The following is a 56757-nucleotide window of genomic DNA, read 5'->3' on the forward strand; positions in this document are numbered from 1 at the left end:
TGCCCGGCTGTTCCATGGCATGGCTGAAGCGTCAGGGCCGATCGGCGAATGCCCGGCTGTGAGAGGGCGAAGCTTCGCGGAGTCGGGGCGCTGCCAAGCGGTGGATCAGCGAGACCCACGGGGTTGTGATGTAGGGGTGCATGGGGTCAGGGGGTGATGTGGCCAGGGGTGAGATAGCGGCGGAATCCCTGGGCGAGTGGGCGGAAGCCGCAGGCCTGGTAGAACGTGTGGGCTTGCTGGTCGTCGGCCGCCAGCAACTGGATCTTGTAGCAGGCGGCTGATTCGGCGAGCTCTGCAACCGCGTCCATCAAGAGTCTGCCGATGCCGCGTCGGCGGTGGGCGGCGGCGACCACGACGTTCTCCACGAACAGGATCGATCGGCCGCCGCGGGTGAGGTTGGGGAGGACCATGCAGTCCGCCGTGCCCGCGGGTGCACCGTTCAGGTCCGCGACCAGCACTGTTCTGCCTTGTTGGAGGGTGATGCTCGTCCAGATCCGCTGTGCGGCCTCCGGTGGCAGCGGCGCATCGTCGGGGTTCAGTTCACCGTAGAGCGCCAGCAGCGCGGGAAGGTCCGTTTCGGTGGCCGGCCGGATGGTGATCGTCATGTTCGGGAGCTTAGGGAGGCCCGATCGTCGTGGCCTCTCGTGTCGTGGGTGGCGGCGTCAGTCGGTGGCGAAGGTTCGCAGGACCAGGCCGGTGGCGGGTTTGGGGCTGAAGGAGGTCGACTTCCGGGGGACTCGTTCGCCCTCTTCGGCTACGGCGAAGACGTCTGCGGCGTCCAGGGGGCGCATCAGGACGGCGGTGCCGTTGGTTTCCCGGGCCATGCGGACGGCGGCGGTGTGGTCGTGGTGGACGATCTGGACTGCGTGTTCGTCGTCCTCGATGCCCCAGACCTTGGGGAGGAGGAACTCGTTCAGGATCGCCGTGGCCAGGGAGCGCCAGCGGGCCGAGCGGTCGGCCGGCATGGCCAGGTTCAGCTGGAGCGGGTCCGGGTCGGTGAGGAGGTGGGCGGGGCCGCCACCTGTCACCACGTAGGCGGGGCCGGTCGCGGTGGTCAGGGCGGTCAGGGCTTCGTCCAGGTGGGGGTGTTCGTGGACCTGCCAGGCGCCCTTGGCGCGGGCGACCGCTTCGGTGACCGGGAGGTTCGGGATGACTCGGTGGATCGCCTTCAGGTCTGGGGGGTAGGCGGTCGAGTCGACCAGGTAGGCGAGGCCGCCGTCCCAGGGGCCGGGTTCGTCGTGTTCGGACTGGAGTTCCTTGTACGTGGCGTAGCGGTGGTGGCCGTCGGCGATCATGGCGCGGTGGTCGGCCAGGTCGGTGGCGATCTTGTCGAGTTCGCCCGGTTCGGTGATGGGCCAGAGGCGGTGGCGGGTGGTGTCGCTCATGGTCACGTCGACCAGCGGGGGTCTCGTCGAGGCCACCTCCTCTACCAGGGCGGTGGCGGGGCCGTTGCCCTCGTACAGGAGGAAGATCGGTTCGAGGTTGGCCTGGGTGGTGCGCATGAGGGCCAGGCGGTCGGCCACGGGGCCGGGCATCACGTTCTCGTGGGGGAGGACGGCGGCGGAGCCGACACCGACCGCGCCGATCAGGCCGCGCTGGACGAAGGTGGGGGCGCTCTGTTCGTACACGTAGAGAGCCGGTGTCTCGTCGGCGGCGAGGATTCCCTCGTCGAGCCAGGTGGCCAGGGTGTCGCGGGCTTCCGCGTAGTGGCCGGGAAGGATCAGGCGGACCACGTTGTTCGGGTGGGCGTCAGCCAGCCGCCGGGCTTCGGCGGGGGAGATGAGGTCGTACGGCGGGGAGGTCACGGCGCTCAGGTCGTCGGCCGTGTAGCGCACGCCACGGAACGGGCGCAGCACCAGTCCCGCCCGTTCAGATCTCTCCATATCGGGCATGCTGCCATAAAGGCCCGGACTCCCCACTGCCGCGGTGCCCGGTTGGAGTCGAAATCGGAAGCAGGAGGCCATCGCGTGACACGGCATGATCAGAATGGAGTGGGCGATACGTCCGGCAGTCCGTCGGGCGACGTATACGAGTGGTACCAACGCGGCATGAAACTCCTCCAAGAGGGGAGCCCCGCCGCCGCCGCGGCGCTTCTCGAGCGTGCGGCCGGTGCCGAACCCGACTCCCGGAGCATCCGCGAGGGGCTGGCTCGGGCCCAGTTCAACTCGAAGCGTTACGAGGAGGCGGCCACCAGCTTCCGCTGGATCGTGGACGCCAACCCGGCCGAGGACTACGCCTACTACGGTCTCGGTATGGCACTTTGGCGAACCGGCGACATCGAAGGCGCCCAGGAACCCCTGGCCGTCGCTGTCGCGATGCGTCCCGACGAACGAAACTACGTCTCCGCCCTCACCCAGATCCGGGCGACCCTGCGCGCGAGGCGCGCGTGAACCACCTGCTCGACGCGTACGACACCCTGCTCCTCGACCTCGACGGTGTGGTCTACCTGGGACGGCACGCCGTCCCCGGCGCACCGGAGGCGCTCGCGCTGGCGCGGGAGCGGGGGGTACGCCTGGCTTATGTGACCAACAACGCGTCCCGCACCCCCGCGGCGATCGCCGAACATCTGACGCATCTCGGGGTGGCGGCGTCCCCCGAAGACGTGGTGACGTCCGCGCAGGCCGCCGCCCGGCTGGTGGCCGAGCATGTGCCCGCGGGGTCTCGTGTGCTGGTCGTGGGCGGGATGGGGCTGCGGTCGGCCCTGCGCGCCCATGGGCTGCGGCCGGTGACGACCGCTCTCGAGGGTCCGGCCGCGGTGGTGCAGGGGATCTGGGAGGGGATCTCGTACGGGCTGCTCAGCGAGGGGACCCTCGCGGTGCGTGGCGGGGCGTGGTTCGTGGCGGCCAACCATGACAGCACGATGCCGACCGATCGCGGTGAGATGCCCGGGAACGGGTCGATGCTCCAGGTGATCGTGGCCGCTACCGGGGTCGCGCCGGTGGTGGCGGGGAAGCCGGAGCCGCCGCTGCACCGGGAGTCGATGATCCGGACCGAGGCGCAGCGTCCGCTGATCGTCGGTGATCGGCTCGACACCGACATCGAGGGGGCCAATCGGGCGGGGGTCGACAGTCTTCTGGTGCTGACGGGGGTGGCCACGCCGCTCGACCTGCTGACGGCGGTGCCGGTGCACCGGCCTACGCATGTGTCGGCTGATCTGTCCGGGTTGCACTTGCCTGCGGCTTCTGCACGACCGGTTGACGGTGGCTGGGAGTGCGGGGGGTGGCGGGCGTCCTGGGATGACGGGCGGCTGCGGCTCTCGGGGAGTGGCGACTCGATGGACGCGTTGCGGGCTGCCTGTGGCGCTACGTGGGCCGGGGTGGGCGACGGGCGGGCCGAGGAGGACGCGGTCAAGCCTGCGCTTCGGGCTTTGGGGTAGGCGCGCGAGGGACTGGTGATTCCGCGCCTGCTCGTTACGGGATTTGGGTGGGCGCGGGACGCTTGGGGCGTGTCGTGCCGCGTGCATTCGGGGTGGCGTTGTGAGGGCCTGACCCCTGGTGATTCTGCGCGGTCTCGTGCGGTGGTTTCGGGTAGGTGCGGGTGCACTTCTTGGTCGGTTTATCAGCCGTCTCGTGCTGTGAGCGGCTGGCCCGTGGCGATTCCTTGCGGTCTCGCCCTGTGGTTTGGGCTGGGTGCTGGAGCACTGCCTGGTCGGCGTTTGTGCCGCCTCGAACTTCGGGGATTCGGATAGGCCGCTGGCGGTCTGCCTGGTCGCGAGGTGGGCGCGGGAACGCTGCCCTGCGTAATTTTGTGTCGTCTTGCGGTTCGGGTATTCGGGCAGGCGCGTGGACTTGTGACTGGTGGCGCTTTCGCTCGTCTGCATGCTGCGGGCATTTGGTTGGCGCAGGTGAGGGATTGCCGGGTGGCCAATTCCCAATGTTCCGCGCTGCAGGCTTGGGGCGAGCGGAGCGACCGCTGCCGGTGGTGAATCGGCGCTGCTTCCAGCTTCGGGCTGCCTGAAGGCGCATCCGCATCGAGCCTCAGGCACTGTGATTCGTGTGGTGGCCGATCCTGGTTTCCGGCCGAACCGCGCCTTCGCTGAGCTGCGGCGGGCCTGGCGGATTGTTCCCCCAACCTCGGTTCAAGCCCTGGCTTCGTGTGCAGATTCGGCGCTTCGAGCTTGCTGTTGTAGGCGGAGGGCTCGTGAGGCGATGGCAGGTTGCCCGGCATTGAGGCTGCGATAGATGGTGAGCCGCTGGAGACCGTGTCGGCTCAGGGGAATGGGGCGTCGCGCGGAAATGGGTTCCGCGCGACGTTTCCGTTTGAAGGCGGGCTTGGTGGCGGCGTTGGGGGTGCTGGATTTGGGGGTCAGAGGAGGCGGCGGAGGCGGAGGAGGTCGCCCAGGCTCGCGTCGATTTTCACTCTGCCGCCGAAAAGGGCGCGGGCCATGTCGAGTTCGCCGTTGACGAGGGCGATGAGGTCGTGGCTGCCCAAGGTGAGTTTCACCTCGGCGGGGCGGCCGTCGGCCGGGGGGACGTCGGTGAACGGGTCGAGGCCTTCGCGGTGAATGCGGCCGTAGAAGGTGACGTTCAGGTCGGAGATGCGGCATTGGAGTCGGCGCTCGACGACATGTTTGGCGCGGTCTTCGGGGCTGATCTCGTGGAACTGCTCGCCCAATTTGTCCAATGCGGCACGGCATTCTTCGATCGTCGCCATGCGTCATCCCCCTTAAGCCAGGACCGGTCAAATGCCCATCTACCAACGGACGGTAGCGTTCAACCTGAGTACTACGCGAAATCTGGCACGTGGGGGCGTGTCAGATGACAAGGGGGTTCGCATGGTGTTCCACACGCTGCGTGGCATCGTACAGATGGCCACGTCGCTCACCGAGACGGCCACGAGCAGCGCTCGCGAGGCCGTCATGGACATGCTCGACACGGACTCGTCGCGGTCCACCAGGAAGCGGCGCTCGTCCAAGGGGATCGGGAGGATGGTGCGGTCGGGGGCCGACCAGGTGCTCGGGGTGTTCGACCTCGCGCGCAAGGGTGAGGTCGACCGGCTGCGGTCGCAGGTCCGCGAACTGCAGGGGCGGAAGAAACCCGGCGGCCGGGCGAACGGGTCCCGGTCGCGCACGACCACCCGCACCTCGGCCGCCTCGGCTCGGGGGATGTCCGCCCGGCTGAGCGGGGCCGCGGCCAAGGCGGGACGGACCCTCTCGGCTATGGCCGAGAACGCCGTCTCGACGACCGCGGGGAAGAGCGCGGCCGTCAAGCGGACCGCGAAGGCGGCTTCCGCCCGCAGGACGGCGGGCGCCGCTCGTACGGGTGCGGCGCGGAAGGCCTCTGCGGCCCGCACCTCGGCGTCGCGGTCGGCGGCCGGACACGGCGCCTCCGCGACCTCGTCGCGGACCGCGTCGGTGCGCAAGGCGGCGGCTCGTACGGGCATGTCGGCCGCGACTTCGGTGCGGAAGGCGTCGGGTTCCACCCGTAAGGCTTCCACAGCGGGGCTCTCCGCAGCGTCCGGTTCGCTGCGGAAGCGGCCCGCGGCCGGTCGTGCCACGGCTGCGCGTTCGTCGGCGTCCGCTTCGTCGCAGAAGCGGCCCGCGACCGGTCGGTCGACGGCCTCGGGCACGATGCGTAAGGCGTCGGCTTCGGGTTCGATGCGGAAGACGACCACCGCGCGTTCGACGACGTCGGCCTCGCGGCCCGCCGCCACTCGCTCCACGGCTTCCGCCACTGCGCGGAAATCGGCTGCCTCGCGCCCCATGACTTCGGGCGCGGTGCGGAAGACGACCGCCGTGCGTTCGTCGGCTTCCGGGGTGCGGAAGACGGCTGCCTCGCGTTCGTCGGTGTCCGGTCTGGCTCGTACGGGCTCGGCTTCCGGTATGCGCAAAACGGCTGCTTCGCGTTCCACCGTCGCTCGGAAGAGCACGGCCGCCGGGTCCACCGCGGCTCATCGGATCGCCAAGGCGGAGAAGGCCGCGGCGCGGATCGTGAAGGCGACCGGCTCCACCAGGGTCGCGCGGGCCGAGAAGATGGCGGCCCGGATGGCGCACGCCGTCGGGACCGCCCGCACGCCGGTCACGGCCGCCTCGCGGATGGCCAAGGCCAAGACGATCGGTGCGGCGTCGCACGCCGGGAACGCCGTGGCGGCCAAGCTGTCCACCGGGCCCGGCAAGGGCGGGAAGAAGGTCACGAAGAAGGCGCTGGCCAAGAAGTCGGGCAAGAAGGCAGGTAAGAAGGCGTAGGGCCCGGCGCACGGGCGACGTCGTCGGCGCGGTCCGCTACCGTCGAGGCGGCGGAGTGCCCGCGGCCCGAGTTCGAGGGCCTGTTTTCGGGTGCCTCGTGAGGCGTTTCGGGCGAGGGCCGCGTATCTGACACCGGAGGGGGCGCATGACCGAGATGAACTCGGCCGGCGGTGGGGAAGCCGTCGTGCCGGTGCAGGCCGCTGTGTCCGCGGATGCCGGTTCGCCGGTAGACGTCATGGCGACCCCGACGAAGAACGTGGTGCCGGCCGTTGCCCCGGCCGGCACCCAACCCACCGGTACTCCGGCCGGCCTCGATCCCGAGGCGGCCGTCCGCGGCGCCGTCGAACGGCTCGCGGAGGTGCCGGTCGCGGCCCATGTCGAGGTGTACGAGCAGGTGCTCGGCATATTGGAGGAGACCCTTGCCGCTGTGGACGACCGCACGTGACCAATAGACCCCCCAGAGGTATCCGTTGAGCCAGCGCCGCCGTCTCGACAGCGAGCTGGTGCGGCGCAAACTGGCCCGTTCGCGGGAGCAGGCCGCCCAGCTCATCGAGGCGGGCCGGGTCACCATCGGTGGCCAGCCCGCCGCCAAAGCGGCCACCCAGGTCGACACCGCCGCCGCGATCGTCGTCGCCGAGGCCCCCGACGGGCCCGACTACGTCTCCCGGGGCGCCCACAAGCTCATCGGCGCGCTCGACGCCTTCACCGACCTCGACGTCACCGGGCGGCGCTGTCTCGACGCCGGCGCCTCGACCGGCGGGTTCACCGACGTCCTGCTGCGGCGGGGCGCGGGCCACGTGCTGGCGGTCGACGTCGGCTACGGGCAGCTCGCCTGGTCGCTGCGGACCGACGAACGCGTCACGGTGATGGAGCGGGTGAACGTCCGCGACCTCACCCCCGAGATGGTCGGGGAACCACCGACGCTCATCGTCGGCGACCTGTCGTTCATCTCGCTGCGGCTGGTGCTCCCCGCGCTGACCGCGGTCCTCGCCGAGGGCGGTGAGCTGGTCATGCTGGTCAAGCCGCAGTTCGAGGTGGGGAAGGAACGCGTGGGCGCCGGAGGGGTCGTCCGCGACCCGGAACTCCGGGCCGAGGCGGTGCGCGACGCCGCGGCGGCGGCGCGGAAGCTGGAGCTCACGGTCAAGGGTGTGACGGCGAGCCCGTTGCCGGGGCCGTCGGGCAATGTGGAATATCTGATCCGGCTCGGGAAGGGGCCCGGTCACGAGGCGGTCGCCGACGTGGCCGCCGCCGTCGCCCGTGCCGTCGAGGAGGGGCCCCGATGAGCGACAGCCGATCGGTTCTGATCACCACCCACACCGGCCGTGACGCCGCCGTCGAGAGCGCCCGGCTGGTCATCGACCGGCTGATCAAAGAGGGGCTGACGGTCCGCGTCCTGGAGGACGAGGCCGAGGAAGTGGGCCGCCTGGGCGTCGAGGTCGTGCCGGCCGACGAACGGGCCGCGTTCGGCGCCGAGGTCATCGTCGTCCTCGGCGGCGACGGCACGCTGCTGCGCGCCGCCGAGATCTCCCGGCCCACCGGCGTCCCCCTGCTCGGGGTCAATCTCGGGCACGTCGGGTTCCTCGCCGAGGCCGAGGTGGAGGACCTCCACGTCGTGGTCGACCGCGTGGTCGACGGGCGGTTCGAGGTCGAGGAGCGCATGACCATCGACGTGACCGTCCGCAACGGCCACATCCTGGCGCGCACGTGGGCGCTCAACGAGGCGTCGGTGGAGAAGCGCGACGGCATGCTCGAGGTCGTGGCGGAGATCGACGGGCATCCCCTGTCCCGCTGGGGCTGCGACGGCGTCATCTGCGCGACCCCGACCGGTTCGACCGCCTACGCGTTCTCCGCCGGAGGCCCCGTGGTGTGGCCCCAGGTCGAGGCGCTGATGGTCGTCCCCAACAGCGCCCACGCGCTGTTCGCCCGGCCCCTGGTGGTGGCTCCCACCAGTTCGATCGCGATCGAACTGCTCGCCACGACCCACCCGGGCGTGCTGTGGTGCGACGGCCGCCGCCGCTTCGATCTGCCGCCGGGTGTGCGGGTCGAAATCCGTAAAGGCACTCATCCGGTACGTCTCGCGCGCATGCTCGGCGTCGATTCCACCGGTGTCCCGTTCACCGACCGATTGGTCGCCAAGTTCGGGCTTCCGGTCGAGGGATGGCGGGGCCGAGTCAAGCCCGCGTGACTCGAAAATCTTGGCGAGTTGAGCGTAGGATCGCTTGCGACATTGACGTTGAACGGGAGGGACCAGTGCGGCCAAGGGTCGAGGAGGTCCGTATCCGAGGGCTGGGCGTCATCGACGAGGCCGTCCTTGAGTTGTCCCCCGGATTCACCGTTGTCACAGGTGAGACGGGTGCCGGCAAGACGATGGTGGTGACCGGCCTCGGGCTGCTGTTCGGCGGCCGGGCCGATCCCGCGCGGGTCCGTCCGGGTGCCGACAAGTGCTCCGTCGAGGGCACCCTCATCGTCGACCCCGCCGGGCGGGCCGCCCAGCAGGTGTTCGACATCGGGGGCGAGGTCGAGAACGGCGAGCTCATCATCTCCCGCACCGTCTCCTCCGAGGGGCGGTCGCGGGCGTGGCTCGGCGGGCGCACCGTCCCGGTCGGGACGCTCACGTTCCTGGCCGAAGACCTGGTGGCCGTCCACGGGCAGATGGACCAGCAGCGGCTGCTCCAGCCCGGCCGCCAGCGCGCCGCCCTCGACCGCTACGCCGGAGACGAACTGGTCAAGCCGCTGCGGGCCTACGAACAGACGTACAAGAGACACAAGAAGGTCGGCGACCTGGTCGCCGAGCTGACCGGCCGGGCGCGCGAACGCGCGCAGGAGGCCGACGTGCTGCGGTTCGGGCTCCAGGAGATCGAGAAGGTCGCCCCGCGCGCGGGGGAGGACGCCGAGCTGAAAGAGGAGGCCGAGCGCCTCACCCACGCCGACACCCTCCGCGCCGCCGCCACGACCGCCCACACGGCGCTGCTGGGCGACCCGATGTCGGGCCCCGAGGCGGTGGCCGACGCGGTGTCGCTGATCGGGCAGGCGCGGTCGGCCGTCGAGTCGGCCCGCGACTACGACCCCGCCCTCGCCGGTCTGGCCGAGCGCCTGGCCGAGGCGGGTTATCTGATCAACGACGTGGCGACCGAACTGGCCGCCTACGCCGAGTCGGTCGAGGCCGACCCCCAGCGCCTCGAAGTGGTCCACGAGCGGCGGTCCCTGCTCAACGGGCTGACCCGCAAATACGGCGTCGACGTCGCCGAGGTCCTCGCCTGGGCGGAGAAGGCGGCCGTCCGCGTCGGCGAGCTCGACGGCGACGACGACCGCATCGGCGAGCTGACCCGCGAACACGAAGAGCTGACCGGCCGGCTCGGCGAGCTGGCCGGTGAGCTGACCCGCATCCGCGAGGCCGCCGCCGAGCGCTTCGGCGTGGCCGTGACCGAAGAGCTGACCGCCCTGGCCATGCCCCACGCCCGGGTCGTCGTCGTGATCGACTCGACCGGCGAGTTCGGGCCGTCGGGCGTCGACGAGGTCGAACTGCGCATGGCGCCCCATCCGGCGTCGCCGCCGCTGCCCCTGAACAAGGGCGCGTCCGGGGGTGAGCTCAGCCGCGTGATGCTGGCGATCGAGGTCGTCTTCGCCGGGGCCGACCCGGTGCCCACGTTCGTGTTCGACGAGGTCGACGCCGGGGTGGGCGGCAAGGCGGCCGTGGAGATCGGGCGGCGCCTGGCCAAGCTGGCCCGCACCTCCCAGGTCATCGTGGTCACCCACCTGCCCCAGGTGGCGGCCTTCGCCGACCAGCACCTGGTGGTCGAGAAGGACAGCGACGGCAGCGTGGTCCGCAGCGGCGTCGTCGCCCTCGACCGCGAGGCCCGCAAGCGCGAACTGGCCCGCATGCTGGCCGGCATGGAGGACTCCGAACTGGGCCGCGCCCACGCGGAGGAACTCCTGACCGAGGCCGCCGCCGCGAAGGCCGTCGGCTGAACCGATCGGCCAAAGGGTTCGTGGCCGCCTGGATCGTCGCGGCCATGCGACCGCCTTCGGGCACCGCAAGGTCGCAGCCATTTTTGAGGGGTCGGCAGAAGTTCTGGGATGGCCAACCGCTTCGCTCGTTGCGGTGGGAGGTACAGCGGGTGGTTGGCGCCGGATGCGGTGCGGGGTCTGGGCGGTGGGCGGTGCCGGGGTGGGCGGAGCCGTAACGGAAGAAGAAGGAAAACCCCCGGTATACGCCGGGCGTGGTTCGTCACATATCGGAAAAGTCCCAGCGAACCACGCAAAAGTTGGCCAGTCTGGAATGGCGACGAGTAGCGGCCGGTCGGGGGAACACGGCCGTCAATCGCTTTCCCTCGTCGGGTGACATCGGTAGGTGTTCGGGGCAGAGAAGGGCATCGTGCCCGGACGAGGCCGTATGGCGACATGGGGGACGGCGGCATGAGGGCAGGGTGGCGACAAAGCTGGCGGGTGCCGGGGTGTCGGGCCTTCACGCTCCTGACCTCTGGCAGGATGGTCCCGATGAAGGTCTCGAGCGTCAGGGTTCCAGGCCTCCGCCGCCGGAAGGTCAGTGTCCTTCCCGGGGTGACTGCGACGGCGCGCATCGACCGACGCACCAAGAGGCTCACGAAACGCCTTCGCCCCGGAGAAATCGCGATCATCGATCACGTCGACATCGACCGGGTCAGCGCGGAGGCCCTCGTCGCATGTGGCGTGGCCGTCGTGGTCAACGTGGCGGCGAGTGTGTCCGGACGCTACCCGAACCTGGGGCCACAGATTCTCCTCGAGGCCGGCGTCACGCTGGTCGACAACGCGACACCCGAGCTCTTCGAGAAGATCCGCGACGGCGACGTCGTCCGGGTCACCGACGGCACCGTCTACGCCGACGAGGAGATCGTCGGCAAGGGCGAGGTGATGACCGCCGAGTCGGTCGAGGCCGCGATGACCGAGGCCCGTGCGGGGTTGTCGGTGCAGATCGAGGCGTTCACCGTCAACACCATGGAATACGTCCGCCGCGAGCGTGACCTTCTCATCGACGGCGTCGGCGTGCCCGACATCGTCACCAAGCTCGACGGGCGCCACGCCCTGATCGTGGTGCGCGGTTACCACTACAAAGAAGACATCGCGGCGCTGCGGCCCTACATCCGCGAATACCGGCCGGTCATGATCGGTGTCGACGGCGGCGCCGACGCGCTGCTGGAGGCCGGCTACCGGCCCGACATCATCGTCGGCGACTTCGACTCGGTCTCCGACGAGGCGCTGACGGGGGGCGCCGAGCTGGTCGTCCACGCCTATCCCGACGGGCGGGCCCCCGGGCTCGACCACGTGCGCAAGCTCGGTCGCGACGCCGTGCTCTTCCCCGCCGCCGCGACGAGCGAGGACATCGCGATGTTGCTGGCCGACGAGAAGGGCGCGACGCTCATCGTCGCGGTCGGCACCCACGCCACGCTCGTGGAGTTCCTCGACAAGGGGCGGGCCGGCATGGCCAGCACCTTTCTCACCCGGCTACGGCTGGGCAGCAAGCTCATCGACGCCAAAGGCGTCAGCAGGCTCTATCGCAGCCGCATCTCCGCGGCGTCGCTGCTGCTCCTGGTCGCCACCACGATCGTCACGATCGGCGTGGTGCTGTTCGTCTCGCCGGTCGGCAAGATCTGGCTCGACGGAGCGCAGGACGTCTGGAACGGCTTCATATTCTGGGTGGTCGGACTCTTCTCGTGATCGATTTTCGCTATCACCTCGTCTCCATCGTGGCGATCTTCCTGGCGCTGACCGTGGGCATCGTGCTCGGCAGTACCGTCCTCCAGGATCCGATCATCGAGACGACGCAGGTGACCGCGCAGACCCTGAAGCAGGACAACCTCACCCTGCGGGCCGATCTGGCCGCCCAGCAGGCCCGCGAAGACGGCAACAACGCCTTCGTCACCGCCGCCACCGCCGAGCTGGTCGAACGCGACCTGGCGGGCGAGCGGGTCGTGGTCGTCGAGGCGCCCAACGCGCCCACGGCGCTGCGCGACCCGATGCGCGAGGTGCTGGAGCTCGCGGGCGCCACCTACACGGGCCGGGTCTCGCTCACCGACTCGTTCCTGGAGCCCGAGCAGGCCGGGGTCCTCGACGGCCTGTCGGCCCAGCTCGCCCCGGCGGGGGCCACCTTCCCCGAAGGGGCCACGCCCTACGACAAGGCCGGCACGGTGCTGGCCGCCGCGCTCGTCACGAACATGCGGCCGCAGGCGGGCACCCCCAACCCGGCCACCTCGACCGTGCTGTCGGCCTTCCAGGAGGGCGGCTTCATCGCGATCAACGGCGAACCGGCCGACCGGGCGACGCTGGCGATCGTGGTCGCCCCGGCCGCGCCCTACGAGACCGAGACCGCCGAGACCATGAACGGCGCGCTCGTGTCGGTGTCGGGCGCGCTCGACAAGGCCGGGCTCGGCACCGTCATGACCGGCACCACCACCGCGTCGGGCGCGGGCGGCGTGATCGCCGCGCTGCTCGACTCGGGTGAGGAGACCTCGCAGGTCTCCAGCGTCGACACGCTCGACCTGCCCTCGGGGCGGATCGTGGTGATCGACGCGCTCAAGGAGCAGCTCGGCGGGCAGTCGGGCGCCTACGGGATCGGCAGCGGCGCGACCGCGTTCGAACCGGCCCCGGCGGTGCCGACCATCACGCCATCGTTCACCCCCACTGCCAGCCCGTCTCCCGTGGCCTCCGCCACCGGCTGACCCTCAGGAAGGACCCGCTGTGACTCAGCGTTCCCTGCTCTTCGCCCTGGCGGGGGCGGCGCTCGGTGCGGCCGCCGCGAGGGCGGCGTACACGGTGTTCACGAAGAAGCAGCCCTTCGGCGACGAGAAGACCTGGGCCCGCGTCAACCATCGCGGCGAGCCCGTCACGCTGCTCGAAGGTCCGGCGTTCGCGGCGGGTGCGGGGGCCGCGCTGGCGCTGGCGCCCGGCCTCCCGCCTCGGGTGAAGATCGCGGGGGTGCTGACCTCCGTCGCGTGTGGCGCGCTCGGCGCCTACGACGACGTGTTCGGCACCAGCGCGTCGAAGGGGTTCAAGGGCCACCTGTCCGCGCTGCGGAAAGGCCAGGTCACCAGTGGTGCGGTGAAGATCCTCGGGATCGGCGCGACCGGCCTCGCCGCCGCCGCGCTGACCCGGCGCAACGTGGCCGACATCGCCATCGACGGACTGCTCGTCGCGGGGTCGGCCAACCTGGCCAACCTGTTCGACCTGCGACCGGGCCGCGCGATCAAGGTCGGACTGCTGGCCGGGGCGCCGCTGGCGGGTTCGCCGCTGGCCGCCGTGCCGCTGGGGGCCGCCGCCGCGCTGCTCCCCGACGACCTGGCCGAACGCGCGATGCTCGGCGACACCGGCGCCAACGCGCTCGGCGCGCTCCTGGGGCTGGCCGCCGCGCAGAAGCTGGGGCGCCCGGGGCGGCTGGCCGTGCTCGGCACCGTCGTGGCGCTCACCGCCGCCTCGGAGAAGGTGTCGTTCACCAAGGTCATCGCGGGTAACCCGGTGCTCAACCGGCTCGACATGCTCGGGCGCCGCCCGGTGCCGCCTCCGGCCGAGGTCATCCGGCCCACCCCTTGATGGCCCGAGGGGTCGCGGGTGCGGCCCTGGTCATCGGCGTCATCACGATCGCGGCGCGGATCACCGGCTTCGGCAAGCAGCTCGTCTTCGCCAAGACGGTCGGCACCGGCTGCCTGTCGACGGCCTATTTCACCGCGAACTCGGTGCCGAACCTGGTCTTCGAGATCGTCGTCGGGGGAGCGCTCGCGGGCATGGTCGTGCCGGTGCTGGCGGGCGCCGCCGAACGCGGCGACCGCGAGACCGCCGGGCGGATCGCGTCGGGGCTGCTGACCTGGGTCGTCGTGCTGCTGGTCCCGCTGAGCGCGCTGGTCGCGCTGCTCGCGGGCCCGATCGTGTGGGTGTTCGTGCCCGGCGCGGTGGAGGACTGCGACGCCGGTGAGGTCATGGTCCTCGCCGCCCACATGCTCGCCGTCTTCGCCCCTCAGATCCTTCTGTACGGTCTGGCGGTCGTCCTCTACGGCGTTCTCCAGGCCCACCGCAGGTTCGCCGGGCCCGCGCTGGCCCCGCTCGTGTCGAGTGTCGTCGTCATCGTGGCCTATCTGGCGTTCGTCCCGCTCGGCGGCACGATCGAGATCGCCGGGCTGCCCGAGGCGGCCGAACTCGTGCTGAGCGTCGGCACCACCCTCGGTGTGCTGTCCCTCGTGCTCACCGTCCTCTGGCCGGTCGCCCGGCTCGGCCTGCGCTGGCGGCCGACCCTGAGCTTCCCGCCCGGCGTCGCCCCGCAGGTCAGGCGGCTGGCGGCGGCGGGGCTGAGCGCGCTGCTCGCTCAGCAGGTCGCGATGGCCGTGGTGATCCGGCTGGCCAACGAGGGCGGTGGACGCCTGCCCGCCTACAACTACGCGTGGGCGATCTACCTGGTCCCGTACGCCGTCCTCGCCGTCCCCATCGCCACCAGCGCCTTCCCGGTGCTCTCGGCCCGTTTCGAGAGCGGCGACCACGAGGCCTTCGCCGCCCTGGCCGCCCGCACCACCCGGGCGGTCGTCCTCATCTCGGGCCTGGCGGCGGGCGCGCTCGTCGCGGTCGCCGCGCCGGTCGCCGAGGTGTTCCTGATGACGAAATCGACGGTCCCGCCCGGCCAGCTCACCCTCGGCATCGTCCTGTTCGCCCCCGGCCTGGTCGGCTATGGCCTGATGGCCCACCTGTCGCGCGTGCTCTACGCCGGTGGCCACGGCCGCCCGGCCGCCCGCGACCAGGTCATCGGCTGGATCGTGGTGATCGCCGCCCAGATCGGGCTGGTGCTCGCCCTGCCCGACGACTGGGCGGTCGGCGCGCTGGGCCTGGGCAACACGATCGGCATGACCACCGCCGGAATCCTGCTCCTGCTCGCGGTCCGCCGGGCCTACGGCCCCCTCGAAGGACTCACCCGGGCGGTGCTCGCGGCGGTGGCCGGGGGCGTGAGCGGCGCGGCGGCCGGGGTGGCCGTCGTCTGGCTGATCGGCACCTCCGGCCTGTGGACGAGCGTGCTGGTGGCGGGCCTGGCCGGGATCGTGGCGGCCGGGTTCGGCGGGGCGGTCGCCGCCGCGATCGACCGCGACGACCTCAAGGAAGTGATCAGAAGGTGAAGATCCTGCTGACCCTCGGCACCAGCGCCGGGGGAGTGGGCCGTCACGTGCGCACCCTCGCCGACGGGTTCACCGCCCGGGGCCACGAGGTCGTGGTCGCCGGTCCGGCCGAGACCCTCACGCGGTTCGGCTTCCCCCAGGCCGTGGTGGAGATCCCCGTCTCCGACCGCCCCCATCCGGTCAACGACGCCAGGACCGTCGGCGCCCTGCGGCGGATCGAGGCCGACGTCGTGCACGCCCACGGCCTGCGGGCCGGTGCGCTGGCCGCGCTGGCCCGGCCGCGCCGGCTGGTCGTCACGCTGCACAACGCGGTCACGGCGGGCGGCGCCGTCGGTGCGGTCTACGCCGTGCTCGAACGCGTCGTGGCCCGCCGGGCCGACGCGGTGCTGGTCGTCTCGCCCGACCTGGGCGACCGCATGGTCACCCTCGGTGCCCGGCGGGTGGCCGCCGCCGTGGTGCCCGCGCCGCCGCTGGCCGACCTGCCCGCCACGACGGAGTTCGCGGGGAGGCGGGTCCTGCTGACCGTGGCGCGGCTGGCGCAGCAGAAGGGGCTGGAGGTACTGCTGGAGGCCGCGGCGGGACCGTACCCGCCGGATGTGCTCTTCGCCGTCGCCGGAGAAGGACCGCTCCGCGGCGCGCTCCAGGAACGGATCGACGCCGGGAACCTGCCGGTCACCCTGCTCGGCCACCGCACCGACGTGGCGGCGCTGCTGAAGGCGGCGACCGCGCTGGTGGTGCCGAGCCGCTGGGAGGGGCAGCCGCTCAACGTCCACGAGGCGCTGCGCGCGGGGGTGCCCGTGGTGGCCTTCGCCGTGGGCGGCATCCCGCCGATGATCGGCGAGGCGGGGCTGCTGCTGCCGCCCGTCGACGCGGGCGCGATGCGGTCGGCGCTGCTGCGCCTGCTGGCCGACGAGGGCCTCCTCGGCGATCTGGCGGCCGCCTCGCTGGCCCGGGGGAACGCCCTGCCCGGCGACGAGGAAGCGGTCGAGGCCGTCCTGAAGTTCTACGCCTGACCGGGGAATCACCCGGGCTTGTTCCGGGTTGACAGGAATAATTCGTTCAAGAAACCTGACCCCGGGGTTCAGGAGACCCCGGGGCTGGTCTCTATACTGTTCGCGTTGGGGGGGAGTATCCCTTCGCGACGGTCCCGTCATCACGGTGTCTGCACCCGGGGCCGTCGGTCCGTGTCTGGAACCTTTCCAGGGGCGGGAGAGACCTCCGGCAGTGTGTTTCGTCGCGCGCCGGAGGGATTAAGAGAGTGGACATTCCCGTGTGGGGTTGGGCTGCCGTCATCATCGGCCTGCTCGTGGTCATCGCCATCGATTTGTGGGTCGTCGACCGTGGAGAGCCCAAAGAGTTCTCCATCCGCCAGGCCGGCTTCTGGGTCGGCCTCTACGTCGCCCTCGCCGTGCTGTTCGGCATCGGCCTGCTGATCTTCGCGGGCCCGCAGCAGTCGGGTGAGTTCTTCGCGGGTTACATCACCGAATACAGCCTGAGCATCGACAACCTGTTCGTCTTCTTCATCATCATGTCGCGGTTCGCGGTGCCGAAGGCCTATCAGCACAAGGTGCTGACGATCGGCATCCTGATAGCGCTGGTGATGCGCGGGTTCTTCATCGTGGTCGGCGCCGCCGCCCTCAACCAGTTCCACTGGCTCTTCTACGTGTTCGGCGCGATCCTCCTCTACACCGCCTACACGATGATCCGCGACCACAACAAGAGCGAAGACGACTTCGACGAGAACATCCTGCTGCGCTACGCCCGCCGGGCGTTCCCGACCACGCAGGACTACGTCGGCTCCAAGATGATCGTCCGGGTCGACGGCAAGAAGATGGTCACGCCGATGCTGATCGTCATGATCGCCATCGGCAGCACCGACCTGCTGTTCGCGCTCGACTCCATCCCGGCGATCTTCGGTCTGACCACCGACGCGTTCATCGTCTTCACCGCCAACGCGTTCGCCCTGATGGGTCTGCGGCAGCTCTACTTCCTGCTCGGCGGTCTGCTGCAGCGCCTGGTCTACCTCAGTTACGGTCTGGCCTTCATTCTCGCCTTCATCGGCGTGAAGCTGATTCTCGAGGCCATGCACGACCTCGTCGACTGGGCGCCGAAGATCCCGATCCAGGTCTCGCTGGGCGTCATCATCGGAACGATGCTGATCACGACGGTCGCGAGCATCGTGAAGTCGCGCCGCACCCCGGCCGTCGAGAAGGACGCCGCGCCCGAAGAGGCGGAGCGGCACTAGCCTCAGACCCCCTGGGGTCACGCGCTTGACGCGAAAGAGGACGGTTAGGGACTGTGGCATCGGTAACATAACTGCTTAAGTCGCAAATCCGTCCTCTAGTCGCAAAAGAGTACAAAGGCTCCTAGTGTCGAACGAAAAAGAAAGTCCTCGCCCACGCGTCCGGCTCGCGCGCGGTGTGTCGCCATGGCTGGCTCCCACAGCGGCCGCGGCGACCGTGACAGCGGCCCTGACCCGCCGGTCTCCCAAGTGGGCCTACGCGGCGGTGCCGCTGGCGGCCCTCACGGGCGGGATGCTCTGGTTCTTCCGCGACCCCGACCGCTCGATCGGCACCGGGCGGCTGCTGTCGCCGGCCGACGGCGTCGTGCAGAGCGTCGACCCCTGGCCCGACGGCCGCACCCGGGTCGCGATCTTCATGAGCCCCCTCAACGTCCACGTCAACCGCGCCCCCGCCGCCGGGACCGTCGTCTCGGTGGAACACGTGGCCGGCGGTTTCGTGCCCGCGTTCAACAAGGACAGCGACAAGAACGAACGCGTGGTGTGGCATCTCGACACCGCGCTCGGCGACATCGAGATGGTCCAGATCGCCGGGGCCGTCGCGCGCCGCATCGTGCCCTACCTGCAGGCAGGCGCGAAGGTCGCCCAGGGTGACCGGGTCGGGTTGATCCGGCTCGGTTCCCGGGTCGACCTCTATCTGCCGGAGGGCGTCGAGCCCGCCGTGACCGTCGGCGACAAAACCGTGGCTGGGGTGACCCGCATTGACCGCGCCTGACCTCAGGGCCGGAAGCTGGTCCGTCGAAGAAGAGGATCAACCCATCGGGCCGGTCGGCAAGGCGTTCCGCCTGTCGGCCGCCGACCTGCTCTCGCTCGGCAACGCCCTGTCGGGGTTCCTGTCGGTGGTCGTGCTGGCCTACAGCGCGATCGACCAGCTCAAGATGACCCGGGGCAACTTCGAGCCCGATCCGAGGTTCTTCGGCACCGCCGTCGTGCTGCTGCTCGTCGGCGCGACCTGCGACCTGTTCGACGGCCTGGTGGCGCGCCGGTTCCGGGCCTCGGCGATGGGCGCCGAGCTCGACAACCTGGCCGACGTCATCAGCTTCGGCTTCGCCCCGGCGTTCATGATCGTGATATGGGGTGGGTTCAACGCCCCGCTGCCACTGTGGCTCGTGCTGGCCGCCGCCGCGTCGGTGCTGCTCGCGGGGGTGACCCGGCTCGCCCGATTCGCCTGCGTGAAGACCAAGAGCGGCGACTTCATGGGGTTGCCGATCCCCATGGGCGCCATGACGATCGTGTCGATCGTGCTGCTGTTCCCGCCGACGATCTACACGATCCTCGGCATCTTCGCCACGTCGTTCCTGATGATCAGCCGGATCGAATATCCGAAGCCCAAGGGCAACATGGCCGCGTTCGTCCTCGGCTGGATGCTCATCAACGTGGCCTGCCTGATGGTCTGGGCCGCCGGGCTGCCCGGTGGCGACCAGCTCATCCAGGTCGGCGCGATCATGCAGATCGCGATCGTGTCGGCGATCCCGCTGCGGGTGCTGATGTTCCGGCGCGCCAAGCGCAAGGAGCGCCTGGCAGGCACCCGATAGGTGACTTTCCGGGGCGGATCGGCCGTTGTCTAATGACGGTATGGCGACCGCCCCGCGTGAGCTCACCCGTTCGTACTTCCTCGGCAAGCTGGCACGCGAACTCGAACAGCGCGGCTTCGCCGTCGACCTGCGGCTGGAACGGCCCTCGCTCAAGGTCAGCGCCCCGGAGGCCGCCCTGCTCAACGAGACCGTCGACTGCGTCTCGCTGGAGGGCGGCTGGTTCTACCGGTGGTCGTGGGGCGAGGTCGTGGAGAGCGCCGACGATCCCGACGCCGCCGCCACGCTGATCGCCAAGGTGCTGGGCACGCGCTGACTACCAGCCCCGCGCCTTCCATTCCGGCAGCGCGGGGCGCTCCACCCCGAGCGTGGTGTCCTTGCCGTGGCCCGGGTAGACCCAGGTCTCGTCGCCGAACCGGTCGAAGACCCGCTCCACCACGTCGGTGTAGAGCGAGGTGAACCGCTCCGGGTCCTTCCAGGTGTTGCCCACGCCGCCCGGGAACAGCGAGTCTCCCGTGAAGATGTGCCCCGGGTAGTAGAGGGCGATCGAGCCGGGCGTGTGGCCGCGCAGGTGGATCACCTCCAGATCGGTCACCCCGACGGTCACCCGGTCGCCGTGGTCGACCGGCCGGACTTCCACCGGCAGCGCAGCGGCGTCGTCGCGGCCCGCCACGACGGTCGCGCCGGTCGCGGCGGCGACCTCCTCCAGGGCGCCCCAGTGGTCGCCGTGCTGGTGGGTGGTCACGATCACGCTGATGGGCTGCCTGCCGATCAGCTCCATGATCCGCGCGGGCTCGGCGGCGGCGTCGATCAGCATGCCGTCGCCGGTCTCGCGGCAGCGGATCAGATAGGCGTTGTTGCCGAAGTCGCCGACCTCCATCTTCGCGATGGTGATCTTCTCCAGCTCCCGGACGTCGGCCGGACCGCCCTTGGACACGTCTCCCGTATAGGTCATGAGATCACGCTAGGCCGTCGGGGGCGGTCCGGACCATCCACACCGGCGGTGGCGGGAACCCTTCGGGCCGGAGACGGCCGGTCAGCCAGGCCGTGAGCTCCCGCTTCGTGGCCTGGAGGTGCGGGCCCTCGGCGCCGTCGACCGTCTCGCCGGTGTCGGTCACGGTCAGCCGGCCGTAAGTGGGCTCGCCGCAGATCCGCAGGGAGTCGTGGAACTCCCAGTCGACGTAGCGGCCGGGCCAGTCGCGCCAGGTGTAGCCGGTGCCGAGGTCGCCGTGGTGGATCTCGACCTCGCGCAGGCGGCGCATGACGACGTACCAGGCCGGATGCTCGGGCGGGCGGGTACCGCTGATCAGGAACGACCATCGGTCGGCCGGCATCGCGTCGGCCGCCTCCGCGAAGCGCGCTGTGCTCTCCTCCAGATCGGCGAGCTGCTCCTTGGCGGGTCTCGCGTGGCCAGCGGCGATGCCCTCGTCGCGTTCGGTAGCGTCGCGGTACTGGGGGGTGACCACCCCCGTACGGGCCCATGTGAGCAGATTCACCAGGGAGTCGGCGTTCCTGGAGATGTGGGTGGCGACGTGACCCCTGGTCCAGCCGTCGAGGGCCGACGGGGCGCGCATCTCCTCGTCGGACAGGGCCGCGACCGTGGAGATCAGCCGGGCGTCGGCGGCGGCGAGTTCCGCCCTGTAGTCGTCAAGAAGGGACATGGGCTCATCCTCGTCCACGTACTCTGAAGGAGCAGGGGCATTTTTGTCGGTGGCGGCGGATAGCCTGCCCGGTGCACTCCTGTAGACCCCAACGACCATCGGGAACGCTGTGGCTGACCGTCTCGTCGTGCGTGGCGCGCGCGAACACAATTTGAAGGACGTCTCGCTTGATCTCCCTCGCGACGCCCTGATCGTCTTCACCGGGCTGAGCGGCTCGGGCAAGTCGAGCCTGGCCTTCGACACGATCTTCGCCGAGGGCCAGCGGCGCTACGTCGAGTCGCTGTCGGCCTATGCCCGCCAGTTCCTGGGGCAGATGGACAAACCCGACGTCGACTTCATCGAGGGCCTGTCCCCGGCGGTGTCGATCGACCAGAAGTCGACCAGCCGCAACCCCCGCTCGACCGTCGGCACGATCACCGAGGTCTACGACTACCTGCGGCTCCTCTGGGCCCGCATCGGCAAGCCCCACTGCCCGACCTGCGGGCGGCCGATCGCGCGGCAGACCCCGCAGCAGATCGTCGACCGCGTCCTGGAGCTCGAAGAGGGCACCCGCTTCCAGGTGCTCGCGCCGGTGATCCGGGGCCGCAAGGGCGAATACGCCGAGCTGTTCCGGGAGCTCCAGACCAAGGGCTACGCCCGTGCCCGGGTCGACGGCACGATCATCCGGCTCGAAGAGCCGCCGACGCTGAAGAAGTACGAGAAGCACGACATCGAGGTCATCGTCGACCGCCTCGCGGTGAAGGACACGGCCCGCCGCCGCCTCACCGACTCGGTCGAGACGGCGCTCCAGCTGTCCGGCGGCACGATCACGCTCGACTTCGTCGACCTCGAGGCCGACGACCCCAACCGGGAGCGTTTCTACTCGGAGCACCTCTACTGCCCCTACGACGACCTGTCGTTCGAGGAGCTGGAGCCCCGGTCGTTCTCGTTCAACTCGCCGTTCGGCGCCTGCCCCGAGTGCACGGGCCTGGGCACCCGCATGGAGGTCGACCCCGAGCTGGTCGTCCCCGACCCCGAGAAGACCCTCGGCGACGGCGCGCTCACCCCGTGGGCGGGCGGCCACACCAGCGACTACTTCGAGAAGCTGATCGAGGGCCTGGGCAACGCCCTCGGCTTCACCCTCGACACCCCGTGGGAGAAGCTGACCAAGGCTCAGCAGAACTCCCTGCTCCGCGGCCACGACGAACAGGTCCACATCCGCTACGCCAACCGGTTCGGGCGCCAGCGCTCCTACTACACCGACTTCGACGGCGTGATCCCGTGGATCCAGCGCCGCCACGCCGAGTCCGAGAGCGACGCGGTGCGGGAGAAGTTCGAGGGCTACATGCGGGAGATCCCGTGCCCGGCCTGCAAGGGCCGCCGCCTCAAGCCGGTCTCGCTCGCGGTGACCGTCGGCGGTTCGTCGATCGCCGACGTCTCGGGGCTGTCGATCGGCGAGTGCGCGAAGTTCCTGTCGGGGTTCAAGCTCTCCGAGCGCGACATGCAGATCGCCGAGCGGGTGGTCAAGGAGATCAACGCCCGCCTGGGCTTCCTGCTCGACGTCGGCCTCGACTACCTGACCCTCGACCGCGCCGCTGGCACCCTCGCCGGTGGCGAGGCCCAGCGCATCAGGCTCGCCACCCAGATCGGTTCGGGTCTCGTCGGTGTCCTTTACGTCCTGGACGAACCCTCCATCGGCCTCCACCAGCGCGACAACCAGCGCCTGCTGGAGACGCTGATCCGGCTGCGCGACATGGGCAACACCCTGATCGTCGTCGAACACGACGAAGACACCATCGCGGCGGCCGACTGGGTGGTCGACATCGGCCCCGGCGCCGGTGAGCACGGCGGCCAGGTCGTCGTCTCCGGCACCGTCGAAGAGCTGCTGTCCAGTGAAGAATCGCTGACCGGCGCCTATCTGTCGGGGCGGCGGGCCATCGAGGTGCCCAAGAAGCGGCGCAAGCGCGACCGCAAGCGGCAGCTCGTGGTGAAGGGCGCCCGCGAGCACAACCTCGGCGGCATCGACGTCGAGTTCCCGCTCGGCGTGTTCACCGCCGTCACCGGGGTGTCGGGGTCGGGCAAGTCGACGCTGGTCAACGACATCCTCTACACCTCGCTCGCCCGGGAGCTCCACGGCGCCAAGACCGTGCCGGGGCGTCACTCGCGGGTGACCGGCATCGACCACCTCGACAAGGTCGTCCACGTCGACCAGTCGCCGATCGGGCGCACCCCGCGCTCCAACCCGGCGACCTACACGGGCGTGTTCGACCACGTCCGCAAGCTGTTCGCCCAGACGACCGAGGCCAAGATCCGGGGCTACCTCCAGGGCCGATTCAGCTTCAACGTCAAGGGCGGGCGCTGCGAGGCGTGCGCGGGCGACGGCACCATCAAGATCGAGATGAACTTCCTTCCTGATGTGTACGTCCCGTGCGAGGTCTGCCACGGCGCCCGCTACAACCGCGAGACGCTGGAGGTCCACTACAAGGGCAAGACGATCGCCGAGATCCTCGACATGCCGATCGAGGAGGCCGGGGAGTTCTTCGAGGCCATCCCGGCGATCAGCCGCCACCTGAAGACGCTCAACGACGTCGGGCTCGGTTACGTCCGGCTCGGGCAGCCCGCCACGACCCTGTCGGGCGGTGAGGCCCAGCGGGTGAAGCTCGCCTCCGAGCTCCAGCGCCGCTCCACCGGCCGGACCATCTACGTCCTCGACGAGCCGACCACCGGCCTCCACTTCGAGGACATCCGGCGGCTGCTGGGCGTGCTGGAGCGGCTGGTCGACGCCGGGAACACGGTCATCGTGATCGAGCACAACCTCGACGTCATCAAGACGGCCGACTGGGTCATCGACATGGGGCCCGAGGGCGGTTCCGGCGGCGGCCGGGTGGTCGCGACCGGGACGCCCGAGGAGGTCGCCCTGGTCGACGCCAGCCACACCGGGCGTTTTCTCCGCAAGATCTTCGACCTGTGAGTGTATTTCTTCATATTCCGCTCGGATCCGATCGGTCAGGCTGAACCACGAACGGGGTTAGGGCCGTACCTACCAATGATCGGGAAGTCCCCCAGCGGAGGATGTAAATGAACGTGAACGGCACCTCTGAGCAGGATCAGGTCACGAGCGCGCTGACGCGGCGGGGCCTGGTCTTCGCGGTGGGCGGCGCCGGGCTGGCCGCCGCCCTCACGGCGTGCACCGGCTACTCCTCCGGCACGACCGCCCAGGTCGAGCCGCCAGGATCGGTGCCCGCCGACCAGGCCGTACCGGCCGGAGGCTCTGACAACCCGCCGCCCGCCACCGACGACCAGAACGACCCGCCCGCTGAGGACCCGCCGGCCGAAGAGCCCCCGGCGGAGGACCCTCCCGCCGAGGAGGAGCCGCCTCCCGCGGCGGCCAACGCCTTCGCGCGCACCTCCGACATCCCCGAGGGCGGCGGCAAGATCTTCGAATCGGAGAAGATCGTCATCACCCAGCCGACGGCGGGCGAGTTCAAGTGCTTCACCGCGGTCTGCACCCACGCGGGCTGCTCGGTGGCCAGCATCTCCGGCGGCACCATCAACTGCCCCTGCCACGGCAGCAAGTTCAAGATCACCGACGGCTCGGTCGCGGGCGGTCCCGCCCCCTCGCCGCTCGAAGAGAAGCAGATCACGGTCAACGGCGGCAACATCACGCTGGCGTAGCCATCCGAACCGCGCACGGGCGCCGGCTCCGCCGACCCCGGCCCGGTTGTGGCGCGGTCCGTTCCGGGGTTCAGGAACGGGCCAGCCACGGGCCGCGGACCGTTTTCGGACGGCGTCATCGCAGCTGGAGAGCCCTGTGCTCACGGATGTCACGAGCCGGGCACGCGTCCGTCGGCGAGAGCCGCCGTACGTGGGAAGGCCCCCGACCCGCACGGTCGGCGGCCACACGAGCGGCGCCCCGGCGCGGCTTCCACGGCCCCGACGACCTGCGGCTTCGTCCCCCGGAACCGGAGAAGGTGATCACCGCGCGGACCACATCCCCACCACCATCGGGAACGACGGCCCGCCCACCACCAGGTGGCACGGCCGAGGGGCGCGAGACGCCGGCCCGCCCGCCACCAGAGGGAGGGTGGCGGGACACGGCTCAGGGTCCACCCGGGGCCGGGACGACGGCGCGCCCACCATCAGGTGGCACGGCCGAGGGGCGCGAGACGGCGGCCCGTCCGCCACCAGGCGACAGGCGCCGGGAAACCGCTCGGGGCCGGGGTGCCGGGGCGTTGGCCCGGCCGCCACCAAGAAGCAGGCGGCCCCGGCCGCTTCCGGCTCGGAGGTGGACCGTGGCGGCCCGCCCTTGAAGAACCACAGACCTGGGGTGCCACCAGGGTCCGGCGGGAATCGGTCTCGGCTTCGGCGCGGAGGCGAGACCGATTCCCGTCATCCTGGAACAGGCGGCGCGAGAGGCTCTCGGCACGTTGGCCGGCTCGCCATCATGCAGCCGGAGGTGGCTCCCCGGAATCGCACCGGCGACGGCTCGTGCCTCACCAGGAATGGTGGCTCGTGGCGGTTCCCGTTGCGGGTTTCCTCGGGAACGGGGGTCGGCTTGGGGTGTCGGGGGCGGTTGGTTGACGGTCGGTTGATGATCATGGAGGTGTGAGGGGGTTCGCGCAGGCCGAGCGGTCCGGGTGGTATGTCCTGGTCGCGGGGGCCGTGCTGGGGTGGGCGCTGCTCGTCGCCTACCGGCACGCCTGGGTGGGGGACTGGGATCTGCACGTCGCCACGATGCGGGCGGCGCTCGACGACGTCCACGCCGACGGGTCGCCCTACGTGCTCGGGCTGGCGTTCGTGGCCCGGGTCTGCGGGGCCGAGCCGGAGACCGTGCTCGGGGTCGCGGGGATCCTCAACGTCCTAGCCCTGCTGGTCGCCCTCCGGGTGTTCGGCCGGAGGCTGGGGGCCGGGGACGCCACCGTGGCGCTCGCCGCCGGGTTCACCGTCGTCCTGTGGGGGGTCGACGGGTTCGGCTGGAGCGGGTTCCCCGGGCTCACCTCGTTGTCGTTCGCGTTCGCCTTCCCGTCCACTCCGGCGGCCGCGTTGATGGTGCTGACCTGGGCCCGGCTCGTCGGGTTCCGGGACAGCGGGCGGGGGCTGGTGGCGCTCGTCGTGCTGCCGCCGGTGATCGTGCTGGTGCATCCGTTCACGGCCGTGGCGGCCGTGGTCGGGATCGCGGGCATCCTGGTCGCCCGGCGGTGGGAGTGGCGGCGGCTGGTGCTGATCGTCCCCGCGGGGGTGGGGGCGGTCGCACTGGCGCTGGCCTGGCCCTATCCGGAGGTGACCGGGCCGCTGACCGATGCGCCGGAGCTGTACCGGCCGCTCGTCGAGGAGCCCCTGTCCCGGTACGGGCTCGCGCTCATCGGTGTTCCGGCCCTCCTCTACGGTCTGCGCCGGCCGCTCGGCCGGGAGCTGCTGATCATCGCGGTGCTCGGCGCCGTCGTCGCCGGGCTGGCCGTGGCCGCCGGGCGGTACGAGTTCGCCCGGCTCATCCCCGTCGTGGTGCTGATGTGCCACCTGGCGCTGGCGCGGCACCTGGGGGAGCGGCTGCCCGGATGGCGGCCCTATGCGGTGGTGACCGCCATCGCCTGCATCGCCGGGACACTCCCGTGATGTCCTTGATCATGGAAACGGAATGTCAGTGGGGGCGGATAGTCTTGGAGAGTGGCTGATCCGGCAACCTATCGGCCCGCACCCGGATCGATCCCCGAGTCTCCCGGCGTCTACCGTTTCAGGGATCCCTCCGGCCGGGTGATCTACGTGGGCAAGGCGAAGAGCCTGCGGCAGCGGCTGAACTCCTACTTCGCCGACTTCGCGAGCCTCCACTTCCGCACGCAGTCGATGCTGACCACGGCGGCCCGCGTCGACTGGACGGTCGTCGGCACCGAGGTCGAGGCCCTCCAGCTCGAATACTCCTGGATCAAGGAGTTCGACCCCCACTTCAACGTCAAATACCGCGACGACAAGTCCTACCCCTACCTCGCGGTCACGATGGCCGACGAGTTCCCGCGCGTGCAGGTCCTGCGCGGCGCCAAGCGCAAGGGCACCCGCTACTTCGGGCCCTACAGCCACGCCTGGGCCATCCGCGAGACGGTCGACCTGCTGCTGCGCGTCTTCCCGGTCCGCACCTGCTCGGCGGGCGTGTTCAAGCGCGCCGGCCAGATCGGGCGGCCCTGCCTGCTCGGCTACATCGAGAAGTGCTCGGCGCCCTGCGTCGGCCGGGTCACCCCCGACGAGCACCGCGCCCTGGCCGAAGACTTCTGCGACTTCATGGCCGGCAACACCACCCGCTTCATCAAGCGCATCGAAACCGAGATGCGCGAGGCGGCGGCGGTCGAGGAATACGAGCGGGCGGCCCGCCTGCGCGACGACGTCCAGGCCCTCCAGAAGGCTTTGGAGAAGCAGGCCGTGGTGCTCGGCGACGCCACCGACGCCGACGTGGTCGCCCTGGCCGAAGACGAGCTCGAGGCCGCCGTCCAGGTGTTCTACGTGCGGGGCGGGCGCATCCGGGGCCAGCGCGGCTGGGTGGTCGACAAGGTCGAGGCGTCGACGCCGGGCGATCTGGTCGAGCACTTCCTCATCCAGATGTACTCCGAGGCCGAGATCCCGCGCGAGATCCTCGTCCCGGCCAACCCGCCCGACCTCGACGCCGTGGTCGAGCTGCTGTCAGAGTCGAAGGGGGCCCGCGTCCAGGTGCGGGTGCCGCAGCGCGGCGACAAGAAGTCGCTGATGGAGACGGTCGAGCGCAACGCCAAAGAGGCCCTCACCCAGCACAAGCTGCGCCGCTCCAGCGACCTGACCAGCCGCAGCAAGGCGCTGCAGGAGCTCGTCGACGGGCTCGACCTCGAACAGGCGCCGCTGCGCATCGAGTGCTACGACGTCTCCCACATCCAGGGCACCAACGTGGTCGCCTCGATGGTCGTGTTCGAAGACGGGCTGGCCCGCAAAAGCGAATACCGGCGGTTCCAGATCAAATCCACCGAAGGCGACGTCGCCTCGATCCACGAGGTCATCACCCGGCGGTTCCGCCGCTATCTCGAAGAGCGCAGCGCCACCGGCGAGCTCGGCGGCGAAGCCACCGGTGAGCCGATCGACCCCGAGACCGGCCGCCCGCGCAAGTTCGCCTACCCGCCCAACCTGGTCGTCGTCGACGGCGGTCCCGCGCAGGCCGCGGCGGCCCAGCGGGCCCTCGACGAACTCGGGATCGACGACGTCGCGGTCTGCGGCCTGGCCAAGCGGCTCGAAGAGGTCTGGCTGCCCGGCGACGACGAGCCGGTGATCCTTCCGCGCACGAGCGAGGCGCTCTACCTTCTGCAACGGCTCCGTGACGAGGCGCATCGCTTCGCGATCACCTACCATCGTGCCAAGAGGTCCCGATCGCTCAAAGAGAGCGCTCTGGACACGGTTCCCGGTCTCGGCCCCGCCCGGCGGCAGGCTCTTCTCCGGCACTTCGGCTCCGTGAAACGCCTTGGTGACGCGACGGCCGCCGAGATATGCGAGGTTCCCGGCATCGGACCGGCGACGGCCGAAGCGATCGTCGCGGCGTTGAAGGGGGAGAGCGCATGAGCGACACCGGCACCCAGACCGGCAGTGAGGCCGGCAGCGAGCCGGGGTTCGTCATCGTCACCGGCATGTCCGGCGCCGGGCGCAGCACCGCGGCCAAGGCGCTGGAAGATTTGGGCTGGTTCGTCATCGACAACCTGCCGCCCGGCCTGCTGTTCTCGCTGGCCGAGGAGGCCGGGCGGGTCAAGCTGGCCGCCGACCACGTGGCGGCGGTCGTCGACGTCCGGTCGCTGGCGTTCACGACCGACCTCAACGCCGCCATCGAGGAGCTCGACGGGCGCGGGGTCGAGGTGCGCGTGGTGTTCCTGGAGGCCAGCGACGACGAGCTGGTGCGGCGGTTCGAGAACGTCCGCCGGCCGCATCCCCTCCAGGGGGAGAACCGTCTCGTCGACGGCATCGACCGTGAGCGCGGCATCCTGCGCGAGGTGCGGGCCAACGCCGACCTGGTGATCGACACCTCCAAGCTCAACGTCCACGAACTCCGTAAGAAGATCGTCTCGTTCTTCGGCGGGGAGGACCGGCCAGGCCTTAAGGTCAACGTGGTGTCGTTCGGTTACAAATACGGCCTTCCGGTCGATGCCGACCTCGTCGTCGACTGCCGTTTCCTGCCCAATCCTCACTGGGTGCCGGAGTTGCGGCCGATGAACGGTCTCGACGTACCGGTGAGGGAATATGTGCTCAGCCAGCCCGGCGCCAAGGAGTTCCTCGACGGCTACGAGGAGGTCTTCGGCGTGGTCGCGGCGGGTTACACACGTGAGGGCAAGGGCTACGCCACCCTCGCGGTCGGCTGCACCGGCGGCAAGCACCGCAGCGTGGCCATGGCCGAGCAGCTCGGCGCCCGCCTGCGCGAACGCGGCATGGACGTCCAGGTCAGCCACCGCGATGTGGGTCGCGAGTGAGTGAGGGCGGCCCTGGAGGAATCAGGGTCGTAGCGCTCGGAGGCGGCCACGGTCTGCACGCCTCGCTCTCCGCCCTGCGCCGGGTCACCACCGACCTCACCGCCATCGTCACCGTCGCCGACGACGGCGGCTCCAGCGGCCGTCTTCGCCGCGAACTCGGCGTCCTGCCGCCCGGCGATCTGCGTATGGCGCTCGCCGCTCTGTGCGGCGACGACGAGTGGGGCCAGACCTGGTCGAGGGTCGTCCAGCACCGCTTTCACGGCGAAGGAGACCTGCAGGGCCACGCGGTCGGCAACCTGCTGATCGTCGCCCTCTGGGAGCTTCTTGACGACCCTGTCAAGGCGCTCGAGTGGGTCGGCCGCCTCCTCGGCGCCCACGGGCGGGTGCTGCCGATGGCGTCGGTGCCGCTCGACATCGAGGCCGAGGTCGAGCTCGATGGCCAGGTCACGACGGTGCGCGGGCAGGTCGCGTGCGCGCTCACCCCCGGGCGGGTGCGGGCGATATCGCTGGTTCCGTCCGATCCGCCGGTCTCCCCGGAGGCGGTCCGGGCCATCCACGAGGCCGACTGGGTGGTGTTCGGGCCAGGGTCGTGGTTCACCAGCGTGCTGCCGCATCTGAAGGTCCCCGAGCTGGCCAGGGCCCTGGCGACCACGAGCGCCCGGCGGCTGGTCATCCTCAACCTGGCCCCGCAGCCCGGCGAGACCGACGGCTTCTCACCGGAGAACCATCTCGAGGTGCTCCGCGACCACGCGCCGTCGTTGCTGGTCGACGCGGTGGTGGCCGACCGGGGCGTGGTGCCCGAACCGGGTGAGCTGGAGAAGGCCGTGGTGGCGCTCGGAGGGCGTCTGATATTGGCCGATGTGGGAGCCTCTGACGGATCTCCCAGGCACGACGCACCACGTCTTGCCACTGTCCTGGACGAGATTTTCCGCGAGAAGCGGTGATACCCCCTAGTCAGCGTGCGAGACACTAACGGCCATAGTCTGTTTGGGGGAGGACACGCGCTAATGGCCATGACAGGCGTGGTAAAAGACGAGCTGAGCCGCCTTCCGGTGCTCAAGCCCTGCTGCCGCAAGGCCGAGGTGTCGACGCTGCTGCGGTTCGCCAGCGGGCTCCATCTGGTGGGCGGCCGGATCGTGATCGAGGCCGAACTCGACACCAACGTGACGGCCCGACGCCTGATCAAGGACATTGGCGAGGTGTTCGGCCACAAGGCCGAGGTGCTGGTGCTGGCCCCGGCGGGGCTCAGGAAGGGGTCGCGCTACGTCGTCCGCGTCTACAAGGACGGCGAGGCGCTGGCCCGGCAGACCGGTTTGATCGACAACCACGGCCGCCCGGTGCGGGGTCTCCCGCGCCAGGTCGTGTCGGGGGCGACGTGTGACGCCGAGGCCGCCTGGCGGGGCGCGTTCCTGGCCCACGGCTCGCTGACCGAGCCGGGCCGGTCGATGTCGCTCGAGGTCACCTGCCCGGGGCCCGAGGCCGCGCTCGCGCTGGTCGGCTCCGCGCGGCGGCTGAAGATCCACGCCAAGGCGCGTGAGGTGCGCGGGGTCGACCGCGTGGTCGTCCGCGACGGCGACGCCATCAGCGCCCTGCTGACCCGCCTCGGCGCCCACGACAGCGTGCTGGCCTGGGAGGAGCGCCGGATGCGGCGCGAGGTCCGCGCCACCGCCAACCGCCTCGCCAACTTCGACGACGCCAACCTGCGCCGCTCGGCCCGCGCGGCGGTCGCCGCCGGTGCGCGCGTGCAGCGGGCCCTGGAGATCCTCGGCGACGACGCCCCCGAGCACCTCGTGATCGCCGGGCGCCTGCGCGTGGAGCACAAGCAGGCCTCGCTGGAGGAGCTCGGCCAGATCGCCGACCCGCCGCTCACCAAAGACGCCATCGCCGGCCGCATCCGCCGCCTGCTCGCCATGGCCGACAAGCGCGCCCAGGACCTCGGCATGCCGACCACCGAGGCGAGCCTCACCGCCGACATGTTGAGCGGCTGAAACAGCCACATTTTTTACAGTTAGCCGCCCCGCTTTGCGGCTTTCTTACGCTATGACGCCCTCCGGCAGACCCACTTGGTCTAAACCAATTTGAGTCCGATAGGGTCTGCACCGAGGTTTCAGTCACGTAACGACGGACGAGGAGATCGGATCCCCGTGACCATCCGCGTAGGCATCAACGGCTTCGGCCGGATTGGCCGCAACTTCTGGCGAGCTGCCGCGGCCAGCGGCAAGGACATCGAGGTCGTTGCTGTCAACGACCTCACCGACAATGCCACGCTCGCCCATCTGCTGAAGTACGACAGCATCCTGGGTCGTCTCCCCTTCGAGGTGAAGGCGACCGCCGACGAGATCATCGTCGACGGCAAGGCCATCAAGGCCTTCGCCGAGCGCGACCCGGCGAACCTGCCCTGGGGCGACCTGGGCGTCGACGTCGTCGTCGAGTCGACCGGCTTCTTCACCGACGCCAACAAGGCCAAGGTGCACGCCGAGAACGGCGCGAAGAAGGTCATCATCTCCGCTCCGGCGAAGAACGAGGACGTCACCGTCGTCATGGGTGTCAACCACACCTCTTACGACCCGGCGAACCACACGATCATCTCCAACGCGTCGTGCACCACCAACTGCCTGGCCCCGCTGGGCAAGGTCCTCAACGACTCCTTCGGGATCGAAAAGGGCCTCATGACGACGATCCACGCGTACACGCAGGACCAGAACCTGCAGGACGGCCCCCACGCCGACCTGCGCCGGGCCCGCGCCGCCGCGCTGAACATCGTCCCCACCTCGACCGGCGCCGCCAAGGCGATCGGCCTGGTGCTGCCGGAGCTCAAGGGCAAGCTCGACGGCTTCGCGCTGCGCGTGCCGATCCCCACGGGCTCGGCGACCGACCTGACCGTCGAGCTCAAGCGCGACGTGACGGTCGAAGAGGTCAACGCCGCGTTCAAGGCCGCCGCCGAGGGGCCGCTGAAGGGCTACCTGACCTACACCGAGGACGACATCGTCTCCAGCGACATCGTCACCGACCCGAGCTCCTGCATCTTCGACGCCGGCCTCACGAAGGTCTTCGGCAACCAGGTGAAGGTCATCGGCTGGTACGACAACGAGTGGGGCTACTCCAACCGTCTCGTGGACCTCATCGAGTACGTGGGTGCCTCGCTCTGATGCGTGGTCTCGACAAGCTCGACGTGAAAGGTCGGCGCGTCCTCGTACGCGCCGACCTGAACGTTCCCCTCGACGGGGACGTGATCACCGATGACGGCCGCATCCGCGCCTCGATCCCGACGATCCGGGAACTGGCGGGCCGCGGCGCCAAGGTGGTCGTCGTTGCGCACCTGGGCCGTCCCAAGGGCCAGGTCAAGCCGGAGTTCTCGCTGGCCCCCGTGGCCAAGCGGCTCTCCGAGCTGCTCGGCGAGCCGGTCGCCTTCGCCTCCGACGTGGTGGGCGACTCCGCCCGCGCCACCGTCGCGGCGCTGGAGCCGGGGCAGGTCGCGCTGCTGGAGAACCTCCGCTACGAGCCGGGCGAGGAGTCGAAGGACGACGCCGTGCGCGCCGACTTCGCGGCCCGCCTGGCCATCCTCGCCGACCTCTACGTCGGCGACGGGTTCGGAGCGGTCCACCGCAAGCACGCCTCGGTCTACGACGTGCCGAAGCTGATCCCGCACGCCGTCGGCGGCCTGATCGCCGCCGAGGTCGACGTGCTGAAGAAGCTGACCGAAGACCCGGCCCGCCCCTACGTGGTGGTGCTGGGCGGCGCGAAGGTCTCCGACAAGCTCGGCGTCATCGCCAACCTGCTGGCCAAGGTCGACCGCCTGGTGATCGGCGGCGGCATGGCCTACACCTTCCTCAAGGCCCAGGGCTACGAGGTCGGCAAGTCGCTGCTGCAGGAAGACCAGCTCGACACGGTCCGGGGCTTCCTCAACGAGGCCCACAAGAGCGGCGTCGACCTGGTCCTGCCGGTCGACATCCTCGCGGCCACCCACTTCGCCGAGGACGCCGAGTTCGAGGTCGTCGACGCCACCGCCATCCCGGCCGACCGGGAAGGCCTGGACATCGGCCCGCGCTCGCGCGAGCTGTTCGCCCAGAAGCTGGCCGACGCCCAGACGGTGTTCTGGAACGGCCCGATGGGCGTGTTCGAGTTCGAGGCGTTCTCGGGCGGCACCCGTGCCGTCGCCGAGGCGCTCGTCCGCTCCGACGCGTTCACCGTCGTCGGCGGCGGCGACTCCGCCGCGGCCGTCCGCAAGCTCGGCCTGCCGGAAGACGGCTTCTCGCACATCTCCACCGGTGGCGGCGCCTCCCTCGAATACCTCGAGGGCAAGGAACTGCCCGGCCTGATCGCGCTGGAGGACTGACGTGAGCCGCAAGCCGCTCATCGCCGGCAACTGGAAGATGAACAAGAACCACCTTGAGGCGATCAAGCTGGTTCAGGAACTCGCCTTCTCCCTGACCGACAAGGACTTCGACAAGGTCGAGGTCGCGGTGCTGCCGCCGTTCACCGATCTGCGCAGCGTCCAGACCCTGGTCGACGGTGACAAGCTCCGCATCGTCTACGGCGGACAGGACCTGTCCGCCCACGACGGCGGTGCCTACACCGGGGAGATCTCCGGCGTGATGCTCGGCAAGCTGGGCTGCACCTTCGTGGCCATCGGCCACTCGGAGCGCCGGCAGTACCACGCCGAAGACGACTCGCTGGTCAACACCAAGGTCCTCGCCGCCTACCGCAACTCGGTGACCCCGATCCTGTGCGTGGGCGAAGGGCTGCCGGTCCGGCAGGCGGGCAACCAGGTCGAGCACACCCTCGCCCAGGTCGACGGCGCCCTCAAGGGCGTCTCCGCCGAGCAGGCCAAGACGATCGTGATCGCCTATGAGCCGGTCTGGGCGATCGGCACCGGCGAGGTCGCCACTCCTGACGACGCTCAGGAGGTGTGCGGCGCGATCCGGGTGCGACTCGCCGAGCTGTACGACGCGGAAGTCGCCGACGCCGTCCGTATTCTTTACGGAGGCTCGGTGAAGTCTGACAACGTCGCCGCGATCATGGCGCAGCCCGACGTCGACGGTGCGCTCGTCGGTGGGGCCAGCCTCGACCCGGCGGAGTTCGTGAAGATCTGCCGGTTTTAGCGCAGATGTCGGCCTAGCTGGGTCATTATGGGGGTGCGACTTGACAACAGGTCGTACCCTCATAGAGCACGTTTGAATCGTCATGCCGCTCAGGCGCTATCCGGAAAAGGTCTGCCGTGACTATCGGAATCTCCATCGCCCTCATTCTGTCGAGCTGCCTCATGGTGCTGCTGGTTCTGCTCCACAAGGGCAAGGGCGGCGGTCTGACGGACATGTTCGGCGGCGGCTTCGCGTCGTCGTTCGGCGGTTCGTCCGTCGTGGAGCGCAACCTTGACCGCCTCACCGTCATCACCGGCGTCGTGTGGTTCGTCTGCATCATCGCGCTCGGCCTGCTGCTCAAGCCGTAGCAGCCCCGAGCGTCACATAGGGTTCAGTCTCTCCCCGTGTTCCCCGCGGGGCGATCAGCGAGGAGTAATCCGTGGGTAGTGGCAACGCGATCCGTGGCAGTCGAGTCGGCGCGGGCCCGATGGGCGAGGCCGAGCGCGGCGAGGCGGCCCCCCGAGTGCGTGTCGCCTTCTGGTGCGCCAATCTTCACGAGACGCGTCCCAGTTTCGCCAGTGACGCGGCCGTCCCGGAGTTCTGGGACTGCCCGCGCTGCGGCCTGCCCGCGGGTCAGGACCAGGCCAACCCGCCTGCTCCGCCGCGCAACGAGCCCTACAAGACCCACCTCGCCTACGTGAAGGAGCGCCGTAGCGACAAAGACGGCGCGCAGATCCTCGCGGAGGCACTGGAGCGGCTGCGCACTTCTTCGCGCCCGATCTACTAGGTCTTCACCGAAACGGCCCCGCTGGTCTCCAGCGGGGCCGTTTGTGTTTTATCCGAATACCTGGTCGCCGTCGATGAATGTGGCCCGGACTTTCGTGAGGGCGATGTCGCCGGCGGGTCCGGTGAAGGGGTCGCGGTCCAATACGACGAGGTCGGCCGGGCGGCCCGGTTCGATGACGCCCGCGGGTGAACCGTTCAGCCAGGCGCTGCCCGCCGTGTACGCCGTCAGGATCGTCCGCAGGTCGAGCGCCTGGCCCGGCAGGAACGGCTTCGAGGTGTGCCCTGCGTGGTGGGAGCCGGGGGGTTCGACCCGGTTGACGGCGACGTGCATGCCTTCGAGGGGGTTCGCCGACGACACCGGCCAGTCGGAGCCCGCCGCGAGCCGCGCCCCGGCCGCGACCAGGTCGGCGAACGGATACTGCCAGCTCGACCGGGGTTCGCCCAGGTAGGGGAGGGTGAGCTCGTCCATCTGCGGGCTGTGGGCGGCCCAGAGGGGCTGGAGGTTGGCGACCGCGCCCAGCTTGGCGAACCGGGGGACGTCGTCGGGGGTGACGATCTGCAGGTGGGCGATGTGATGGCGGTGGGCGGGGTTCGTACCGGAAAGGGAATCGAGCACTTCCCGCACGGCGCGCTCGCCGATGGCGTGGAAGTGCACCTGGAAACCGAGCCCGTCGAGTTCCCTCACGTATTCACGAAGCAGTGAAGGCTCCACGTAGGACAGGCCGGTTCCCCCGCAGCGGCAGTAGGGCTCGATGACCGCCGCCGTGAAGTTCTCCGCGATGCCGTCCTGCATGATCTTGATGGACGTCGCCCGGAACCGGTCGAGGCCCTCGGCCGCCGCTCGCCTGGCGACCAGTGACGGGATCTGCTCGGCGCCCTGGGTGCGGTCCCACCACAGCGCGGCCACCACCCGGGCCTTCAGCAGGCCCTTCCCGGCCACCGACAGGTAGGTGGGGAGCTGGTCGTCGGAGCCCGCGTAGGAGCCCACGATCGCGTCCTGCCAGCCGGTGACGCCCAGGGAGAACAGGTACCGCTGCGCGTCGAGCAGGGCCTCCTCCTGGTCCTGGGAGGTTGGGCGGGGGGTGAGCAGGCCGACCAGGTCCATCGCGCCCTCGTGCAGGACACCGGTCGGGGTGCCGTCGGCGTCGCGTTCGATGCGGCCGTCCGCCGGGTCGGGGGTGTCTCGGGAGATCCCCGCCCGCTCGAGAGCTCTGGTGTTGACCCACGCCGCGTGGTGGTCGCGCTGGATCAGGTAGGCCGGGCGGTCGAGGAAGTCGAGCTGCTCGCGCCGGGGGAGACCACCGGGGAAGGCGGCCATGTCCCAGCCGCCGCCGCTGATCCACTCGCGATCGGGGTGTGCACCCGCGTAGAGGGCGATCTCGTGGAGGTAGGCGTCGAGGCCGTACACCTCCGACAGTTCGCACAGTCTCCGTTCGAGACCGGCCTGGACCGGGTGGACGTGGGAGTCGGTGAAGCCGGGCGTCAGCAGGCCGCCGTCGAGGTCGAAGGGTTCCGCCGACGGAGTGGCGATCTCGTCGAGAGCGCCCACGGCGGTGACGACGCCGTCGCGGACCAGCGCCGCTTCGGCGAAGCCGTCGGGGGTGAAGACGCGGCCTCCGTGGAACAGGGTCTCGGTCAATTCAGTGTCCTGTGATCTTGTCGGCGATTCTGGCCAGCACGGACGTGCGGGGCACGCCGCCGGCCTCCCGGGCGTCGGCGAGCCGGTAGAGACGGTACATCGCGTGCACTCCCGTCCAGCGCAGGGGCTCCGGCTCCCATTTGCGCACCTTCCTCCCCACCCAGGGGAGGGCGGTCAGGTCGGTGTCGCGGCGCAGGACCAGGTCGCGCAGGGTGCGTCCGGCGAGGTTGGTCGCGGTGACGCCGTGGCCGGTGTAGCCACCGGCCCAGCCGAGGCCGGTCGACGGGTCGAGGCCCACGGTCGCGCACCAGTCGCGCGGCACGCCCAGCACCCCCGACCAGGCGTGCGCGATCGTCGTCGAGCGGGCGGCGGGGAAGAAGCCGAGGAGCAGCTGCCAGAGCGCGTCGACGGTCCAGCCGTGGGTGCGGCCCCGGTCGTCGACCTTGGAGCCGTAGAGGTAGGGGCGCCCCCGGCCGCCGAAGGCGATGCGGTCGTCGGCGGTGCGCTGGGCGTACATGTAGTAGTGGGCCAGGTCGCCGAGCAGTTCGTGGCCCTCCCAGCCGACCTCGTCCCAGAAACTCTGCGGGAGTGGCTCGGTGACGATCATGGAGCTGTTCATCGGCAGCCAGTCGCGGTGGTTGTCCTTCAGCGTCGCGGTGAACCCCTCGGTGCAGCGCAGCACCACGTCGGCGCGGACCGTTCCCCGCGCCGTCGTCACCTCGCCGGGCGCGATGCCCGTCACCTCGGTGCCCTCGTAGATCTCCACACCCAGGTCCTGTACGGCTGTCGCCAACCCTCGGGCCAGTTTCGCCGGCTGCACTCTGGCGCAGTGGGGGCTCCAGGAGGCCGTCAGGGCGCCGTCGACCCGGATGTGCTCGTTCACCGGCACCACGGCCACGTCCTTGGGACCCCAGCCCCAGGCGTGCTGCGCTTCGACCTCCTGCTCCAGGCGCAGCGCCTGGGCGGGGGTCCTGGCGACGTTGAAGACGCCGCCCTTCACGATGTCGGCGTCGATGCCCTCGGCCGCGCAGACCGCGATGACCTCGTCGACCGAGGTGAACAGCTCCCGCTGGAACGCCCGAGCCGCGTCGGCGCCGTGGGTCTTGGCGTAGCGCTGCGGGCTCCCCGGGAGCAGCCCGGCCAGCCAGCCCCCGTTGCGGCCGGAGGCGCCGAACCCCGCGAACTCCTTCTCCAGCACCACCACGTGGAGCGACGGATCGGCCTTGATCAGGTAGTACGCGGTCCACAGGCCGGTGTAGCCGCCCCCGATGATCGCCACGTCGGCCCGCAGATCGCCACTCAAGCGGTGGACGGGCTCGGGGACGCCGAGCGCCCGGTACCAGTAGGAGACGTCACCGTTGGCGAAGGAATCGGAGAGCGGAGCGTTCATAGGTGTAATCCTGCTCTATTCGTCATCGATGGCGCATCTCACGACGGAACGCGTCGTCCAAGGGCTGTTAGCCACCGCTATACGAAGACTTAACGCGATCTGTCATGACGAAACGGTTGGCATACCCGTCGGTAGCACCTGCGTAACAACGCTCCGCCAGGCTGAGGTCAGCGGAAGGGAGACGACATGGGGTTTCTGCGGATCAGGACGACGGTAGACGAGCGTCCCGGGCGGCTGGCGTCACTGGCGTCGGCGCTCGCGGCCAAGGGCGGCAACATCCTCGGCCTGTCCGTGCAACCCGACTCCGACGGCACCGTCGACGAGTTCATCGCCGACATCCCGGCCTCCGCCGACGACGTGCGGGCCGCCCTGGAAGAGGCGGGCGGGCGCCGCGTGAAGGTCGTCCCGGCGACCGCCCACGAACTGACCGACGAGCCCACCCGGGTGCTGCTGCTGGCCGCGCGGCTGCGGGCGATGCCGTGGCGGCTCCCGGAGATCCTCGGCGACCTGCTGCGCGCCGACGACGCCCGCTGGGTGTTCGGCGCGGTGCGCGGCGAACTGCCCGACCCGACCCTCCTCGTGGTGCCGGTGGCGCCCCGGCGGGCGATCCGGCTGCGACGGACCGGCCTGCCCTTCACCCTGACCGAGGCGGCCCGCGCGTCGGCGCTGGTCCGGCTGGCCCAGCCGCCGGCCGACCCCGTCTCGGCCGAACGCGCCCTGTCGCTGGGCGACGGGACCGAGGTACAGATCAGGTCGCTGGCGCCGATCTACCGCGAGGCCGTACGCGACCTGCACGAACGCTGCTCCCCGGAGACCCGCAGGTTCCGCTACTTCACCTCGTCGCCGAGCCTGCCGCCGCGCGTCTTCGACCGGCTCTGCGACCGGTCGAAGGGGCACTCGCTGGTGGCGGGGCACGACGGCCAGGTGGTGGCGCTGGCGAGCCTCACCTTCGGCTCGGAGCCCGGCATCGCCGAGATGACCTTCCTGGTGGAGGACCGCTGGCAGGGCCGGGGCCTCGGCTTCGCCCTGGCGCGGCTGCTCCTGGAGGAGGCCCGTGACCTCGGCCTGGCCGAAGTGCGGGCGACGCTGCTGTCCGACAACGCGCGCATGCGGAGTCTTCTGATCTCCCTCGGCGCCACGCTCGGCTACACCGAGGACCCCGGTGTGGTCGAGGCGAGGATCGCCGTGGGTGTGCTGGCGCCGGTCGTCCCGGCCTAGACCGCGCCACACGGGAACATTCCGGTCCGGGGCGGCTCAGGGGCCCCGGACCGGGATGATCACTTCTCCGGATCGGGCGGCGCGCCCATCGCGTCGAGCCGCCGGTGCAGGCTCTCCAGGCTGTCGAGGACCTGCTTGAGCGTCCGCCGGTCTTCGCTGTGCCGGCGCAGCGTGTTCCTGATGGCCTGGTCGCCGGGCTCGGTCAGCCGGTCGAGCACCGACCGGTCCATCGCGCCCTGGGCCTCCATGCGCTCCTCCAGCGCGTCTTTCACTACTTCGGGCACGATCCCGCACTCGACCAGCGCCTGGACGGCCACGCCCTGCTCCTCGCGGAGCGTGGCGAGCAGGATGTGCTCGGTGCCGATGTGCCGGTCGTTACGCCGCATGGCCTCCTGGTGGGCCAGCGAGAGGATCTTCTTCGACCGCGGCGTGAACGGGGTGTGGTTCACCGGCGGACCCTCGTGGGGCTTCGGCTCACCGGCGAGACGGACGATCACGGTTCTCGTCTCGTCGAGATCCACCTGGCACTCGGCCAGCGCCTGGGCGGCCAGGCCCTGGCCCTCCCTGATGAGCCCCAGCAGGATGTGCTCGGTGCCGATGGAGGTGTGGTTCAGGTTCCGGGCCTCCTCGTTGGCCAGGACGACCACTTGGCGGGCACGGTCGGTGAAACGCTCGAACACGGGTTGCCTCCGTGTGGAGTGTGGGGGGACTGCCCCCACTATGCGCCGGAAACGGCGGGCGCGCGAAGCGTATAGACGTGGACGGGCCCGTGTTCGCCCTTGCGGGTCCGGGTGCGGATCATGCCCAGCTTCTCGGCCAGGTGGCGCGACGCGGTGTTGGCGGCGTCGGTCTCGGCCACGACCTCGGGGGCGCCCCGGCTGGTGAAGGCGAAGCCGACGACCAGCCGCGCGGCCTCCAGCGCCAGCCCCTGCCCCTGCCATTTCGGATCTACGCTGTAAAGGAGCTCGGCCGCGTGGTCGTCGGTGGTCCGCAGGCCGCAGACCCCGATCTCCTGGCCGTGGACGATCGCCCAGAGGCCGTAGCCGTGGGAGGCGAAGTCCTCCCGGCTGTCGCCGACGACCTCGGCCACCAGTTCGGAGGTGACGAGCGCGTCGTCGAAGAGGTGCAGCCGCACGCTCGGCTCGTTCCAGTGCACCAGGAGCCAGGGAGCGTCGGACGGGACGATCGGCCGCAGGATCAGCCGGTCTCCGCGCAACTCGGTCATCCGGCAAGGGTATGACGTCTCCGTGAACCTGGATGAGGCTGCCCGCGACCTTTACGGACTGTCGCCCGCGGAGTTCACCGCCGCGCGGAACCGGCTGGTCAGGGAGACCGGCGACAAGGAGATCGGGAAGCTGCGCAAACCCACCGTCCTGGCCTGGGCGGTGAACCAGGTCGTGCGCGCCCACCCCGATGAGGTGGGCGAACTGCTGGCCGTGGGGGAGGAGATGCGGGCCGCCTGGGCCTCCGGCGACGGTGACGCCCTCGCCGCGCTCGCGCCCCGCCGGGCCGCCGCCGTCGCGGCGGTCTCCCGCCTCGCGCTGAAGGTCGCCGGGGGCAGGCTGCCGCCCGCCGAGCTGGAACAGACCCTCGACGCCGCGGTCGTCGACGCCGAGGCGGCCGCTCTGGTCCGCTCGGGCCGGTTGTCGGGGGCCCTGAGCTACAGCGGTTTCGTACCGACATCTTTTGTACGCAGGAAGCCCGCACCTCCCGTACAGGAGGAGGATCCGGCGGCGCGGGAGGCCGCGGAGCGGGCCCTCGCCGAGGCGCGGAGACGGCACGCGGAGTGGGCCGATCAGCTGGGGCCCGCCATCGCCGAGCGCGACGAGGCGCTGGACGCGGTGGCCGGGGCCGAACGCGCGCTGGCGGAGGCGCGTCAGCGAGCTTCTGCGGCCGAGCAGCGCCACGAGGTCGTGCGACGGGAAGAGGCCAAGGCCAGGAAGGCCCTCGACGCGGCGACGGCTAAGGACAGATGACGACCCGCCCGCGCGGCTTCCCCGCGATCGCCGTGTACGCGTCCGCCGCCTCCTCCAGGCTGAAGCCGCAGGCGATCGGCGGCGGCCGGAAGTCGCCCGCCTCCAGGTAGGGCGTGAACCGCGACAGCATCTCCGCGCACCGCACGGCGTCGAGCCGCCGGCTGTCGGACCCCATCATGCGCGCCTCGCGGTGGTAGAAGTCGACCAGGTCGAGCGTGACGGTCCGCGTCCCGACCGCGCTGATCACGATGAGCCGCCCCCGGGGCGCCAGCGCGTCGAGCGCCGTGGGCGTGGTGACGCCGCCGACCGCGTCGTACACCACATCGGCCCCGGCACCGCCGGTGAGCCGCCGCACCTCGGCGCCGGTGTCGTCGCCGAGCGGCACGAAGTGGTCGACGGGCGCGTCGCCGGCCGGGGCGGTCCGGTCGACGCCGATGATCCTGGCCCCCCGCACCCGCGCGATCTGCGCCACCGCAGACCCGACGCCGCCGCCGACCCCGAAGATCGCGATCGTCTCGCCCTTCTCCAGCAGCGCGGTCTCCACGGCCCCGAGCCACCCCACGACGAACGGCACCCCGAGGACCGCCGCCTCGGCGAAGCTGAGCCGCTCGGGCTTGCGGACCAGTGCCGCACTCGGCACCCCGATGAGCTCGGCGTGCGTGCCGTCGCGGGTGAACCCCACGTCGCCGCCGGTCCCGTAGACCTCGGCGCCGAGCCAGTCGCGCGGCCCCCCGACGACCACCCCGGCGAAGTCACGGCCGGGGATCCGGGGCAGCACGGTCCCCTCCATGTCACCGGTCACGTTCTTCAGATCCGACGGGTTCACCGACGCCGCCTTCACCGCGACCAGCGCCTCCCCGCCCCCGATGTCGGGATCGGTGACGTCGGCCACGGTCAGCACGTCGCGGGGAGGGCCGAACCGGGTGAAACGGAGCGCGCGCATCAGGCCGGGCTCAGGGTGAAGGTCCACCCGACGGTCTGGAACGGCTCGCCGATCCGGGTGCCGTCGGGGGCGGTGCCCGGCTCGTGCTGGACGAAGTCGGCGACCAGCGAGCGCTTCGCCCCGAAGACGGCGTCCCGGTCGAGATAGGGGTCGTCGCGGCGGAAGAGCATCGTGATCAGCGGGCGGAAGCCGTCGGCGTGCAGCCAGAAATGGAGGTGCTCCGGCCGCATCGGCGACCTCCCGGCGGCCCGGATGATCTCCCCGCACGGCCCGTCGGTCGGCACCGGGTAGTAGCGCGGCACGATCGACCGGTACCAGAAGAGCCCGTCGTCGTCGGTGGTCAGCAGCGCGCGCATGGCGGGCCGCCCGCCGAGCTTCTCCTCCTGCTGGACGTCGTAGTGCCCGTCACCGTCGCTGTGCCAGGTGTCCACCTTCACCCCGGCCAGCGGTTCGCCCTGGGGGCCGACGACGCGGCCGGTGACGAACATCGGCATGCCCGGCACCCCGCCGGAGATGTCGGCGCCGTTGGGCGCGGTCGGCCGGTCCTGGACGTAGAAGGGGCCGAGGAGGGTGCTGTCGGTGGCGTGGGGCCCGTGGTGGTCGTTGATCAGGTCGACCAGGACGCTCAGCCCGAGGATGTCGGACAGCAGGACGTATTCCTGGCGGGTCGCCGTGGTGATCCTGCCGACGCGCTCCAGGAAGTCCATCGCGGTGAACCACTCGTCGCCGGTGAGCCGCGTCTCGCGGGCGAAGTCGTGCAGGTGCCGCACGAGTTCGACGAACAGCTCGCGGGTGCGCGGATCGCGGCAGCCCTCGAAGGTGCTCTGCACCTCTTTGGTGATCGTGTCCTCGGTCAGGTCGATCGACATGGCCTCTCCCCCTCTTCGGACCTCTCTTTCGACGGTAACCCGAGGTCGGAAGAGGGCCCGGCCAAGCTCCGGCACCGCCTCGGCAAATCCCGGATTTACCGAGGCGGCCCGATTCTCGCTACCCGGGGATCTCGATGGCGGCCGCCGCGGCCGCCGCGCCCGCCGCGGGGGCGGAGAACTGATCGCAGGTCAGCGCGAGGCGCGCCCGGGCCTTCTCCGTGCGGAACACGCGCCTCTGCTTACCCGGCCTCCGCTTGACGCCGTCCCTGATCGTCTTGGTGGTCGGATCGTCGCCCATCGCGAGACTGCCGAGTGCGCACCCGCTCTCTAGGGAGCCACGCGCCTTCCATAGACGTGGTCGACCTTGAACGTGATCAAGACGCGGTGTTGCGCGACCATGACCGCCCGGTACTCCTCCCAGTTCGGATGATCGCCCGCGGCGGCGCGGTAGTAGTCGACCAAGGCCTGGACTTCGGGGCCGTTCGGGTCGGTTCCCGGGCCGGTCACGGTGACGGTGCCCTCGGCGGTGGCCCACGACCAGCCGTCGGAGCTGGTGACCTCCAGCGCGGCGCGCGGGTTCCGGCGCAGGTTCACGATCTTGGCCGTCCCAGCGCTCGTCGACACATAGATGACACCCGCGTCCCGGTCGTAGTAGGGCATTACCGGGGACAGCTGCGGGAGTCCGTCCTGCTTGATCGTCGCGAGAACACCGAGACGGCTTTCCGCAAGCAGATCGTGTGGGTCGAAAGACGAAACAGTCATGCGGAGAGTATGGCGATCACACCCGTGTGACAGCTCTCAGAATGGTCTCGTCGGCTGATCAGCGGGTCTTCGAACTCGGCCGCGAAGTCATATGCCGCCGGGGATGACGCGATCGCCGTGATCGACGGGGAATGCGAGAAGCAGATGCAAGGCCCCCGGCCTGACCGAACCCGCGAAGAAGGCGCCCGCCACCCTGGACCGCGAAATGGGACGGCCTCACCGCCCGCCGCGATTACCCGTGATCAGGCTGGAGTTTCGGGGGCGGGAAGCGGTCCGTTGTGGGTGCGATGGAGCGGCCTTCCATCGTTACGGCCGCATTCGCCGAGGGGTGCCAAGACGTTCAGACCGGCCATCTGGGCGGTGGCGGTGACGGTTCATCAGATGACGGCGGTGTTGCAGGCGGTATCCCCGATCCGGGAACTGCCGGCGTTCTTCTTGGTCACGACCGGCCTGCGCACCTGCCGTTCCCCATCCGGATAAACGCCGTATGAATAGCGCGACCCGAACGTCACGCCGACCTTTGGGCATGCCCTCTCACGGAATTTCCGAATAATTACGGGAAGTCGGCGCATGACGCGCTTAAGGGATGCCGCGAATGGTGCTGGAAGAAGAATGAGGTGGTCGATTCCGGCATCGAAAAGTTCTTTGACTCCCTGGATCTACAACCTCGTCCTAAAATGGGTGGCGGCGGAGAAATGGGCGCTGCCATATGTGAAGCGGTGGCTGGAAGCGCCGCTACAGATGCCCAGAGCTGAGGAGTTCTCACATATTGAGACGAGATGTGAGACGCGGCCGGTCACAGGTTGATCGCGTGTGCTGTGGAGCGGCGGTTCTCGCATCAAGGCCGACCGGCGGAGTCTCGTTGTCCTGCGGCTGGCCATGCCGCCCGCCCTGTCCGGCCATCATGAACGTCATCAGTCACGCTTGTCGGCGTGAACACCTGACCATCGACGGCAATGGCTGATCTTCGCCGGATGTGGGCACTGATCCCGGCCTCTGGGATCCGCGGGAACGGCGACACCGCTGGTCAGGGTTGGGGGTTCTCGCATGGTGAGACCAAGAATGGGTTGCGGAAGTCGTCGAGGGTCCAGGGGGTGCCATCGGCGATGTCGGTGAAGTCGGGCAACTGCCACGCGCCGATCGCGTAGCTGCGCATGGTTGTCAGGATCGAGGCGGCTGAGGTGGTGTGAACCCCGGCATCGGTCCCTCTTTGAACGTTACATCGCGGACATGATGATCTTTGTTCTCGATCGACTCTGGGCATGGGCTGGCTGGCTTCCCGGTCAGGCTGGTGACGCCCGGCACCGCGGCCTTCGCTTGAGGGCCTTGTGAGTCCACTGCGGGGATGGCCGCATGCGAAATCGTGCCGGATGCGAGAGCTGTCCGACGGGCGCGAATATGACAACCGGCGGGTGTCGTCGTCCCCGCGGATCTTGGTGTATTCCAGGCCGGCGCCACGCCCTGCGCGATCAATCTGTGACCTGCCGCGTCTCACCTGTTGTCTCAGTATGCGAGAACGTTTAGCCTTGGTTGAATTCCCAAGAAATACGGGCCCCTGCGCTATGTCACCTTTTACATGCTTCCGGACGTCGCAACTCCAGTTGGGGAGCTGTCCGTAATTTCTGGGGCAGGTTGGCAGCTTTCGGTCGCGTGTCGGACGATCTCGTCGGTTACGGTCGTATCAGCGTGATATGCGAAGCTCGTTCACGGGTAACAAAGGCTCTGCACGCTCGGTGTGGTCGCGCTCGATAGGGCGCAATAAAATACTCGGGGAGAGTAAGTGACCTACTTCAAGATGCTCGGGCCATTAGAGGTCGTACACGGCGATGAGTTGGTCGACCTCGGCGGTGCCCGGCAGCGGGCCACGCTGGGGCTCCTGCTGCTCAACCGCAACCGTGTCGTGGCGAGTAGTCAGCTGGTCGACTCGCTCTGGCCCAAGGACAGGGTGCCGCTGTCGGCCAGGAAGATCGTGCAGAACTCGGTCTGGCGGCTGCGCAGGGTGCTGTCGGCCAATGGCGGCTCCGCCGCGCTGCTCAGCCAGCCACCCGGCTACATGCTGCGCGTCGCACCCGAGCAGACCGACGTGCAGAACTTCCACCAGCGTGTCGAGGCGGGACGCGCCAAGTGCGCCGAGGGCGACCTGGAGGCGGCATCCCTGCTGCTGCGGCAGGCCCTGGAGCTGTGGCGCGGGCCCGCGCTGGCCGACCTGGTCGAGTCGGGCATCGACTGGCCCGAGCTGATCCCGGTGCAGGACGCCAGGCTGGCCGCGCTCGAAGACTACTTCGAGGTTGAGCTCGACCGAGGGCACCACCACCAGATCCTGGCCGAGCTCCAGCGCACGGTCGCCACCGAGCCGCTGCGCGAGCGCCTGTGCGGACAGCTGATGCTGGCGCTCTATCGCAGCGGCAGGCAGACCGACGCCCTCAACGCCTACCACGCCCTGCGTACCAGCCTGGTCGAGGACGTCGGCCTGGAACCGAATCCGGCGCTGCGCTCGCTGCAGCAGGCGATCCTCACCCAGGACCCGGCGCTGGTCCCGGTCGGGATGCAGAAGCAGATCAAGCTGCAGACCGGCTCTTCCCGCGAGAGCGCCGAAGAACAGCCGGGGCCCGCCGACGTCCGGCCCTCCCCGCCCGTGCCGCAGCGCAGATCCTCCTCGCCCTTCGAACCGGAGGCCGTCCCGATGCCCGCCGTGCCCGTGCTGCGCACCATGGTGGTCGAGCGCAAGGACGTCAGCGTGCTCATCGTGCGCTGCCAGGGCATGGGCAACATGGCGCTGGAGAAGGCCGTGGCCACGATCCGCGACGAGGTCGAGCGGCTGGGCGGCACCGTCGTGGCCTCCATCGGGTCGATCTGGCTGGCGCTGTTCGGCGTCCCCGAGACCGGCGAGGACGACGCCGAGCGCGCCGTCCTCGCCGCGCTGACCATCCGCGACCAGCTCGACTTCCCCGACGCCTTCGGCGCCGAGACCCCTATCGCCGTCCACGTCGCGGTGGCCACCGGCGAGGCGCTGGTGGGCCACCACAACGACAACGACAGCGCGCCGTCGGTCAGCGGCGTGCTGCTCGACGAATGCCAGGAGTTGCTCTCGCAGACCCCGGTCGGCGAGATCCGGGTGTGCGAGAACACCCGGCGTGCCACCGAGTGCGGTACGACCTACCTCGAGGTCGAGTCGTCGTTCGGCTGGCAGGTCGGCGGGCTGCGGCATGAATACCTGGCGCGGTACGACCTGCCGGTGATCGACCGCGAGCACGATCTTGAGGTGCTGGGCGGCCTCCTGCGCCGCACCAGGCACGTCGGCGCGCCCCACCTGGTGACGGTTCTCGGCGACCCCGGTGTCGGCAAGACCCGGTTCGTCCTGGAGTTCGAGCGCAGGATCGCCGCGACCGCCGAGCCGGTGCGGGTCCTGGTCGCCCGCGCGCGGCCGTTCGCGGAGGACATCGCCACCGACGTGCTCAGCGACCTCCTGTGCTCCTACTGCGGCATCGACCCGGACGGCCCCGTCGAGCTGGTCCAGGCCGAGATCGCCATCGCGGTGGAGCGACTCGTCCCGTCGGAAGACGAGCGGCGCGGACTGGTGCACCGGCTGACCGGCCTGGTCGACCGGAGGCAGGGACGTTCGGACGTTCCGGTCACCGACGTGCTGCACGCGTGGCGGTACCTGCTCGGCCAGATCGCCCGGCGCGGCCCCGTCGTCGTGATCGTCGAGGACCTGCACGTCGCGGACGACCATTTGATCGACTTCGTCGAGGATCTGCCGAGATCGCTCCCCGGCCTGCCGGTCTTGGTGGTGGTCACCGCGCGGCCGGACCTGGCCGGGCGCCGCCCGGTGTGGGGGTCGCGGCTGCGGCACGCGCTGACGATGAACCTGGAACCCATCTCCGACATCGCGATCGACCGGCTGCTGGAGTTCCTGCAGTCCACCGGGAACGGCGGGGCCAAGGGCTCGGCCGCGAGTCTGCTCGCCGGCGTCGGCGACGACTCGGCCGCGCGCCGCACGCACATGAGGCGGATCCTGGCGTCCGGTTCGTCCCTGCTGCGCAGGGATCAGTTCCCGGGCGGCGACGGTGGTCAGGCCGCCGCCGCCCGGGTGGTGTACTGCCAGGTCACCGAGTTACCCGCACAGGCAGACGCCGCGGGCAGATGATCTGGTGGGGGTTCTCCCACTCCACACCGCGCTCGGGATCAACGCTGATCTTCGAGTAGCGGTCGAGCAGCAGGTTCAGCGCGATCTTGCCCTCCAGCCGCGCCAGCGGCGCGCCGAGGCAGAAGTGGATGCCCTGGCCGAACACCAGGTGCCCGCCGGTGTTGCGATGGATGTCGAAGACGTCCGGGTCGGGGAACTTGGCGGCGTCGCGGTTGGCCGCGCCGATCCACGGCGTCACCAGCTGGTCCGCGGCGACCGGGTGTCCGCCGATCTCGGTGTCGGCGGTGGTGACCCGCACCAGGCGCGGGAACGGCGGGTACATGCGCAGCACCTCCTCCAGCGCGCCGGGCACCAGGTCGCGGTCGGCGCGGATCTCCTCCATCGCTTCCGGGTGCTGCTCCAGGAGGAGGACCGTGGTGCAGATCAGCGACATCGTGGTGGCGTGCCCGGCGAACATGGTCAGGCCGGTGACCCCGATCATCTCGCCGTCGGTCAGCGGCTCGCCGTCGATGGTGGCGTTGGCCAGCCTGCTCATCACGTCGTCGCGCGGGTTCTGCCTGCGGTCGCGCATGTGCCGCAGGAAGTACTCGCCCATCTCGTGGAGGGCGGGCCCCACCTCGCCCTCGAGCAGGTCGGGGGGCACGGTGGCGGCGTCGAGCGCGCCGATCGCGTCACCCCACCCGCGGAACAGCGGCTCGTCTTCGATGGGCAGGCCGAGCACGTCGGCGATCACGGTGATCGGCAGCGGGAACGCGAGCGCGTCGACGAGGTCGAACGCATCCTGGTCGGCGACCTTGTCCAGCAGGGTGTTGGTGATCAGCTCGATGCGTCCGGAAAGGTTCGCGACCGAGCGGGGGGTGAACACCTGGCTGATCACGGTCCGCAGCTTGCGGTGCCGTGGCGGGTCTGTGGTGACCAGGTTGCCCTCGTCGAAGCGGTCGAGTTCGGGGTGCGGGAGATTGAACAGCCTTGCCGTCTCCGAGGAGAACGTCTTGGTGTCGGCGAGAATCCTGGTGATGTCTTCATAACCGAAGACCTCTACTCCGTGGTCGCCGCCGCTACTGACCGGCTGCGAATTGAGCATCTCGCGGAACCACGAGAACAGCGAATCGACGGGTTCCATGATTGTGCTGTCAATAGACGCGCTCATGGGCAGGAGCCTAGCTTCGGCGCGCCTTTCATGTGCATGCGATTTCCCTCGTTGAGATTATCGAGGAGGAATGGCGAATAGCGGTGAGCGGAATTCCGCTCACCGCTATTCGCCGCAGACCATACGTAGACCGGGCTGTTACCGCGCGCCGAGGCCGCGGTACAGGCCGCGGTTCACCTTGGGCACGAAAATGTTCTCCTCGGCGCTGGCCGCGGCGGCGGCCGGGCCGGACAGGGTCGGTGAGCCGGCGACCCGCAGGCCGTCTTCGATGGCGCCGTCGATGTAGCCGTTCCAGCCGTTGGCGATGTCGCTGCCCGCGAACTTGATGCGGCCGTGCGGCTGCTGGAGCTTGGCGTGCAGCCTGATGAGCTGGTTCGGCTGGCGGTAGCCGCCGGTGCCGAGGGCGAACTCGTCCTTGGCGAAGTCGGTCACGATGTGGTCGCGCACCCTGGCCCCCGGGAGCACCCTCCGCAGGGCCCGCTGCACCTCGCCCCGGTCGGACTCGTCGAAGGCGGTGTCGACGGTGAAGGCGACCACCGGATCGCCGTCGTTGAACCGGCCCATGAAGCAGAACGGGTCACCCCTGCCCTCGGGAGACTCGGCCACGAACCTGTCCGTCGGGTGGGCCAGGTCGATCCACAGCTTCCTCTCCTCGGTCACGCCCATCCCGGCGGTCGTCGCCTCCCGGTGCGCGGCGGGCAGCGGCGGGCTGAACGAGATCGTGCGCCAGACGTTCACCGGCACGGCCATGATCACTTCCGGTGCGGTGAACGACTCGCCCGCGCGGGTCGTCACGGTCACCTCGCGGGCGTTCTGGACGACCGACCTGACCGGGGAGTTGAACTTGAGGACCGGCTTGGACTCGCGGAGCATGGCGTTCAGGATCGACACCGTGCCGTTGGCCGGGCGGTAGGTGTTGACTCCGTGGAAGGCCTCGAAGGTGCCGCCGGCGAGGGCCCACCACTGCTGGATGTGGGTCAGCGCGCCGCGCTCGCTGGTCCCGCCGTAGAGCGAGGTCCAGCTGGTCAGCAGGATCTCGTCCTCCGGCGCCAGGGCCATCTGGTCGAGGCGGTCGCGCAGTGAGAACCGGTCGAACTCGGCGACCAGGTCGCGGTTCCCGAACGGCTGGTAGGGCGACGGATAGATCCTGGTCGAGTCCTTGAAGAACTCGGTGAACAGTTCGCCCTGCCGGATGTAGGCCACGGACGGGTCGAGTTCCTCGAAGCCGGTGAGGGTGGGCATGATCGCCCTGGTGACCCCCTGGTCGGCCATGATCGGCAGGCGGTAGCGGTTGAGTTCGCGCCAGACGTGGGGCTGTAATCGGTCGACCCAGGTGCCGCCGCGCTCGATCATGTGGCCGCGCCAGGTGTCGGTCCAGGTCCGGCCGCCGACCCGGTTGCGCGCTTCGAGCAGCAGCACCCGCTTGCCCTTGGCGCGCAGTTCGCGCGTGGCGGTGACCCCGGCCATCCCGGCGCCCACGACGATCACGTCGAAACGCCGCCCCGGGGTCGAGCCCTGGGCCGCCGCGGAAGACGCGAACGCGGCCCCGGTGATGGCGAGACCACCCGCGACACCCGCCTTCAGCACACTGCGCCGCAGCAGACCCCGGCCCTCGGGCCGATCGGATTCCATCTCGTGGCTCACTGTCCCTCGTTTCTTTCCTGAGAACCGGTACGCCTTTTCGCCTTTTCGCATAAGGCCGTGGATTGAGGATCTGCCACCGATGGGCGCGCTCACGGCCAGGAGCCTAACCGCGACATTCCCGGCCTGTGCGGGCGTTTTCCCTCGTTGAGATCACCGGTGGGGAATGGCGAATAGCGGTGACCGGAATTCCGCTCACCGCTATTCCGCGCAGACCACGCGTAGACCGGGCTGTTACCGCGCGCCGAGGCCGTGGTACAGCCCGCGGTTCACCTTGGGAACGAAAATGCGTTCTTCGGCGCTGGCGGCCGCGGCGGCCGGGCCGGACAGGGTGGGCGAGCCGGCGACCCGCAGGCCGTCTTCGATCGCGCCGTCGATGTAGCCGTTCCATCCGTTGGCGATGTCGGCGCCCGCGAACTTGATCCGGCCGTGCGGCTGCTGGAGCTTGGCGTGCAGCCTGAGGAGCTGGTTCGGCTGGCGGTACGCGCCGGCGCCCAGGGCGTACGGGTCGGTGTGCCAGTTGGTCACGATGTAGTCGCGCATCGTGGCTCCCGGGAGCACTCTCCGGAGGGCCCGCTCCATCTCACCCCGGTTATTGACGTCGAAGGTGCGGTCGACGGTGAACGCGACCACCGGCTGGCCGTCGTTGAACCGGCCCATGAAGCAGAGCGGGTCACCCCTGCCCTCGGGCGACTCGGCCACGAATCTGTCCGTGGGGTTGGACAGGTCGATCCACAGCTTCTTCTCGTGCGGCACGCCGACCCCGGTGGTCGTCGCCTCCCGGTGGGCGGCGGGCAGCGCCGGGCTGAACGAGATGGTGCGCCAGACGTTCACCGGCACGGCCATGATGACCTCCGGCGCGGTGAACGACTCGCCGGCGCGGGTCGTCACGGTCACCTCGCGGCCGTTCTGGACCACCGACTTGACCGGGGAGTTGAACTTGAGGACCGGCTTCGACTCGGCGAGCATGGCGTTCAGGATCGACACCGTGCCGTTGGCCGGACGGTAGGTGTTGACGCCGTGGAAGCCCTCGAACGTGCCTCCGGCCAGGGCCCACCACTGCTGGATGAGGGTCAGCGAGCCGCGCTCGCTGGTCCCGCCGTACAGCGAGGTCCAGCTGGTCAGCAGGACCTCGTCCTCCGGCGCCAGGGCCATCTGATTGAGCCGGTCGCGCAGCGAGAACCGGTCGAACTCGGCGACCAGGTCGGGCCGGCGCAGCGGGTGGAAGGGGTCCGGGAAGATCTCGGTCGCCCGGTCGAAGAACCGGGTGAAGAGCTCCTTCTGCCGGATGTAGGCCACCGACGGGTCGAGTTCCTCGAAGCCGGTGAGGGTGGGCATGATCGCCCTGGTCACTCCCTGGTCGGCCATGATCGGCAGGCGGTAGCGGTTGAGTTCGCGCCAGACGTGGGGCTGTAATCGGTCGACCCAGGTGCCGCCGCGCTCGATCATGTGGCCGCGCCAGGTGTCGGTCCAGGTCCGGCCGCCGACCCGGTTGCGCGCTTCGAGGAGCAGCACCCGCTTGCCCTTGGCGCGCAGTTCACGCGTGGCGGTGACCCCGGCCATCCCGGCCCCCACGACGATCACATCGAAGCGCCGCGAGGTGGCCTCAGCGGCCGCGGGAGACGCCAGCGCGGCCCCGGTGATGGCGAGACCACCCGCGACACCCGCCTTCAGCACACTGCGCCGCAGCAGACCCCGATTCTCGGGTGGAGTGGATTCCATGTCGTTGGTCATTGTCCCTTGTTTCCTTCCGGAACGTGTTGCGGAAATACGCGCATGCGAAAGCCTCGCTCAAATGTGAGCTTTGTTCGGACGTTTATGCGCAATGGGTGCCCATCGGCGACGTCGCTACTTTGGGCGACGGGGGCCCTGAGGGCCGTCCTGCATTCAGGCAATCGCGGTCAGGCTAGCGCACGGGACATATTCAACAAAAGGCTCGGATCGCCCGTGATTCAACCGTTATATCTTGACTATTCGCGCTGACGAATATTCAAATGAGCGGTAAGCGGTGAACCATTCGAGTGATTCCTGCCAGCGCGAAGAAATCCGTGAATTCAATTCTTCGGCCAACGCCGAATAGCGGCCGACCCGTTGTCCTCCTTTTCGGAGGCAAATCGGATCGACCGCTGTCATGCGGCGCGCCCGGTGCGCCGCAGGGGGAAAGGCTCAGGCGGAAGGCTTGCGGAACACCTCGACCATCGCGGCGTAACTGGCGGGCCCGTGACCTTCGGCGATCGCGCGCTTGCCCAGCGCCGTGATGAGCGCCGGCCACTCGGGGTTGACCCCCAGCTCCCTGCTCTCGTCGAGCAGGTGGTCCATCGCGTCGACGTGCGTGTCGATGGTGGAGTCCTCCGCGGGCCAGTCGCCCGCGTCGATCTGCGCGGCGTAGGCCTCGATGAAGCCCAGCGACATCTCGCCGAGCGCCTTGGCCATCGGCAGGTACTCGGTGGCCTTCACGCCCGCGGTGCCCAGCAGCGCGACACCGTGCAGGAAGCTGTTCTCGACGCCCCACATCATGGTGAGCAGGGAGACGTCGTAGAGGGCGGCGAGGCCGTGGTTCTCACCCAGGTAGGTGGTGGCCGCGGGGGCCACCGCCTTGAGGGTCTCCTCGTGCTCGTCGAAGGCCGACTTCGGACCGCAGTACAGCAGCAGGGCCTCGTCGGTGGCGATCGCCGGCGGGATCGCCATGATCGCGCTGTCGATGTACGCGCCGACCGAGTTCTCCACCGCCCACTGCGCCGCGTCCCTGGCCTGCGACGAGCTGGCGCTGGTCATGTTGACCAGCGTGCGGCCCTTCAGCGAACCCACTTCCGGGTCGAGCAGCTGGTGTACGGCGTCGTAGTCGGAGACGCAGATGACGACCAGCGGGCTGGCCTCGACGGCGTCCTTGACCGAGGGCGCCAGGACCGCGCCCCTGGCGACCAGATCGTCGGCCTTGGCGGCCGAGCGGTTCCACACGGTGGTCGGGTGCCCGTTCCCGAGGAACGCGGCAGCCAATGCCTGACCCATCAGGCCCAGACCGATGACGGTGACCGGCGCCTGGGCGGCATTGGGGTTGGACATCACATTCACTCCTGTTCGGTTTTTTTCGGCGGACTTCAACGGTTTCACCGGCGGGGTGACCGGACCAGCGGCGGATCTGACCATCTTCGAACGATTCCTGCCATAGACTCGTGATCATGAGTCCGGGCGTCATCGCGATCGCTGTGATCAACGGCACCGACATGCAGGTGTGCGAGATTTACGAGACCGCTATCGCGAACGCGGTGTTCGGTGATCCGCAATACGACCTGGCTAATCCCTGGTATGAATTGAAGCTCTGCGCGGTGAACGCGAACGAGCCCGCGGCGCGTGGATTCTCCGTGCGGACGGCGTACGGGCTCGACGACCTGGTCGCCGCCGACACCGTCATCGTTCCCTCGGTCCCTTACTCCGTGCTGCACGGCAGTGCTCCACTGCCACTGGATTTCGTGGACGCGCTGCGCGAGGCGGCCGGGGCGGGCGCGCGGATGGCCTCGATGTGCACGGGGGCGTTCGCCCTCGCCGAGGCGGGCCTGCTCGACGGACGCAGGGCCACCACGCACTGGATGCACACGTCCGACCTGGCCAAGCGCTACCCGGAGATCCAGGTCGAGGACACCGTGCTCTACGTCGACGAAGGCGACGTCCTGACCAGCGCGGGCATGAACGCGGGCCTCGACCTGTGCCTGCATCTGGTCCGCCGCGACCTGGGCGCCTATGTGGCCGGCCAGTTGGCGCGCCGGATGGTCGTGGCCGGTCACCGCCCTGGTGGGCAGGCCCAGTTCGTCGACCTGTCCGTCCCCGACGGGGACGACGACACCCTCGCGATGACGCTGGACTGGGCCTCGCGCAACCTCGACCAGCCCCTCACCATCGACGCGATGGCGAAGCAGGCGGGCATGAGCAACCGCACGTTCTTCCGCAAACTCCAGGCGACCACCGGCCTCACCCCGCTGAAGTGGCTGCTCAACCAGCGCCTGTCCCGCGCGCAGAGCCTGTTGGAGACCACCGACCTGCCGATCGAGCGGGTCAGCGAGGCCAGTGGCCTCGGCACTGCGGCCAACCTGCGCAGGCACTTCACCACGCACTTCGGCGTCACGCCCACCGACTACCGGCACTCGCTCGGTGCCGGAGCCCGCGCCCGCAGAGCCGCCGAGCGGGTGCCGCCAGTGTGATGCCCCTGTGACGCCCGGGTCTTGTCAGCCCTCCGCGGGGTAGGAGCTCTCCGCCGGCCAAGGGCCGTTGCCCGCGTAGGCGTTGTCGATCACGTACCGCCAGCCGCCGTCCTCGCCCCGCTGCAGGACGTCGACCGCCAGGCCGCCGAGCTTCTCAGGAACGCCGTCCCTGGTGGTGTCCATCGTCCACTCGACCACCACCATGGCGGTGTCGCCGTGGACCATCTTCGCGTGGACGGTCGCCTCGACGGTCGCGTTGCGGGTCGCGATGAAGTGCTTGACGTAGTCCCTGCGCTCCTGGCCCGCGACCGGCTTTCCGGGCTCCCACAGGCCGACCGCGTCGTCGACGTACAGGGCGTTGACGGCATCCGCGTCGCCCGCGTTGAACGCCACATTGAACATTTCCTGGTGCGTGTCGATATCACTGGCCAGGGCGTGTTTTTCGAAGGCCATGGTGAGCGCACTCCCATTCGTGGTTATCGGATGTCTTCGGCGCGATGTGGACGCTACCGCCCGTCGAGTAGCGGTCGATCGCAGTCAGGTAATCGCTGCGGCGATTACCCAATTGACACCGCGCTGAGATCCGATTCGCCGCTCTTATCGGCCGGGGAAGACCTTCGTCCAGTCGACGGAGGCGGCGTATTCCGAGAAATCCCGTGCCTTGCGGCCGGTGGCCTTCTCCACGCCGTCGGACAGGTACCCGGTCACCCCGTCGTCGATGGCGTCGAAGAGCCGGACGACGTAGTCGGCCAGGTCGCGCGCGTGGCCCCGGCCCACGAGATGCCGGACGTACTCCTCCGGGGAGAGCACGCTGAGGCGGACCTCACGGCCGGACGCGGCGGAGACCTCGTCGACGACGTCGCCGAAGGTCATCAACCGGGGTCCGGACAGTTCGTACACGGCCTCGTGGTGGCCGTCCCCGGTCAGTGCGGCCACGGCGACGGCGGCGATGTCCTCGGCGTCGATGAAGGGCTCGGTGCCCTCGCGAGTGGTGACCCGCAGCTCGCCCTCGGCGATCTCCGTGCAGAGGAAATTGGGCTCGTTGAAGTTCTGGCAGAACCAGGTGGGGCGCAGGATCGTCCAGCTGAGTCCTGAGCCGGTCACCACGTCCTCGACGCGGAACAGGCTCGGCTCGTCGGCCCTCTGCACGAAGGGGCGCGCGGAGAGCAGCACCAGGCGCTCGACGCCCGCGGCTTTGGCGGTGCCGATGAAGTCGGTGAGCATCGTCGCGGCGTCGGCGCCCTGTTCGTCGACGACGTAGACGGCTTTCATTCCGTCGACCGCGGCGGGCCAGGTGGAACTGTCATGCCAGTCGAAGCGGGTCGCGCTGGAACGCGAGGCGATTCTGGGCGAGTGACCGAGCTCGGTGAGCTGACGTGCGACCCTGGCGCCGGTCTTGCCCGTGCCACCGAGGACGAGAATGGGGGATTCGCTCATGCGTCCGATCCAAGCACGGGCGAATTCCCCATCCCCGCAACCGCTTCTCAGTCCGGTAACCGCGGGGTCACTCCGCCGGAGAGGGGAAGTAACCGCTGCGGACGAAGAAGTCCACGTATCTGCCGAACAGCGCCCGGTCGACGGGCGGGCACACGATCCCGCTGCCCGCCAGCGCCTTCTCCGTGTCCGAGACGTCCATCGGCGGGTAGGTCGGCCCCGCGCCTTCGGAGTTGAGCTCCTCGAACGTGTCGACCAGCGGGGTGACCGCGTTCTCCCGGTC

General features: G+C 69.8%; 54 protein-coding genes (1 of these 54 only partly in view). 32 read left to right on the forward strand and 22 right to left on the reverse strand.

Annotated elements, in window-relative coordinates; genetic code table 11:
* Window positions 1-146: 146 nt before the first annotated feature.
* Window positions 147-605, reverse strand: coding sequence for an N-acetyltransferase family protein (locus tag ACYQ78_RS31455; RefSeq protein ID WP_459804578.1), 459 nt, complete (start codon window positions 603-605; stop codon window positions 147-149).
* A 57-nt stretch (window positions 606-662) separates the two neighbouring features.
* The gene (locus tag ACYQ78_RS31460; RefSeq protein WP_459804579.1) at window positions 663-1883 is read right to left on the reverse strand and encodes a DUF1015 family protein; all 1221 of its coding nucleotides are present in this window, start codon (window positions 1881-1883) and stop codon (window positions 663-665) included.
* 165 nt (window positions 1884-2048) lie between these two features.
* Between ACYQ78_RS31460 and ACYQ78_RS31465 the strand changes: the two genes are divergently transcribed.
* A complete protein-coding gene (locus ACYQ78_RS31465; protein WP_459804580.1) occupies window positions 2049-2390 on the forward strand; it encodes a tetratricopeptide repeat protein in 342 nt (113 codons plus the stop codon).
* A complete protein-coding gene (locus ACYQ78_RS31470) occupies window positions 2387-3376 on the forward strand; it encodes an HAD-IIA family hydrolase (protein ID WP_459804581.1) in 990 nt (329 codons plus the stop codon). The genes ACYQ78_RS31465 and ACYQ78_RS31470 overlap by 4 nt, the downstream gene beginning before the upstream one ends.
* 929 nt (window positions 3377-4305) lie before the next feature.
* Here ACYQ78_RS31470 and ACYQ78_RS31475 read toward each other — a convergent pair.
* Entirely contained in the window at window positions 4306-4653 is a 348-nt protein-coding gene (locus ACYQ78_RS31475) for an SCP2 sterol-binding domain-containing protein (RefSeq protein ID WP_459804582.1), read from the reverse strand.
* A 39-nt stretch (window positions 4654-4692) separates the two neighbouring features.
* A complete protein-coding gene (locus ACYQ78_RS31480; protein WP_459804583.1) occupies window positions 4693-5829 on the reverse strand; it encodes a hypothetical protein in 1137 nt (378 codons plus the stop codon).
* Here ACYQ78_RS31480 and ACYQ78_RS31485 point away from each other — a divergent pair.
* The 14 genes from ACYQ78_RS31485 (at window position 5822) to ACYQ78_RS31550 (ending at window position 19456) form a co-directional block, all read left to right on the forward strand.
* Complete coding sequence (locus ACYQ78_RS31485; protein ID WP_459804584.1) at window positions 5822-6184, forward strand: hypothetical protein; 363 nt, start codon at window positions 5822-5824, stop codon at window positions 6182-6184. The two genes, ACYQ78_RS31480 and ACYQ78_RS31485, sit on opposite strands and share 8 nt — an antisense overlap.
* Window positions 6185-6329: 145 nt before the next feature.
* Entirely contained in the window at window positions 6330-6629 is a 300-nt protein-coding gene (locus ACYQ78_RS31490; RefSeq protein WP_459804585.1) for a hypothetical protein, read from the forward strand.
* Between the two features lie 25 nt (window positions 6630-6654).
* Entirely contained in the window at window positions 6655-7467 is an 813-nt protein-coding gene (locus tag ACYQ78_RS31495; protein ID WP_459804586.1) for a TlyA family RNA methyltransferase, read from the forward strand.
* Window positions 7464-8369: an NAD kinase gene (locus tag ACYQ78_RS31500; RefSeq protein WP_459804587.1), complete on the forward strand. Its 906-nt coding sequence runs from the start codon at window positions 7464-7466 to the stop codon at window positions 8367-8369. Before ACYQ78_RS31495 ends, ACYQ78_RS31500 begins: the two co-directional genes overlap by 4 nt.
* Window positions 8370-8434: 65 nt before the next feature.
* Window positions 8435-10153, forward strand: coding sequence for a DNA repair protein RecN (gene recN, locus ACYQ78_RS31505; protein WP_459804588.1), 1719 nt, complete (start codon window positions 8435-8437; stop codon window positions 10151-10153).
* Between the two features lie 519 nt (window positions 10154-10672).
* Complete coding sequence (gene steA, locus ACYQ78_RS31510) at window positions 10673-11878, forward strand: putative cytokinetic ring protein SteA (protein WP_459804589.1); 1206 nt, start codon at window positions 10673-10675, stop codon at window positions 11876-11878.
* Window positions 11875-12879 carry a copper transporter gene (locus tag ACYQ78_RS31515; protein ID WP_459804590.1) on the forward strand — a complete coding sequence of 335 codons (1005 nt, stop codon included), beginning with the start codon at window positions 11875-11877 and terminating at the stop codon, window positions 12877-12879. The genes steA and ACYQ78_RS31515 overlap by 4 nt, the downstream gene beginning before the upstream one ends.
* 19 nt (window positions 12880-12898) lie before the next feature.
* On the forward strand, window positions 12899-13747 hold the full coding sequence (locus ACYQ78_RS31520) for a hypothetical protein (RefSeq protein ID WP_459804591.1): 849 nt from the start codon (window positions 12899-12901) through the stop codon (window positions 13745-13747).
* Window positions 13747-15309, forward strand: coding sequence for a murein biosynthesis integral membrane protein MurJ (gene murJ, locus ACYQ78_RS31525; RefSeq protein WP_459804592.1), 1563 nt, complete (start codon window positions 13747-13749; stop codon window positions 15307-15309). The genes ACYQ78_RS31520 and murJ overlap by 1 nt, the downstream gene beginning before the upstream one ends.
* Window positions 15306-16322 carry a glycosyltransferase family 4 protein gene (locus ACYQ78_RS31530; RefSeq protein WP_459804593.1) on the forward strand — a complete coding sequence of 339 codons (1017 nt, stop codon included), beginning with the start codon at window positions 15306-15308 and terminating at the stop codon, window positions 16320-16322. Before murJ ends, ACYQ78_RS31530 begins: the two co-directional genes overlap by 4 nt.
* 245 nt (window positions 16323-16567) lie before the next feature.
* Window positions 16568-17554 carry a TerC family protein gene (locus ACYQ78_RS31535; protein WP_459804594.1) on the forward strand — a complete coding sequence of 329 codons (987 nt, stop codon included), beginning with the start codon at window positions 16568-16570 and terminating at the stop codon, window positions 17552-17554.
* Window positions 17555-17678: 124 nt separating this feature from the next.
* Window positions 17679-18323, forward strand: coding sequence for a phosphatidylserine decarboxylase (locus tag ACYQ78_RS31540; protein WP_459804595.1), 645 nt, complete (start codon window positions 17679-17681; stop codon window positions 18321-18323).
* The gene (pssA, locus tag ACYQ78_RS31545) at window positions 18310-19143 is read left to right on the forward strand and encodes a CDP-diacylglycerol--serine O-phosphatidyltransferase (protein WP_459804596.1); all 834 of its coding nucleotides are present in this window, start codon (window positions 18310-18312) and stop codon (window positions 19141-19143) included. The genes ACYQ78_RS31540 and pssA overlap by 14 nt, the downstream gene beginning before the upstream one ends.
* Window positions 19144-19183: 40 nt before the next feature.
* Complete coding sequence (locus ACYQ78_RS31550; protein ID WP_459804597.1) at window positions 19184-19456, forward strand: hypothetical protein; 273 nt, start codon at window positions 19184-19186, stop codon at window positions 19454-19456.
* On the opposite strand, the gene ACYQ78_RS31555 is transcribed toward ACYQ78_RS31550, so the two are convergent.
* Together ACYQ78_RS31555 and ACYQ78_RS31560 are read right to left on the reverse strand one after the other, a co-directional pair.
* Complete coding sequence (locus ACYQ78_RS31555) at window positions 19457-20095, reverse strand: MBL fold metallo-hydrolase (protein WP_459804598.1); 639 nt, start codon at window positions 20093-20095, stop codon at window positions 19457-19459.
* Window positions 20096-20099: 4 nt separating this feature from the next.
* On the reverse strand, window positions 20100-20801 hold the full coding sequence (locus ACYQ78_RS31560; protein WP_459804599.1) for a maleylpyruvate isomerase N-terminal domain-containing protein: 702 nt from the start codon (window positions 20799-20801) through the stop codon (window positions 20100-20102).
* 109 nt (window positions 20802-20910) lie between these two features.
* Between ACYQ78_RS31560 and uvrA the strand changes: the two genes are divergently transcribed.
* The 12 genes from uvrA to ACYQ78_RS31620 all read left to right on the forward strand — a co-directional run bounded on the left by uvrA (window position 20911) and on the right by ACYQ78_RS31620 (window position 35110).
* Complete coding sequence (gene uvrA, locus ACYQ78_RS31565) at window positions 20911-23751, forward strand: excinuclease ABC subunit UvrA (RefSeq protein WP_459804600.1); 2841 nt, start codon at window positions 20911-20913, stop codon at window positions 23749-23751.
* A gap of 113 nt (window positions 23752-23864) precedes the next feature.
* The gene (locus ACYQ78_RS31570) at window positions 23865-24455 is read left to right on the forward strand and encodes a Rieske (2Fe-2S) protein (RefSeq protein ID WP_459804601.1); all 591 of its coding nucleotides are present in this window, start codon (window positions 23865-23867) and stop codon (window positions 24453-24455) included.
* Window positions 24456-25385: 930 nt separating this feature from the next.
* Entirely contained in the window at window positions 25386-26393 is a 1008-nt protein-coding gene (locus ACYQ78_RS31575) for a hypothetical protein (RefSeq protein ID WP_459804602.1), read from the forward strand.
* 51 nt (window positions 26394-26444) lie between these two features.
* On the forward strand, window positions 26445-28346 hold the full coding sequence (gene uvrC / locus ACYQ78_RS31580) for an excinuclease ABC subunit UvrC (RefSeq protein ID WP_459804603.1): 1902 nt from the start codon (window positions 26445-26447) through the stop codon (window positions 28344-28346).
* A complete protein-coding gene (gene rapZ, locus ACYQ78_RS31585; RefSeq protein ID WP_459804604.1) occupies window positions 28343-29242 on the forward strand; it encodes an RNase adapter RapZ in 900 nt (299 codons plus the stop codon). The genes uvrC and rapZ overlap by 4 nt, the downstream gene beginning before the upstream one ends.
* On the forward strand, window positions 29239-30186 hold the full coding sequence (locus tag ACYQ78_RS31590; RefSeq protein WP_459804605.1) for a gluconeogenesis factor YvcK family protein: 948 nt from the start codon (window positions 29239-29241) through the stop codon (window positions 30184-30186). Before rapZ ends, ACYQ78_RS31590 begins: the two co-directional genes overlap by 4 nt.
* A 63-nt stretch (window positions 30187-30249) precedes the next feature.
* Entirely contained in the window at window positions 30250-31230 is a 981-nt protein-coding gene (gene whiA / locus ACYQ78_RS31595) for a DNA-binding protein WhiA (RefSeq protein ID WP_061300671.1), read from the forward strand.
* 156 nt (window positions 31231-31386) lie between these two features.
* Window positions 31387-32391, forward strand: a complete 1005-nt coding sequence (gene gap, locus ACYQ78_RS31600) for a type I glyceraldehyde-3-phosphate dehydrogenase (protein ID WP_459804606.1) — start codon at window positions 31387-31389, stop codon at window positions 32389-32391.
* Window positions 32391-33578, forward strand: a complete 1188-nt coding sequence (locus ACYQ78_RS31605; protein WP_459804607.1) for a phosphoglycerate kinase — start codon at window positions 32391-32393, stop codon at window positions 33576-33578. The genes gap and ACYQ78_RS31605 overlap by 1 nt, the downstream gene beginning before the upstream one ends.
* A 1-nt stretch (window position 33579) precedes the next feature.
* Entirely contained in the window at window positions 33580-34344 is a 765-nt protein-coding gene (gene tpiA, locus ACYQ78_RS31610; protein ID WP_459804608.1) for a triose-phosphate isomerase, read from the forward strand.
* Between the two features lie 116 nt (window positions 34345-34460).
* The gene (gene secG / locus ACYQ78_RS31615) at window positions 34461-34691 is read left to right on the forward strand and encodes a preprotein translocase subunit SecG (protein WP_030452236.1); all 231 of its coding nucleotides are present in this window, start codon (window positions 34461-34463) and stop codon (window positions 34689-34691) included.
* Between the two features lie 71 nt (window positions 34692-34762).
* Window positions 34763-35110, forward strand: coding sequence for an RNA polymerase-binding protein RbpA (locus tag ACYQ78_RS31620; protein ID WP_082802128.1), 348 nt, complete (start codon window positions 34763-34765; stop codon window positions 35108-35110).
* 48 nt (window positions 35111-35158) lie between these two features.
* On the opposite strand, the gene ACYQ78_RS31625 is transcribed toward ACYQ78_RS31620, so the two are convergent.
* Window positions 35159-36748 (reverse strand): amidohydrolase, encoded by a 1590-nt coding sequence (locus ACYQ78_RS31625; protein WP_459804609.1) that lies wholly within the window; start codon window positions 36746-36748, stop codon window positions 35159-35161.
* Between the two features lies 1 nt (window position 36749).
* Window positions 36750-38138 (reverse strand): NAD(P)/FAD-dependent oxidoreductase, encoded by a 1389-nt coding sequence (locus ACYQ78_RS31630; RefSeq protein WP_459804610.1) that lies wholly within the window; start codon window positions 38136-38138, stop codon window positions 36750-36752.
* Between the two features lie 186 nt (window positions 38139-38324).
* On the opposite strand from ACYQ78_RS31630, the gene ACYQ78_RS31635 reads away from it, so the two are divergent.
* The gene (locus ACYQ78_RS31635; RefSeq protein WP_459804611.1) at window positions 38325-39356 is read left to right on the forward strand and encodes an N-acetyltransferase family protein; all 1032 of its coding nucleotides are present in this window, start codon (window positions 38325-38327) and stop codon (window positions 39354-39356) included.
* Between the two features lie 59 nt (window positions 39357-39415).
* Here the strand turns inward: ACYQ78_RS31635 and ACYQ78_RS31640 are convergent, their stop codons facing one another.
* Together ACYQ78_RS31640 and ACYQ78_RS31645 are read right to left on the reverse strand one after the other, a co-directional pair.
* Window positions 39416-40036, reverse strand: a complete 621-nt coding sequence (locus tag ACYQ78_RS31640) for a Clp protease N-terminal domain-containing protein (RefSeq protein ID WP_459804612.1) — start codon at window positions 40034-40036, stop codon at window positions 39416-39418.
* 38 nt (window positions 40037-40074) lie between these two features.
* Complete coding sequence (locus tag ACYQ78_RS31645) at window positions 40075-40581, reverse strand: GNAT family N-acetyltransferase (protein WP_459804613.1); 507 nt, start codon at window positions 40579-40581, stop codon at window positions 40075-40077.
* A gap of 22 nt (window positions 40582-40603) precedes the next feature.
* Between ACYQ78_RS31645 and ACYQ78_RS31650 the strand changes: the two genes are divergently transcribed.
* Window positions 40604-41332, forward strand: coding sequence for a hypothetical protein (locus tag ACYQ78_RS31650; RefSeq protein WP_459804614.1), 729 nt, complete (start codon window positions 40604-40606; stop codon window positions 41330-41332).
* On the opposite strand, the gene ACYQ78_RS31655 is transcribed toward ACYQ78_RS31650, so the two are convergent.
* From ACYQ78_RS31655 to ACYQ78_RS31675, 5 genes are all read right to left on the reverse strand, one after another.
* Complete coding sequence (locus ACYQ78_RS31655; RefSeq protein ID WP_459804615.1) at window positions 41319-42275, reverse strand: quinone oxidoreductase family protein; 957 nt, start codon at window positions 42273-42275, stop codon at window positions 41319-41321. The genes ACYQ78_RS31650 and ACYQ78_RS31655 overlap by 14 nt on opposite strands.
* Window positions 42275-43144 carry a dioxygenase family protein gene (locus ACYQ78_RS31660; RefSeq protein ID WP_459804616.1) on the reverse strand — a complete coding sequence of 290 codons (870 nt, stop codon included), beginning with the start codon at window positions 43142-43144 and terminating at the stop codon, window positions 42275-42277. Before ACYQ78_RS31660 ends, ACYQ78_RS31655 begins: the two co-directional genes overlap by 1 nt.
* A 118-nt stretch (window positions 43145-43262) precedes the next feature.
* The gene (locus tag ACYQ78_RS31665) at window positions 43263-43442 is read right to left on the reverse strand and encodes a hypothetical protein (RefSeq protein WP_459804617.1); all 180 of its coding nucleotides are present in this window, start codon (window positions 43440-43442) and stop codon (window positions 43263-43265) included.
* A 29-nt stretch (window positions 43443-43471) separates the two neighbouring features.
* A complete protein-coding gene (locus tag ACYQ78_RS31670; protein WP_459804618.1) occupies window positions 43472-43906 on the reverse strand; it encodes a PPOX class F420-dependent oxidoreductase in 435 nt (144 codons plus the stop codon).
* Window positions 43907-44933: 1027 nt separating this feature from the next.
* Entirely contained in the window at window positions 44934-45062 is a 129-nt protein-coding gene (locus tag ACYQ78_RS31675) for a hypothetical protein (protein WP_459804619.1), read from the reverse strand.
* Between the two features lie 624 nt (window positions 45063-45686).
* Between ACYQ78_RS31675 and ACYQ78_RS31680 the strand changes: the two genes are divergently transcribed.
* Window positions 45687-48053: a BTAD domain-containing putative transcriptional regulator gene (locus ACYQ78_RS31680; protein ID WP_459804620.1), complete on the forward strand. Its 2367-nt coding sequence runs from the start codon at window positions 45687-45689 to the stop codon at window positions 48051-48053.
* On the opposite strand, the gene ACYQ78_RS31685 is transcribed toward ACYQ78_RS31680, so the two are convergent.
* From ACYQ78_RS31685 to ACYQ78_RS31700, 4 genes are all read right to left on the reverse strand, one after another.
* A complete protein-coding gene (locus ACYQ78_RS31685; protein ID WP_459804621.1) occupies window positions 48013-49176 on the reverse strand; it encodes a cytochrome P450 in 1164 nt (387 codons plus the stop codon). The genes ACYQ78_RS31680 and ACYQ78_RS31685 overlap by 41 nt on opposite strands.
* Window positions 49177-49341: 165 nt before the next feature.
* Window positions 49342-50835, reverse strand: coding sequence for a flavin monoamine oxidase family protein (locus ACYQ78_RS31690; RefSeq protein ID WP_459804622.1), 1494 nt, complete (start codon window positions 50833-50835; stop codon window positions 49342-49344).
* Between the two features lie 243 nt (window positions 50836-51078).
* Entirely contained in the window at window positions 51079-52578 is a 1500-nt protein-coding gene (locus tag ACYQ78_RS31695; RefSeq protein WP_459804623.1) for a flavin monoamine oxidase family protein, read from the reverse strand.
* Between the two features lie 432 nt (window positions 52579-53010).
* Window positions 53011-53907, reverse strand: coding sequence for an NAD(P)-dependent oxidoreductase (locus tag ACYQ78_RS31700; RefSeq protein ID WP_459804624.1), 897 nt, complete (start codon window positions 53905-53907; stop codon window positions 53011-53013).
* A gap of 116 nt (window positions 53908-54023) precedes the next feature.
* Here ACYQ78_RS31700 and ACYQ78_RS31705 point away from each other — a divergent pair, with 116 nt between their 5' ends.
* Window positions 54024-55040 carry a GlxA family transcriptional regulator gene (locus ACYQ78_RS31705; RefSeq protein ID WP_459804625.1) on the forward strand — a complete coding sequence of 339 codons (1017 nt, stop codon included), beginning with the start codon at window positions 54024-54026 and terminating at the stop codon, window positions 55038-55040.
* A 24-nt stretch (window positions 55041-55064) separates the two neighbouring features.
* Here ACYQ78_RS31705 and ACYQ78_RS31710 read toward each other — a convergent pair whose 3' ends face one another.
* The 3 genes from ACYQ78_RS31710 to ACYQ78_RS31720 all read right to left on the reverse strand — a co-directional run.
* Window positions 55065-55493 carry a YybH family protein gene (locus ACYQ78_RS31710; protein ID WP_459804626.1) on the reverse strand — a complete coding sequence of 143 codons (429 nt, stop codon included), beginning with the start codon at window positions 55491-55493 and terminating at the stop codon, window positions 55065-55067.
* Between the two features lie 144 nt (window positions 55494-55637).
* Window positions 55638-56477 (reverse strand): NAD(P)H-binding protein, encoded by an 840-nt coding sequence (locus ACYQ78_RS31715; RefSeq protein WP_459804627.1) that lies wholly within the window; start codon window positions 56475-56477, stop codon window positions 55638-55640.
* Between the two features lie 67 nt (window positions 56478-56544).
* Window positions 56545-56757, reverse strand: the 3' portion of a protein-coding gene (locus ACYQ78_RS31720; RefSeq protein WP_459804628.1) for a thioester reductase domain-containing protein. The gene runs 6216 nt beyond the window's last position; the window shows 213 of its 6429 coding nt (coding positions 6217-6429); its start codon lies off the right edge, out of view — the gene reads right to left on this strand; its stop codon occupies window positions 56545-56547.

The organism is Herbidospora sp. RD11066, from assembly GCF_054661255.1.

What these genes read in the sequence shown, in the direction of transcription:
- ACYQ78_RS31455 (WP_459804578.1), bottom strand. Translation starts at nt 605, where the DNA reads ATGACGATCACCATCCGGCCGGCCACCGAAACGGACCTTCCCGCGCTG.
- ACYQ78_RS31460 (WP_459804579.1), bottom strand. Translation starts at nt 1,883, where the DNA reads ATGGAGAGATCTGAACGGGCGGGACTGGTGCTGCGCCCGTTCCGTGGC.
- ACYQ78_RS31465 (WP_459804580.1), top strand. Translation starts at nt 2,049, where the DNA reads ATGAAACTCCTCCAAGAGGGGAGCCCCGCCGCCGCCGCGGCGCTTCTC.
- ACYQ78_RS31475 (WP_459804582.1), bottom strand. Translation starts at nt 4,653, where the DNA reads ATGGCGACGATCGAAGAATGCCGTGCCGCATTGGACAAATTGGGCGAG.
- ACYQ78_RS31485 (WP_459804584.1), top strand. Translation starts at nt 5,822, where the DNA reads ATGCGCAAAACGGCTGCTTCGCGTTCCACCGTCGCTCGGAAGAGCACG.
- ACYQ78_RS31490 (WP_459804585.1), top strand. Translation starts at nt 6,330, where the DNA reads ATGACCGAGATGAACTCGGCCGGCGGTGGGGAAGCCGTCGTGCCGGTG.
- ACYQ78_RS31500 (WP_459804587.1), top strand. Translation starts at nt 7,464, where the DNA reads ATGAGCGACAGCCGATCGGTTCTGATCACCACCCACACCGGCCGTGAC.
- steA (WP_459804589.1), top strand. Translation starts at nt 10,673, where the DNA reads ATGGTCCCGATGAAGGTCTCGAGCGTCAGGGTTCCAGGCCTCCGCCGC.
- murJ (WP_459804592.1), top strand. Translation starts at nt 13,747, where the DNA reads ATGGCCCGAGGGGTCGCGGGTGCGGCCCTGGTCATCGGCGTCATCACG.
- ACYQ78_RS31550 (WP_459804597.1), top strand. Translation starts at nt 19,184, where the DNA reads ATGGCGACCGCCCCGCGTGAGCTCACCCGTTCGTACTTCCTCGGCAAG.
- ACYQ78_RS31555 (WP_459804598.1), bottom strand. Translation starts at nt 20,095, where the DNA reads ATGACCTATACGGGAGACGTGTCCAAGGGCGGTCCGGCCGACGTCCGG.
- ACYQ78_RS31560 (WP_459804599.1), bottom strand. Translation starts at nt 20,801, where the DNA reads ATGTCCCTTCTTGACGACTACAGGGCGGAACTCGCCGCCGCCGACGCC.
- rapZ (WP_459804604.1), top strand. Translation starts at nt 28,343, where the DNA reads ATGAGCGACACCGGCACCCAGACCGGCAGTGAGGCCGGCAGCGAGCCG.
- whiA (WP_061300671.1), top strand. Translation starts at nt 30,250, where the DNA reads ATGGCCATGACAGGCGTGGTAAAAGACGAGCTGAGCCGCCTTCCGGTG.
- ACYQ78_RS31605 (WP_459804607.1), top strand. Translation starts at nt 32,391, where the DNA reads ATGCGTGGTCTCGACAAGCTCGACGTGAAAGGTCGGCGCGTCCTCGTA.
- ACYQ78_RS31630 (WP_459804610.1), bottom strand. Translation starts at nt 38,138, where the DNA reads ATGAACGCTCCGCTCTCCGATTCCTTCGCCAACGGTGACGTCTCCTAC.
- ACYQ78_RS31635 (WP_459804611.1), top strand. Translation starts at nt 38,325, where the DNA reads ATGGGGTTTCTGCGGATCAGGACGACGGTAGACGAGCGTCCCGGGCGG.
- ACYQ78_RS31645 (WP_459804613.1), bottom strand. Translation starts at nt 40,581, where the DNA reads ATGACCGAGTTGCGCGGAGACCGGCTGATCCTGCGGCCGATCGTCCCG.
- ACYQ78_RS31655 (WP_459804615.1), bottom strand. Translation starts at nt 42,275, where the DNA reads ATGCGCGCGCTCCGTTTCACCCGGTTCGGCCCTCCCCGCGACGTGCTG.
- ACYQ78_RS31660 (WP_459804616.1), bottom strand. Translation starts at nt 43,144, where the DNA reads ATGTCGATCGACCTGACCGAGGACACGATCACCAAAGAGGTGCAGAGC.
- ACYQ78_RS31665 (WP_459804617.1), bottom strand. Translation starts at nt 43,442, where the DNA reads ATGGGCGACGATCCGACCACCAAGACGATCAGGGACGGCGTCAAGCGG.
- ACYQ78_RS31670 (WP_459804618.1), bottom strand. Translation starts at nt 43,906, where the DNA reads ATGACTGTTTCGTCTTTCGACCCACACGATCTGCTTGCGGAAAGCCGT.
- ACYQ78_RS31675 (WP_459804619.1), bottom strand. Translation starts at nt 45,062, where the DNA reads ATGCGCAGCTACGCGATCGGCGCGTGGCAGTTGCCCGACTTCACCGAC.
- ACYQ78_RS31685 (WP_459804621.1), bottom strand. Translation starts at nt 49,176, where the DNA reads ATGGAACCCGTCGATTCGCTGTTCTCGTGGTTCCGCGAGATGCTCAAT.
- ACYQ78_RS31690 (WP_459804622.1), bottom strand. Translation starts at nt 50,835, where the DNA reads ATGGAATCCGATCGGCCCGAGGGCCGGGGTCTGCTGCGGCGCAGTGTG.
- ACYQ78_RS31695 (WP_459804623.1), bottom strand. Translation starts at nt 52,578, where the DNA reads ATGACCAACGACATGGAATCCACTCCACCCGAGAATCGGGGTCTGCTG.
- ACYQ78_RS31700 (WP_459804624.1), bottom strand. Translation starts at nt 53,907, where the DNA reads ATGTCCAACCCCAATGCCGCCCAGGCGCCGGTCACCGTCATCGGTCTG.
- ACYQ78_RS31705 (WP_459804625.1), top strand. Translation starts at nt 54,024, where the DNA reads ATGAGTCCGGGCGTCATCGCGATCGCTGTGATCAACGGCACCGACATG.
- ACYQ78_RS31710 (WP_459804626.1), bottom strand. Translation starts at nt 55,493, where the DNA reads ATGGCCTTCGAAAAACACGCCCTGGCCAGTGATATCGACACGCACCAG.
- ACYQ78_RS31715 (WP_459804627.1), bottom strand. Translation starts at nt 56,477, where the DNA reads ATGAGCGAATCCCCCATTCTCGTCCTCGGTGGCACGGGCAAGACCGGC.